This window comes from Pseudomonas xantholysinigenes (assembly GCF_014268885.2).
In the GTDB taxonomy this organism is placed as follows: Bacteria; Pseudomonadota; Gammaproteobacteria; order Pseudomonadales; family Pseudomonadaceae; genus Aquipseudomonas; species Aquipseudomonas xantholysinigenes.
In genome coordinates, this window is the sequence record NZ_CP077095.1 from 2958517 (window position 1) to 3016187 (window position 57671).

Sequence of the window (57671 nt, forward strand, 5' to 3'; positions counted from 1 at the left end):
TGCAGGCCCCGCAGCCGGACACAGAACAATAAAACTACCTCCAAGGTAGCGGCAGTCCAGGTTGGATCACGTGCGATGAACGCAGGTCAGCGCTCAAAAAAATACGTTTGCTCTTGGCCCCGGTTAGGGGCCCCGCAACACCGAGGCAAGGCTGACAAAAACAATAACTGGCCCGTCTCCAATAATAAGAAAAGAGCAAGCAACAACGCTTATGAGGGGAGCTTCGGCTCCCCTCAGTGCTTCCTGCCCTCCTCCTCGCGCTTTTCCTCCTGCTCGTCCTCCATCTTGTCCACCAGCAGCGGCATGCTTGCCAGCACCAGCAGCGCCAGCACGGTGCTGACCAGCGCGGTGGCCTCGCGGCCCATGCCGGCGGCGGTGCCGATCGCCGCAGTCATCCATAGCCCGGCAGCAGTGGTGAGCCCTTTCACATGACTGGTGTCCTGGCCGTTGCCCTTGAGGATAGTACCCGCACCGAGAAAACCGATCCCGGCGACGATACCCTGGATCACTCGACTCAGCGCCTGCTCGTCGGCCCCGGCCATGCTGGGTGCCAGCACAAACAGCGCCGCCCCCATGGATACCAGCATGTGGGTGCGCACCCCAGCCGACTTGCCCTTGCTCTCGCGCTCGAAGCCCAACACCGCGCCCAGGATGGCGGCCATCAACAGGCGCACGAGGACACGCGTCACTTCACCTTCATCGGTGATATCGGCGAATTCGGCCTGGATCGCCGCCCCTATCGAATGCAGTAGCATTTCCATCCCGACCTCCTGCAACACTTGGATGAACCACCAGGCGCCGCAGTGAATGATGCCACCGTGCCGCCCGCTCCCACAGGGATAATGTCTCCCTGTCCGACAGCGCAGCCCCAAAGGGCTGGGCGATCTCCTACACAGATGACCCTCCAGCAAGCCCCAAGTGCCCACGGCACCACCCAGCGCAACGATGCAGCATCTGCCACCGCGGCGCTGTCCACTCCTGTAACCGCCACACAGGAGGTACTTGTCATGCCCGTTGAAGTTGACCCCAGCACCCGCCGTTGCACCCTGATTGGCAACCACATCCGCCTGGAAGGCACCGGCCCCGAGATCGAAATCGTCACCGATGAACAGCTGCGCATGTCGGTGGCGATCCTGGCCGGCGAACGCATTCCCATCACCGAAAGCGAAGCCGATGCGCTAACCGTCGCAGGTGCGGTGGATAGCCGCAGGCATCTGAAGAACAGCGCTCCAGGCTCCGTAATCTGAGGCCTGGCAAGCATGCACCAAGAATCTGATATGGTTTTTATCGATATACCTGAGTCTGTGCTGAAAACAGATCGGGGGCCATAGTGCCCAGGCCTGATCGAGGCCTGATGAGCGATGAACCATGAGCGATCGAATCCCCTTCCGAGTCATCGAGATTGACCCTGCCGCCAGCCACAAGAGCAAAAGCCAGAGCACTGGCGGCATCCACACCCGCAGCTTCAGCGGCTTCTACCGCAACCTGCGCATCGTCTTCGCCGGCGCGCTGTTCGTGCTGTTCTTCGGCACCGCCTGGTTGCAGTGGAACGGCCGCCAGGCCGTGCTCTGGGACCTCGCCGACAGCAAGTTCCACATCTTCGGCGCAACCTTCTGGCCGCAGGATTTCATCCTGCTGTCGGCCCTGCTGATCATCTGCGCGTTCGGCCTGTTCGCCATCACCGTGTTCGCCGGCCGGGTCTGGTGCGGTTACAGCTGCCCTCAGAGCACCTGGACCTGGCTGTTCATGTGGTGCGAGAAAGTCACCGAAGGCGACCGCAACCAGCGCATCAAACTGGCCGCCGCGCCCTGGGGCGTGGAAAAGATCGCCCGCCGCAGCCTCAAGCACACCCTGTGGCTGGCCATCGGCCTGGTCACCGGCCTGACCTTCGTCGGCTACTTCACTCCCATCCGGCCCCTGGCCGCCGAGCTGTTCAGCTTCGAGCTGGGCGGCGTAGCGCTGTTCTGGATCCTGTTCTTCACCGCGGCCACCTACCTCAATGCCGGCTGGCTGCGCGAGGCGGTGTGCATGCACATGTGCCCCTACGCCCGCTTCCAGAGCGTGATGTTCGACAAGGACACCCTGGCGGTGGCCTACGACCCGAGCCGCGGTGAAGCCCGTGGCCCGCGCAAGAAAGGCAGTGACCCGCGCAACCAGGGCCTGGGCGATTGCATCGATTGCACCCTCTGCGTGCAGGTCTGCCCCACCGGCATCGATATCCGCGACGGCTTGCAGATGGCCTGTATCGGCTGCGCCGCCTGTATCGACGCCTGCGACGGCGTCATGGACAAGATGGGCTACGCCCGCGGCCTGATTGGCTACAAGTCCGAGCACAGCCTGCAGGGCGGCAAGACCCATTGGCTGCGCCCGCGCCTGCTCGGCTATGCCGCCGCCCTGACCGTGATGATCGGCGCCCTGGTGCTCGCCCTGCAACTGCGGCCGATGGTGTCGATGGACGTGATCAAGGACCGTGGCCTGTTCCGCGAGAATGCCCTGGGCCAGATCGAGAACATCTACTTGCTCAAGATCATCAACAAGACCCAGGAGCCACAGCACTATCGCCTGCGCCTGGTCGATGCCGAGGGCTTCGAATTGCATGGGCGCACCGAGTTCACCCTGGCCGCCGGCGAGATGAGCGAGCTGCCGGTATCGGTGGCGATGCTCGCCGAGCGCCCGAGCAGCAGCTCGCAATCACTGACCTTCGAAATCCAGGACAGCGACCAGCCCGGCGTGCGCAGCACCGCCAACAGCCGTTTCGTCGCGCCGATGAACCGCTGATCCCTTACACTGACGCCACCTTGCCTGCCGAAACCACCATGAAACGCTACGAACGATTCGCCGACGACATTGCCGAACTGATCCGCTCCGGGGTGCTCGGCCCCGGCCAGCGGGTGCCTTCCGTGCGCTACGCCAGCCAGACCCACGGGGTCAGCCCATCCACGGTATTCCAGGCCTACTACCTGCTGGAGCGCCGTGGTCTGATCCGCGCCCGGCCGCGCTCGGGCTATTTCGTCAACGCCCATGCGCCACGCCCGTTCAGCGAACCGCAGACACATGCGCCGGCCAACGAGTCCACCGAGGTAGACGTCAGCGGCCTGGTGTTTTCGATCCTCGACTCGATCAAGGACCCGCACACCATGCCGTTCGGCTCGGCCTTCCCCAGCCCGGCGTTGTTTCCCCTGCAACGCCTCTCCCGCTCGCTGGCCAGTGCCAGCCGGGCCATGGATCCGCGCATGGTGGTCACCGACCTTTCGCCGGGCAACCCGCAGCTGCGCCGGCAGATTGCCCTGCGCTACATGGTCGGCGGGCTGATGCTGCCGATGGAGGAACTGCTGATCACCAATGGCGCGCTGGAAGCCCTCAATCTGTGCCTGCAGGCCGTCACCCAGCCGGGTGACCTGGTGGCCATCGAGGCGCCGGCGTTCTATGCCTGCCTGCAAGTGCTCGAACGCCTCAAGCTCAAGGCCGTGGAGATCCCGGTGCACCCGCGTGAAGGCATGGACCTGGGCGTGCTGGCCCAGACCCTGGACAAGCACCCGGTCAAGGCGGTCTGGTGCATGACCAACTTCCAGAACCCGGTAGGCGCGAGCATGCCAGAGGCGAAGAAGCAGGAGCTGGTCGAGCTGCTGCGTCGCCACCAGGTGCCCTTGATCGAGGACGACGTCTACGCCGAGCTGTATTACTCGCAGCAAGCGCCCAAACCGGCCAAGGCCTTCGATACCGAAGGCCTGGTGATGCACTGCGGTTCGTTCGCCAAGAGCCTGGCGCCGGGCTATCGGATCGGTTGGGTGGCCGCAGGGCGCTTCGCCCAGAAAATCGAACGGCTCAAGCTGATGACCTCACTGTGCGCCTCGATGCCGGCCCAGGCCGCCATTGCCGACTACCTGCAGCACGGCGGCTACGACCGTCACCTGCGCAAATTGCGCTACGCCCTGGAGGGGCAGCAGGCCAACATGCTGGCGGCCATTGGCCGGTATTTCCCGGCACAGACGCGGGTCAGCCAGCCTTCCGGAGGCTATTTCCTGTGGCTGGAGCTACCCGAGCAGATGGATGCGCTGAAGCTGTTCCACATGGCCCTGGCCCAGGGCATCAGCATTGCCCCGGGGCCGATCTTCTCGCCGACCCGACGCTTCGGCAACTGCATTCGCCTGAACTATGGCAGCCCCTGGAGTGACAGCGCCGAACAGGCCATGGAAACCCTCGGGCGCATCGTGCGCTCGTTCTGAGGGCGTGCATATCTGGCACCGTCCGGAGCAAACCCGCTAAAGTGCAGGCCCGTCGCCACAGGACCCGCGCATGACCGCCCGCGAACTGCAGACCCTGCGCCAGCAAGTCGAAAACCTGCGTCTGCGTAATGCCCAGTTGGAGGCCCAACTGGGCTGGCAACAGTCAAACGAACCGGACCTGTTTCGTTTTCTGTTCGACACCATGGACGAAGGCTTCTGCGTCATCGAATTCTTCGACGGCCCCCATGGCCCGCTCAGCGACTATGTGCACGTGCTGGCGAACACGGCTTATGCCCGCCACGCTGGCATCGCCGATGTAACCGGGCAGAAGTTGCGGGAAATGGTGCCTGACGAGGCCGATGACTGGGTCGCGCGCTATGGCGAGGTGCTGCGCACCGGCAAGCCGCTGCAGTTCGAACAGGAGCTGGTGGCGACCGGACGGGTGCTGTCGGTGACCACCTTTCGCATCGAACCGGCCGAAAGGCGGCAGGTGGCGGTGCTGTTCAAGGACGTCACCGAACGCCACCGCGCCGAGGCCGCCCTGCAACAACTCAATGAACAACTCGAGCAACGGGTCGCCATTGCCCTGGCTGAACGCAGTTTGCTCGCCGAGCTGGTGGAGCACAGCATCGCCCGGGTCCAGGTGGTCGATTCCTCGCTCACCTTCCTCGCCATCAACCAACGCGCGGCCAAGGATTTCCACTACCTGTTCGGCCGCACCCCACGGTCAGGCGACAGCCTGGTCGAGTGCCTCGCCGGCTTCCCTGCCGAACAGCAAATAGCCATGGCCTATTGGCGCAGGGCCTTGGCCGGCGAGAGTTTCACCGAGGTGATCACCTACGCTAAGCGCCACTTCGAGTCACGCTTCACACCCTTGCGTGACGCCGCCGGACACATCACCGGCGCCTATTTGTTCGTCTACGACATCACCCGCCGAATCACCGAGCAACAACGCTTGCTCGAGGCGGAAAAAGCCCTGCGCCAGGCGCAGAAAATGGAAGCGGTCGGCCAGCTCACGGGTGGTATCGCCCATGATTTCAACAATCTGTTGGCAGGTATACTCGGCGCGCAGGAACTGATGCACCAGCGCCTGCGGCAAGACCGCCACGGCGACCTCCCCGCCTTGCTCGACAGCGCCTGCGACTCGGCGCAACGGGCCGCCACGCTGGTACAGCGCCTACTGGCTTTTTCCCGGCAGCAGACGCTGCAACCTCAGCCGACCCATATCGGCACCTTGGTCCAGGGCATGCACGAATTGATTAGCCGCAGTGTCGGGCCGTCCATCGAGGTGATCTGCCATTTCGACGACCATGACAGCGTGGCCTTCATCGACCCGCCACAACTGGAGAGCGCGCTGCTCAACCTGTGCATCAATGCCCGCGATGCCATGCCGGCGGGTGGGCGCATCACCATCGATATCAGCCAGCTAGAGTTGCAGACGGACTTGGCCAAGGCACTGGAGGTGCCTGTTGGGCGCTACCTGTGCCTCGCTGTCATGGATAGCGGCCAGGGCATGTCCGCCGAGATAGTGGCACGGGCGGTGGAACCGTTCTTCACCACCAAGCCGCCTGGACGCAATACCGGGCTGGGGCTGTCCATGGTCTATGGCTTCCTGCGCCAGTCCGGAGGACAACTGCAGATCAGTTCGCAGCCTGGCGAAGGGACCTGCATGCGTCTTTACTTGCCGTGGACGCCAAAGACCGTGCCACTTTGTCCGGCACCGATCAACCCCGTTGCCCAGGCCCAGGCCGTTACCCGGCGCATTACCCTGGTCGAGGACCAGGCACCGCTACGCGCGGTGATTACCGAGGTACTGCAGGACCTAGGCCATCAGGTCGTCAGCCATGCGAACGGCCCCTCGGCACTTGCCGGCCCAGGCGAACCTGAACTGCTGATTACCGATATCGGCTTGCCCGGCGGCCTGGACGGGCGGCAGGTGGCCGACGCGTTTCGCGCGCGATGGCCCAACCTCCCGGTGCTGTTCATCACCGGGTACGATGCCCAGGCGACGCTGAACGGTCGCCCGCTACCAGCGCAAGCTCGCGTCCTGACCAAGCCCTTCACACTCGAGGCTCTGGTCGAGCAGGTGGCGCAACTGCTGCACTGACAAGGAGCCCTGCCGATGCCTGCACACCCGCGAAGCGAAGCCCCTGATACGCTGGACGATCTGCGCCGGGCGCTGCACCAGGAGCGCCAACGCAACGCCCAGATGGCTCAGGAACTCGAGCACTTGCGTGAACGGGTCAGGGAAGCCGAACGCTATCGGTTCCTCTTCGAGACCATGGAAGAAGGTTTCTGCATCATCGAGTTCATTCCGGGCCCGGACGGTCAATGGGTCGACTACCTGCACTTGATGGCCAACCCCGCCTACTGTCGTCATGCCGGCCTGCCCGACGTGGTCGGCCGAACCTTGCGCGATGTCATTCCCGACGAGGCGGAAATCTGGCTGGAGCGCTTCGGTCAGGTCGAGCGTACCGGCGAGCCGATCTACTTCGAGCACGACCTGTACGCCACCGACCGCTGCCTGGGCCTGGCGGCGATTCGCGTCGAACCCGCCGAGCATCACCAGGTGGCGGTGATCTTTCGCGACGTGACCGCGCGCAAGCGTGCCGAAACGGCCCTGCAAGCGCTCAATGCCGAACTGGAACAACGTATCGACCAGGCGGTGGCCGAGCGCAAGGTATTTGCCGACCTGATCGATGCCAGCGTCGCCTGCGTCCAGGTGGTGGACCGACAGATGCGCTGGCAGGCCATCAACGCCGCGACCCGTAAAACATTTCGCCAATTGTTTGGCTTCGAGCCCGAACTCGGCACGCCGCTGGCCGATTGTTTCGCAGCCAACACCAGTGACGGCCAACGCGCCTTGACGCTCTGGCAAAAGGCACTTTCAGGGGAGGCTTTCATAGAGATCGACGCGTTCGGCGAAGGCGAGGCACGGCGTCACTTCGAAATGCGTTTCGCGCCCTTGCACGGCGACGATGACCAGCCGCTTGGCGCGTACCTGTTCGCCTACGACATCACTACCCGGATCGAAGAGCAGCAACGCCTGGCGCAGGCCGAGCAAGCGTTGCGCCAGTCACAGAAAATGGAGGCCGTGGGCCAGTTGACCGGTGGCGTCGCCCATGACTTCAACAACCTGCTCGGTGGCATCCTCGGCACCCTGGAACTGGCCGGGCTGCGCTTGCGCCAGCAACGCCACAACGCGCTCCCGCCATTGCTGGACAATGCCCAGGGGGCGGCGCAGCGCGCGGCGGCCCTGGTGCATCGGCTGCTGGCATTTTCCCGCCAGCAGACCCTGCAACCGCAGCCGACCGCGATCGCGGCCCTGGTCGACGGCATGCGCGAACTGATCGGCCGCAGCGTCGGGCCACAAATCGCGCTGCATAGCCACAGCGACGCCGACCTGTGGACGGTCCGCATCGATCCTCCACAACTGGAAAGCGCACTGCTGAACCTGTGCATCAACGCCCGTGACGCCATCACTGACAACGGCGCCATCCACATCACCTGCCAGAACGTCGAGTTCGACGAGCAGCACTGCGGCCCTCTCGACCTGCAGGCAGGGCAATACGTCTGCATCCGCGTCCAGGACAATGGCCGCGGCATGCCCGCGCATGTGCTGGCAAGAGCGCTCGACCCCTTCTTCACCACCAAGCCGCTGGGTCGAGGCACTGGCCTGGGGCTTTCGATGATCTTCGGCTTCGTGCGCCAGTCCGGCGGCCAGATGGATATCGAGTCGACGCCCGGACAAGGCACCAGCGTGCGCATGTTGCTGCCCAGACACCTTGGCGAACCTGAGCCCTTGGAGGTACCCGCCACGGCGCTGACGGCGCCGCAAACCCAGGGTCGTGCGCGCAAGGTGGTGGTGGTCGAGGACGAAACGGCCATGCGACTGGTAATCGCCGAGGTGCTCGAGGACCTGGGCCACCAGGCCCAGCTGTTCGAAAACGGCCCACTGGCCCTGGCGGGACTGCAGGCGGAGATCACGCCGGACCTGCTCATCAGCGATGTCGGCTTGCCTGGCGGTCTCAACGGACGCCAAGTGGCCAGTGCCCTGCGTCAACGCTACCCGGGGTTGAAAGTGCTGTTCGTCACCGGGTACGACGAAACCGCCGCGTTGCGCAATGGCGGCCTTGAGCACGGCATGAGCGTACTGACCAAACCGTTCTCGCTGCGCCAACTGGCGGAGCGCGTCGATCGCCTGCTCAAGGCCTGAGGCAGGTCAGCGTCCGCCGCCCAGATCAAGGAAGCTGCCCGTCGAATACGAGGCCTTGTCCGACAACAACCAGAGGATGGCCTCGGCCACCTCTTCAGGTCGCCCGCCGCGCCCCATCGGCAAGCCCGGCTCGAGCTTGCTGACGCGCTCGGGATCACCGCTCAAGGCATGAAAGCCAGTATGGATGTAGCCGGGCCGCACGCCGTTAACCCGCACGCCTTCGCCCGCCACTTCCTTGGCCAAGCCAATGGTGAAGGTATCCAGCGCGCCCTTGGAGGCCGCGTAGTCGACGTACTCGTTGGGCGAGCCTAGGCGCGCGGCGACAGACGATACATTGACGATCGCCCCGCCCTGCCCGCCATGCCGGCTTGCCATGCGCAGCAGGGCGTGCTTGGCGCACAGCATTGGGCCGACCACATTGGTCTTCATGACCTTGAGCAAGCGGAACTCCGACATGTCCTCGACGCGGCTCTGCAAACCGATGGTCCCGGCGTTGTTTACCAGCGCGGTGACCGGGCCGAGTTCCTGGTCCACGCACTGGAACAAACGCACCACCTCATCCTCGACGCTGGCGTCGGCGCGCACGGCGATGGCCTTGGCGCCCAACGCGCGAACCTGCCCCAGCACCGCTTCGGCGGCCTGGTCGTCAGCGTGGTAGTTGATGCAGATGCGGTAACCCTGTTGCGCCGCCAGCAACGCGGTGGCGGCGCCGATGCCTCGGCTGGCGCCGGTGATGACGATAACCTTGTCCATGAGTCTGCCAAATTGCGTGGAATAGGCTTACAAGGTTAGGGGAAAATATCTGTCAGGAGCAATCAGTAACTGCAGGAGCCAGCCTTGCTGGCTCCTACACTCAATGACCTGCCGAGGCAGGCCCGGCCTTGGCGGTAAACGGTGGCTTGGCCAGCCATACCAGCAGGATCAAGCCGGCGAACACCCAGGTCAGCAACGTGAAGTAGTCGACTGTCGACATCATGTAGGCCTGGCTGTTGAGTATCTGTTCCAGCCTGGCATATCCCTGTGGCCCCGCCCCGCCTACCTGCTCCAAGGCATGCCGGGTGGCCGGGTCGAAGGTGCTGATGTGCTCGCTCAGGTAGGCATGATGCTGGTCAGCCCGACGGATCCAGATCCAGGTGGTCAGCGACGCGGCGAAACTGCCGCCCAGGGTGCGCAGGAAGGTCGCCAGCCCCGAACCGTCGGCAATCTGTTGCGGCGGCAGGTCCGACAGCAGGATGCTCAAGGTCGGCATGAAGAACAGCGCCACGCCGATGCCCATGAACAGCTGCACCAGGGCGATGTGCAGGAAGTCCACCTCGTTGGTGAAGCCGGCGCGCATGTAGCAGCTGGTGCCGATGGCGAGGAACGCAATACCGGCCAGCACGCGCAGGTCGAATCGATGCGCGTACTTGCCCACGAAGGGCGACATCAGCACCGGCAGCAGGCCGATCGGCGCCACCGCCAGGCCTGCCCAGGTCGCGGTATAGCCCATTTGCGTCTGCAGCCACTGCGGCAGGATCAGGTTGATGCCGAAGAACCCGGCATACCCCCCTACCAGCACCAGCGTGCCGATGCGGAAGTTGCGGTGCACGAACAGCCGCAGGTTGACCACTGGGTGACGGTCGGTCAGCTCCCAGATGACGAAGATCGCCAGGAACACCACCGAGATCAGCGTGCCAATGACGATGAAGGACGACTCGAACCAGTCCAGGTCGTTGCCTTTGTCCAGCACCACCTGCAACGCGCCAACTCCGACGATCAGGGTCAGCAGGCCGATATAGTCCATCGGCTGGCGACTGGTGACCACCGGTCGTGTGCGCATCTGCTGACGCACCACGGCGGCGGCGAACAGACCGATTGGCACGTTGATGAAGAAGATCCATGGCCAGCTGTAGCTGTCGGTGATCCAGCCGCCGAGGATCGGGCCGGCGATCGGCGCCACCACCGTGACCATCGCCAGCAGCGCCAGCGCCATCCCCCGTTTCGCCGGGGGGTACACCGCAATCAGCAGGGTCTGGGTCATCGGGTACAGCGGCCCGGCCACCACGCCTTGCAGCACGCGAAACAGCACCAGTTCAGGCATCGACTGGGCAACACCGCACAGGAACGAAGCCAGCACGAACAGCAGCGTGGCCCAGATGAACAGCTTGACCTCGCCAAAGCGCCGGCTCAGCCAGCCGGTCAACGGCAAGGCAATGGCATTGCTCACCGCGAATGAGGTGATCACCCAGGTACCCTGCTCCGAACTCACGCCAAGGTTGCCGGAAATGGTCGGCAACGCGACGTTGGCGATGGTGGTGTCGAGCACCTGCATGAAGGTCGCCAGTGACAGGCCGATGGTGGTCAGCAGCAGGCTCGGCGGGGTGAACTGCGCGGGGGCCTGCTGGCTCATCGCTGGGCCGTCTTGCCGGTGGCGCTGTTTTCGTGGATCAACCGGGCGATCAACTGGTCAGCCTCGACCAGCTGGCGGTCATACACCTGGGTGGTGTAGCTGGCCTGCTGCGGCGGCTGCTGGGCCAAGGCCGGGCCGCTCTGGTCGTGCAGGTCGACCTCGGCGATGGTGGACAGGCCGATGCGCAGCGGGTGCTCCTTGAGCTGTTCGGGGTTGAGGTGGATACGCACCGGCACGCGCTGGACAATCTTGATCCAGTTACCAGTGGCGTTCTGCGCCGGCAACAGGGCGAAGGCACTGCCGGTGCCGGCGCCGAGACTGTCAACGGTGCCGGTGTACTTGACGTCGCTGCCGTACAGGTCGGCGCTGATCTCCACTGGTTGGCCGATGCGCATGTCACGCAGTTGGGTTTCCTTGAAGTTGGCATCGATCCACACCTCGTCCAGCGGAATCACCGCCATGGTCGCGGTGCCCGGTTGCAGGCGTTGGCCCAGTTGCACGGTGCGCTTGGCCACGTAGCCGGTCACCGGTGCCACCAGGGTGGTACGGGCATGGTCCAGGTAGGCCTGGCGCAGGTCGGCGGCAGCAGCCATGACCTCGGGATGCGAGGACACCACGGTGTCGTCGACCAGCGCGGTGCTGGTGTTCAACTGCTGGCGGGCGCTGTTGAGGGCGGCTTCGGCCACGCTCAGGTCATCGCGCGAATGGGACACTTCCTCGGCGGCGATGGCGCCGCTGTCGGCGAGGATGCGCCGGCGGTTGTAGTCCTGTCGGGCCTTTTGCAGCTCGGCCTGGCGGGTGGCCAGTTGCGCTTTGAGCGAGTCGACATTGCTGTAAAGCCCGCGCACCTGGCGCACAGTGCGTGCCAGCTTGGCCTCGGCCGCCTGCAAGGCGACCTCGCTGTCGGCCGGATCGAACTGCAGCAGCACCTGGCCGGCATGGACCAGGTCGCCATCATCGGCGCCAATACTGACGACGGTGCCGGTCACCAACGGGGTGATTTCCACCACGTTGCCGTTGACGTAGGCGTCGTCGGTGCTTTCATGCCAGCGCCCGACCAGGCTGTACCAGGCCCAGGTGCCGGCCCCGGCAAGGATCAGGATCAACAGCAGGGCCAGCAGCCAGGCTTTGCGCTTGCGCGTGTTGTCCGGCGCGGCGGTGGATGTGGAGGTGTCGGCGGAAGTGGCCATGACAGTACCTTGGGTAAATGCGTGACTGGGGATCAACGATCGGCGAAGCGGCGGATCGTCATAGGGTCGCCGGCATGCAGCAGGATCTTGGCCAGCAGGCGCTCGAGGGTTTCCAGCTCCTCGGCCTGCAGCACCTCGACCAACTCGTTCATCGCCGCCGCGCCGACCTGCGGCAGGCGGCTGACCAGGCGCTCGCCGTCGGCGGTTAGGGCCAGGCGCACCTGGCGCCGATCATCGGGGCAGCGATTGCGCAGGATCAGGCCCTTCTGCTCGAGGCGATCGAGCATGCGCGTCATCGACCCGCTGTCCAGGCCCAGGTAGCGACACAGTTCGGCCGGTGTGTCGATCTGGTACTGGGTGGCGATCATCAGCACCTTGAACTGCGCAGCGGTGACACCGTCGGCCTCCAGGTGCCAGTCGAGGATGCGGTCCTTGAGCAGCGCGGCGCGGCCGAGCAGCATGCCGATGGTGCAGGTCTGGAAGTTTTCCGGGGTGAAGTGGGACATGAGGAGCTGCTCAGGCAATTGTGTACAAATGTTACTGCCTAGGCAGTAATTGTCAAAGCCTTGATTAGCTGACTAAGCAAAATTTCATGGTGCGCCCCCAGGAAGGGATAGAATGCTCGGCACCATCCCTGTGGACACGCGCCATGATCCAGTCCGACCTCGACCTGTTCGGTCCCCAGCCGCAACGCCTGGCCAGCCACACCGTGCTGCTGCCAGGTTTCGCCCTGGCCGAACTCGAGGCCCTGCTCGACGCCCTGCGCCCGGTGTTGCGCGCCGCGCCGTTTCGCCACATGCGCACCCCAGGAGGGCAACAGATGGCCGTGGCGCTGACCAACTGCGGGGCGCTGGGCTGGGTCAGCGACGACCACGGCTACCGTTACAGCGCGACCGACCCGCTCAGCGGCCAGCCCTGGCCGGCACTGCCCCCGCTGTTGCTGGCACTGGCTGAGCGTGCGGCGACGCTGGCCGGTTTCGCCGGATTCGTGCCGGACGCCTGCCTGGTCAACCACTATCAGCCCGGCACGCGCCTGAGCTTGCACCAGGACCGCGACGAACAGGATTACGGGCAACCGATCGTGTCGATTTCCCTGGGGCTGCCGGCCGTGTTCCTGTTCGGCGGGATGCAACGCGCGGACCGTACCCGGCGCATTGCCCTGAACCATGGCGACGTGCTGGTGTGGGGCGGCGAGGACCGGCTGCGTTTTCATGGCGTGTTGCCGATCAAGCCAGGCGTGCATCCGCGCCTGGGCGAGCGACGGATCAACCTGACCCTGCGCAAGGCGGGCTGAACCGGCGCTCGCAACGCGCCGCTCAGCCGCGTCGCCCGAGGAACACCACCAGTGCCGCGCCCGGCAGCGCCGCCCCCAACAGGGCCACGGCACTCCAGCCAAACTGCGCATACACCCCGCTGGCCAGCGCCGAGCCCACGGCCCCGCCGAGGAAGATGCTGGTCATGTAAAGCGCGTTGAGCCGCCCCCGACTGGCCGGATCCAGCGCATACACCTCACGCTGGCCGATCACCATGTTCAGCTGCACGGCAAAGTCCAGCAGCACACCGGTCAGCCCCAAGCCGATCACGCTGGCGCCCGGCGCGCTCACCCCGACCACCAATGCCAGCGGCGCCAGGCCCATCGCCAGCAGCGAAGCGCGCCGCCCATGTCCGGCATCGGCCAGGTGTCCGGCCAGCGGCGCCGCTACCGCGCCCACCGCCCCGACCAGGGCGAACAAGGCGATCTGGCTCTGGCTCAAGCCATGCTCCGCCGCCAGCGCCAGCGGCACCGCCGTCCAGTACAGGCTGAACGCGGCGAACATCAGCGCCTGGTACAGCGCCCGCTGGCGCAACAGCGGGTAACGCCGCAGCAGCACCAGCAACGACAGCATCAACTGCGCATAGCTGGCCTTGTGCTCGGGTACACGGCGCGGCAGGGTCAGCACCAGCAACAGGATGATCGCCAACATCACCCCGGCAGCGCCGATGAACACAGTGCGCCAGCCGAAATGATCGGCCACCAGGCTCGCCAGTGGACGGGCCAGCAGAATGCCCAGCAACAAACCGCCCATGATGTTGCCCACCACGCGTCCACGCTGCTGCTCCGGCGCCAAGTGCGCCGCCAGCGGAATCAGCATCTGCACCGACACCGAACTGAAGCCGATCAACCCGGCGTAGAGCAGGAACTGCGCGCCCTGGCCAGGTTCGCGAGTGCCCGCCAGGAGCAAACTGGCGGTGGCCAGCAGTGCGGTCGCGACCATCAACCGGCGGTTTTCCAGCAAGTCGGCCAACGGCACCAGTAGCAACAGGCCCAGGGCGTAGCCCAGCTGGGTCAGCGAAACGATCAGGCTGGCATGCTCGGCGGACAGGCCTAGGTCCGGCGCGATCAGCCCGACGATGGGTTGCGCGTAATAGATATTGGCGACGATGGCGCCACAGCAGAACGCCAGCAGGGTCACCAGGGCCCGGCTCAGGGCTGGGGCCGAGGGCTGGGCCAGGGCAAGGGAAGAATGCATGGGACGATGCCTCGCAAACGACGGAAGGTGCGCGCATGGTGCCGCGCCGGACACCGAGCGAGAATCCACCGCCAGCGCAACGCGCCTTTGCGCCCTGCGCAACGCTTCACTCCGCCAGCAGCGCCTCGCAAAACGTCACGAAGGCCATGACCCGCCGCGAGCCCCGGTGGTTGGGCAGGTACAGGGCATTGATGCCGGTGCTGGCGATACCGGGGCTGACCTCCCAGTCGGCGAACAGCCGTTGCAAGCGCCCAGCCTCGACATCGCCGCGCACCAACCAGTCGGCCAGCAACGCGACGCCACTGCCGGCGATGGCTGCCTCGCGCAACAGATCGGCATTGGCGCTGCGCAACGGCCCAGCGACATTCAGCTCCAAGGTCTGCTCCCCCTGGCGCAACCGCCAGGGACGGGCGGCCTGGCCATAGCGAAAGCGCAGGCAGGCGCAGTCGGCCAACTGTTGCGGCTGTAGCAACGGTTGCCGCGCCGCCAGGTACGCCGGGCTGGCCACCAGCCAGCGCTGGAAACGCCCGAGGGGCCGGCACACCAGCTCGTCGCTGGGCGCCGGCTCGCCGAGGCGAATGGTCAGGTCGTAGCGCCCTTCGAACAGGTCATCGAAACGGTCGCTGAGGTCGATGTCCAGTTCCAGCCCCGGATGGCGTGCCAGGAATGCCCCCAGGTGCGGCGCGATCACCCGTCGGCCGAACTCTACCGGCAGGCACAGGCGTAGCACACCTACCGGCTCCTCGCCACGATCGGCGACACTGGCATCGGCATCGGCCAGGGCTTCGACAATGTCTCGCGCACGTTGGTAGTAGCCGGCGCCGGCCTCGGTCAGGCTGACCTGGCGGGTCGAGCGGTTGAACAGGCTGGCCCCCAGTTCCTGCTCCAAGGCATCGACCAGGCGCGAGACCGACGAAGTAGCCACGCCAAGCTTGCGCGCTGCGGCGGAAAACCCTCGGGCCTCGACAGTGGCCATGAAGGCCTTGATCGCCAGCAGCTTGTCCATCGCGCTTTTCCGTAGGGTAAAAGCCGGAACCTTCCTACAATCAGGGTTTGGAATCAACTGCTCGAGTCACTCATGCCCGATAACCTGTTCACCGCCCTGCCCGCCCTGGATCCACGCGCCAGCGAACAGTTCGACGAAGTGCTGCGCCGTCCCGGCCTGCGCATCGAGCGTATCGTTTCCAGCGGCCAGGCCAGCCCTCCAGGCTTCTGGTACGACCAGGACGAAGGCGAATGGGTGCTGCTGCTCAGCGGCAGCGCGGCACTCCACCTCGCGCATGAAAGCGAACCCCGTGTACTGCGCGCCGGCGACCACCTGGATATACCGGCGCACTGCCGTCACCGGGTGGTCTGGACCGAGCCCGGCGTGGCCACGGTTTGGCTGGCGGTGTTCTATCGCAGCTGAACGGCTACTGGCCGTTGCAACCGGTAGAAGCGCCAGGGCAGCAGGACCGCCGCCACCGCCAGGCCACAAGCGAAGCCGACCCACACCCCGACCGCGCCCAGCGCCGAGTGGAAGGCCAGCCAGTAGCTCAGCGGCAGTGCCAGTAACCAATAGCTGACCATCGTCACTCCCACCGGCCAGCGGTAGTCCTGCAAGCCGCGCAAGGCGCCCAACGCAGTGGACTGCAAACCATCGGCCACCTGCATGGCGGCGACCACCACGAACATCGGCACGGCGATGGCGACCACCTGTGGGTCGTCGCTCATGGCCTCGGCGATGCGCCGCCCGAACAGGGCCAGCAACACGGTGGCCACCAGCATCCAGGCAGTGACGCTGGCAAAGGTAGCGCTGCCGATGGCGCGGATGCGCGCCGTCTGGCCACGCCCCTGGGCCTGGCTGATGCGGATGCTCACCGCCGCCGCCATGCCCAGCGGCAGCATGTACAGCAGCGCGCCGATCGACTGCACCACCTGGTTCGCCGCCAGCGCCGCGTTACCCAGCCAGCCCAGCATCCAGGCCGCGATCACCACCGCGCCGGCCTCGGCCAGGTAACCCAGGCCCAGCGGCCAACCCTCGCCCAGCAGCGTGCGCCAGGACAACCGCGCCCCCTGCGGTGCCTGGCGGTAGCGCCCCAGCGACGGCGCCAGGCGCCAGTAGGCCAGGGCCAGCAGCACCGCCAGCGACTCGGCGATCACCCCGGCGATACCAGCCCCCAGCAGCCCTAGCGCCGGCAAACCGAAATGACCGTGGATCAGCCCGTAGCTCAGCGGCAGGTTGAACAGCACCGCGCTCATCACCAGCAGTACGCCCACCCAGGGCCGGCCGATGGCTTCCAGCACATCCTTGAACACCACCGCCAGGCAGTACGGAATCAGGAACACCGCCATGGCCTGCCAGTACGGCGTCAACAGCGCCACGTCGGGCAACGGCACGCCCAGCCACTGCACCAGCTGCAGGCTCGCCAGCATCGCCAGGCAGCCAAGCACGCCTACCAGCAGGCCATAGCCCAGCCCGGCCCGCAGCGTGCGCGCCACGGCGCCGGGGTCGTCGGCGCCGAAGGCATGGCCGGCGCGCACGCTGAGGGTGGCGAGCATGCCGTACAGCCCGGCATGGAAGATCAGTCCGGCGCTGCTGGTCAGCGCGACACAGGCCAGCACCACGGTGCCCAGCGAGGCCAGCAGCACGGTGTCGGTCAGGCTGATCAACTCGGCGGCCGACAGGCCCAGTACCAGGGGCAGGGCCAGCCGCAACAGACCAGGCAACTCGACCAACCAGGACACGGGGGTAGGTGAAAGACGGGCAGTCACGGTAGCAACCTCCAATTGACATACGCCGCGTATGCTAATGCCATTTATTGACATACGCAACGTATGTTAATTTGCACGACGTCACTTTCGCTTCGGAGTCATCCATGCCCGCCCCCCGCCGCAGCCGCGCCGCCATGAGCGCCGACACCACTGAACGGCTGATTGCCGCCGCCCGCCGCCAGTTCGCCGAAAAGGGCTTCGCTGCCGTGGTCATGGACGACCTGTGCGCCGAGGTCGACCTGACCCGTGGCGCCCTGCACCATCACTTCGGTGGCAAGGCCGGCCTGTTCGGCGCCGTGGTCCAGGACCTGCTGGAAGAGATCAACCAAGCCCTGGATGCCCGCTACGACACCCATGCCGACCCGTGGGAAGGCTATATCGATACCTGTCTGCACTATTACGACCTGCTGCACGACCCGGCCTTGCGCCGTATCCTGTTGCAGGACGCCCCGGCCGTGCTTGGCCCGCGTCTGCGCGAGATGGAGGAAGCCAGCTACATCGGGCCGATGGCCCAGGGCCTGGTGGAGTTGCAGGACGCCGGCCGGCTGCGGGCGTTCGACGCAGTGGCCATGGCTCATCTGATCAACGGAGCGATGGGCGACAGCGGCATGTGGGTGATCGCCCAGGATGATCCGCAAGTGGCGGCCGAGCGGTTGAAAACCGCGTTGCGCTGTTTGCTGGAAGGCTTGCAAATGTAGGAGCCAGCCTGCTGGCGAAGCACGCACCGCGGCGCCTGCTTCGCGGCGGTGCGGCGTTCCGACAAGCCCGCTCCCACAGGTGTAGCGCATGGCTTGAGGTCGGCGCGCTCCCTGTGGGAGCGGCTTCAGCCGCGAACACCGGCGCAGCCGGTGCCAGGCACCGCGTCGCTTGCTTCGCGATACCTGGCACCAGCTCGCTATGCAAAGGCCGCCACCAACCGTTCGATCACCGCGCGCACCCGCGCGGTGTGGCGCAGGTCCTGGTGGGTGACCATCCATACCTCGTAAGGCTGCGCCCGGGTGCGCTGCGGCCACACCCGGCGCAGGCCGTCACGCTGGCCCAGTTCAAGCGGAATCTCGCCAATCCCCAACCCCTCGTGAATGGCCCGGCGCAACAGCATGCTGGCGTTGGCCGCCATCACCACTCGGCCCTCGCCGATCGGCACATCCACCAGGGTCGGCTGCGCCTGACCGCGCCAGTAAGGCTCGTACACCACCAGGTCATGCCCGGCGAAGCTGCCGTCTTGCGGCAGGCCGTGGCGTTGCAGGTAATCCTCTGCGGCGAACAACCCCATTTGCCAACTGGCCAGCTTGCGCAGCACCAGGTCAGGGCTCTCTGGGCGCTGGTTGCGAATGGCGATATCGGTTTCGCGTTGCGACAGGTTGACGATATCGGAGCTACCGCTGAGCACCACGCGCACCTCGGGATGGCTCTGGCGCAGTTCACGCAACGCGGGAATGACGAACTCATGGGCCAACGAATCGGTGGTGGCGATGCGTACCTCGCCGGCTTCCTCGTTGTCGGCGCCGCGGGTACGCCGGGCCAGCTCCAGCGCGGCGTGTTCCATCTTCTGTGCCATTTCCACCGCGACCTCGCCAATGGCAGTCAGCTGATAGCCGGCCGGTGTACGCAGGAACAGGGTCGAGCCCAGGTCCGCTTCCAGGGCCGCCACGCGTCGGCCCACCGTGGCCTGGTCGACCCGCAGCAGCCGTGCGGCGCGGCGCAGGGTTTGCTCACGGCTCAGTGCCAGCAGCATGCGGGCGTCATCCCAATTCATTCGTCTACTCCGTGAAGAGGCCGGTTCAACCGGTCTTGCCAGCAAGGCTGGCGCCTCCAATTACGCTTGGCTGAAGAAAATCTGCAAAGGTGCGGCGCAAAATCGCCGCGCGACTGCAACCTATGGGTTCCATACCCTGTGACGCACCTTTCTTCAGAATGACAGAGGTCTTCATGCGTCACACCGTTCCCAGCCACATGACCGCCATCGACATCACCCAGCCTGGCGGCCCAGAGGTCTTGCAAGCCGCCAGCCACGCCACGCCACAACCCGGCCCGCGCGAGCTGCTGATCCAGGTGCACGCCGCTGGCGTCAATGGCCCTGACCTGCTGCAACGCAAGGGCCTGTACGATCCGCCCGCCGGAGCCCCGGACATCCCTGGCCTGGAGATCGCCGGCAAGGTGGTCGCGCTCGGCGCGCAGGTCAAGGGCTTCGCCCTCGGGGACGCGGTCATCGCCCTGGTCCAGGGCGGCGGCTACGCCGAGTACGCCGTGGCCGACGAGCGCACCACCGCGCACCTGCCCGACAACCTGTCGATGGTCGAGGGCGCGGCGTTGCCGGAAACCTTCATGACCGTCTGGGTCAACCTGTTCCAGCGCGGCGCCTTCAAGGCCGGTGAAACTGTGCTGATCCACGGTGGCGCGTCGGGCATCGGCACCACTGCCACGCAACTGGCCAAGGCCTTGGGCGCGGCGCAGCTGTTCACCACGGTCAATGGCCCGGGGCAACAGGCCGCCAGCCTGGAACTGGGCGCCGATGTCGCCATCGACTACAACCGCGAGGACTTCGTCGAACAGGTGCTCCTGCACACCGCAGGCCGTGGCGTCGATGTGATCGTCGATATCATCGCCGGCGATTATGTGGCGCGTAATTTCAAGGCCGCGGCCATGGATGGGCGCATCGTGCAGATTGGCGTGATCAAGGGCCCGGCCACTGAGCTCGACCTGTTCCCGATGCTCACCAAGCGCCTGACCCATATCGGCTCGACCCTGCGCGCGCGCAGTGCCGACGACAAGGCGGCGATCCTCGCCGACTTGCAGGCCAAGGCCTGGCCCCATGTCCGCAGCGGCGCGGTCAAGCCGCTGATCCACGCCACCTTCCCCTTAGCGGCGGCCAGCCAGGCCCATGCGCTGATGGAATCTGGCCGGCATGTTGGCAAGGTGGTGCTGAGCGTCGCGCACCAGGGCTGAGTCAGTCGAGCGCGCCACTGCCCAGGGCGATACGGATCGCCTGGGCGGTGGTGCCGACGCCCAGGCGCCGGCGCGCCGCGCGCAGGTGGTTTTCCACGGTGCGCACCGACAGCCCCAGGGTGGCGGCGATATCGGCCTGGCGCTGGCCGGCGGCGGTCCAGGCCAGCACCTGGCGCTCGCGCTCGGACAAGGGTCCCAGGCCCGGCGGCACTTCCAGCAGCCGCCGGGCATTGGCAAAGGCCGCATTGGCCAGCATGGCCAAACCCAGGCGCACGCCGGCACTTGCCTCGATACGCTGCCCGCCCAGGCTCATGGCACCCTCCAACCCTGCCGGGCCGAACACCGGGACCTGCAAGCCGTGCACGCCTGGCCCGCTCGGTGCCCGTACCACTCGGTAATGCTCGCCGTCCGCCCCTGCGCATTTGCTCCAGAAGAATGGTGCGCGCGCGGTCAACAAATGGAGGTTGACCGGGCAATGACGGATATAGGTCTGCGCATCGACGCGCTGGCCTTCGCCGAACCAATCGCCCTCGACCCAGTGAATACGCTCGACCACTTCATCCCGCGCGGCGCTGGCGCTGAACAGCACGAAGCGGTCGTAGCCCAGCGGCCGTGCGACAGTGCGCACGGCCACCTGGATCGCCGTCAGGGTCGTGGCTTGCTCGATCTGCTGGATCGCCTGCACCAGCTTGTCGAAGGGCAGCTCGCTCACTGGCCGTTGACCGCCTTGAGCAAGGCGCCTGCGGCGAGCTTGCCCAACGCATTGCCAGCCAGCGGGCTGTCGCCGGTGAGCAGTTTGCGGTCCTGATGGACAGCGCCGGAAATACCGTCGTTGACGATCTCCACGCCCTGCGCGCGCAGCCGCTCACCGAATTTCCAGGTCAGGTGGCCGGGCATATAGCCGATGTCCGGGGTCTTGGCGTCAAGGTCATCCGGGAAGGCGCAGATCTTGTAGCCGTCGTAGAGCTTGCCGGCGGCCAGCAGCGCCGCCGGACCGTGGCACAGGGTAATGACGAACTTGTCGTTGTCCGCTGCCCACTGCAGCACCTGCCTGACCTCCTCGCTTTCCGGCAAGCCGATCAACGCGCCGTGGCCACCAGGGATGAACACGCCGATGTAGTCGGAATCGTCACCCAGGGCGCTGGCGAGCACCTCGGCAAGCTTTTGCGGCTGCTTGAAGGCCGGCTTGTAGCGCTCGAACAGGCCGAGTACCTGCTGGTCCTCGCGGGGCATGGCCCAGTATTCGAACTTGACCGGGTTGCCCGACAAGGTCGCCACGTCGAAGGCGAACCCGGCCTTGTCCAGGTGGTACATGGGTAGCAGGGTTTCCACCGGATGATTGCCGGTGGAGAACAAAGTGCCGTTGTCAGTGAGCAGGTAGCGCTCGTCGGCGCCGATCATCAGGATCTTCCAGCGCCCGCCCTGGTAGGCATCGGCATAGTCGGCGCCGCTGAGGTCGGACTTGCTGGCGGTGAACTGGCTGAGGGAATACGGCGAGGGGAAGAACGCATTGTCTTCGGCGGGGTCGGGCGTGGGGCGTTTGTCGTCGTTGGGGTTGGTCATGGCTGTACTCCTGGGCTTGGGATGGGTAACCGGATCCATGCTAGGAGGCCACCGGACGAGCGGCAATGAGGGTTTTCCCTCAATGGCTGTCGTGGCATCGGTACATCTATACCACGCGAGGGTTTTGTTGGAGCGTCGGTAAAATGGCCCAGAGCAGTCTAGTTGAGCGCGGACGGTGTATCGACGTCGCGCACTATCCCGCCATCGTCCACTTCCAGCACGACCACACGATCGGCATGCCGGCGCAACACAGCGCGCGCGCCCTCATCACCGGCCAACCCGCCAAGTTCAGCCCAGAACTCCCGGCCAAACAACACCGGATGCCCATTCTGCCCTTGGTAACGCGGTACCACGATCACCGATGGCCCAGCCGCCTCGACCAGGCGCTGGTATGTGCCCTGGGCGATCCACGGCATATCACCCAGCACGATGGCCACCGCCTGCGCCGGGCAGTCCGCCAGCGACGCGGCGCCCGCCGCCAGGCTGTGCCCCAGGCCCAGCCCGGCATCGACGCTGTGAACGACCCGACAGCCCACAGGCAAGCCCAGCGCCCCGGCCTGCTCGCCATCGCGCAGCACCACCCGCACCTCGTCGAACACCGCTTGCGCCCGTTCCACGCTGTGCTGCAACAGGCTGCGGCCATCGCCCAGCAGCGCTCGGCGCTTGTCGCTGCCAAAGCGCACGCCCTGCCCGGCCGCCAGCACCAGAGCGACGATGCTCACAACGCCTCGCGGGCAATGCCGCTGCGGGTACGCAGAATATCGGCGAGCACCGCCAGGGCGATCTCCGCCGGGGTCTTGCTCCCCAGGTTCAGGCCAATGGGCGCATGGATGCGCGCCATCTCGGCATCACCCAGCTCGCCGATACGGCGCAGGCGCTCCCGGCGTTTGGCCGAGGTGGCGCGCGAGCCCATCACCCCTATGTAGAACGCTTCGGTACGGACGGCTTCGAGCATGGCCAGGTCATCGATCTTCGGGTCATGGGTGAGCGCCACCACCGCGGTGTCGCGGTGGCAGCCACCATTGGCGATGAACAGCGAGGGCAGTTCACGGCGGATTTCTATCCCGTCGAGCACCACATTGTCCATCACCTCGTCCCGTGGGTCGCACAGCACCACCTCGAAACCCAGGCCCTTGCCGAACTCCGCGCAGAAATGCGCGACGCTCGAATAACCCGCCAGCAGCAAGCGCTGGGCGGCGCCGATGCGCAGGCGCACGTAATGCTCGCCCTGCTCGACCCGTGGGCCTTGGCTGTGATCGTCGCTCAGTCGGCATTGGCCGCTGCGCAGGTCGACCTCGCGCAACAGCCGGCGTCGCCCCAGCAGTGCCGCCTCCAGCTCGCCGAAATGCGCCTGGGTGGCGCAGTCGGCGGGCAGGTGCTCGACCAGCACGTCGAGGATGCCGCCACATGGCAGGCGAATGTTCGAGCGGTTGTCGCTGCCGTCGCCATACCGCACCACGGCCACCGCCTGGTTGAACTCGCCAGCGCCGACGCGCTCGAGGAAGTCTTCCTCGACGCAACCGCCGGACAACGAGCCGACCCAGTGCCCCTGGCCATTGACCGCCAGCAGCGAACCCGGCGCGCGCGGCGCCGAGCCATAGGTGCAGAGCACCGTGCACAGCCACACCGGCAGCCCGTCACGGGACCACTGCGCGGCCTGGCGCACCACCTGCAGGTCCAGATGCTGCACTTTAGTCCGCCTTCAGCTCGGCCAGCTGCTGGGTGCTGAAGTCACCCGGCAGGCCGCCCCAGGCTTCACGCAGGTAGTTGACCATGTCGGTCAGTTGCTGGTCGTCGAGCTTGCCGGCAAAGCCCGGCATCGGCTGCATGCGCTCGAAACCGGTGAACTGCTGCTCGCGGATGCCCTCGACGATCACCTTGACCAGGTTGCGCGAATCGGCTTGGCGCAGGATGGTGTTGCCCTGCATGGCCACGGCGATGTGCGGCTTGCCCTCGCCGTCGCCACCATGGCAACCGGCGCAGACGTTGAGGTACTGCTGACGGCCACGCTTGGCGCTCTCGCCCAGGGTCTCGTGGGCCACGGCCTGGACCACCTTGGCCGCCGGCGGCTGGTCGCCGAGCAGGAAGGTGGCCATGGCCGCCAGGTCGCTGTCTTCGAGATGCTGGGTGCTGTGGTGCACCACCGGGTACATCTCGTTGAACATGCTGCCCTGGGCGCTCATGCCGTGCTTGAGGAAGGTCGCCAGGTCGGCGTGGTTCCAGCCGCGCTCGGCCAGGTCGTTGGCCAGCAGGCTCGGTGCCAGGTAGCCGCCGAGCAGGCCGCCAGTCAGGCGCTTGTCTTGCTCCAGGGCGCCGATCGGGTTACGCGGGGTGTGGCACTCGCCGCAGTGGCCGAGAACCTCGACCATGTATTGGCCGCGCTTCCAGGCCTCGCTGTTACCCTTGCCCTCTTCGAGCTGCACGCTCTTGCCGTAGAGCATGTTCCAGCCCATCAGGCCCGCGCGCACGTTGAACGGGAAGCTCAGGCTGGTTTCAGGGGCCGGGCGATTGATCGGCGCCACGGTCATCAGGTAGGCGTGGATGGCGTCGGCATCCTCGCGCTTGACCAGGTGATACGAGGTGTAGGGCATGGCCGGGTACAGGTTGGCGCCATCCTTGCGCTTGCCCTCGGTGAGGGCGGCGAAGAATTCGTCAGTGCTGTAGTTGCCGATACCGTACTGCTTGTCCGGGGTGATGTTGGTGCCGTAGATGGTGCCGAACGGCGAATGGATCGGCAGCCCGCCCGCGTAGGGCGCGCCGCCTTCGGCAGTGTGGCAGGCCATGCAGTCGGCGGCGCGGGCAAGGTATTCGCCGCGCTTGACCTGGTTTTGGTCGGCCGCCTGGGCGCTGAAGGCCAGCGCCGCGCCAATGGCCAATGCCAGGCCGTTGAAAACGCGCATCATGCTCAAGCCTCCTTGACCAGGCCGAGGTCGGTCAGCACATCGCGGGTCGCCTCGTAGTAACGCACGTAGCCCGTGCAGCGGCACACGTGATGGCCGAGGCTGGCCTCGATGGCGCCCTCCAGCTCGCTTTTGTTCAGCGGCTGGCGCTGGGCTTTCTCCACCAGCACCGTGGCGGCGTTGACGAAGCCTGGGGCGCAGTAGCTGCACTGGAAAGCGAAGCGATCGACGAACTTCTGCTGGATCGGGCTCAGTTCGCCCAGGTTACCGGCTTCGTCACGCTTGGCGTGGCCTTCGATGGTGCGCACCTTCTTGCCTTCGAAGTAGTGCGCGCCGGTGATGCAGGTGCGCACTTCCTCGCTGGTGCCGTCGGGGTTGTCGACGATCACCACGCAGGCGTGGCAGATGCCCTGGCCGCAGCCCAGGCGCGAGCCTGTGAGGTTCTGGTATTCGTGCAGGTAGTCGATCATCGCCAGGTCATCGGGGACCACTTCGGTGACGACGGATTGACCGTTGAGGGTCAGTTGCAGCTTGCGGTCAGCCATTGAGGGCCTCCTTGACGCGGGCGGGGGTGATGGGCAGGTCGCGCACGCGCTTGCCGATGGCGTGGGCCACGGCGTTGGCGATGGCACCGACCACCGGGATCATCACCACCTCGGCGATGCCCTTGGATGGGTCGGTGGGCGACAGCGGCGGCAGGATCTCCGAGGTCTGCTTCCACACCGCGACATGCTTGGCCATCGGCAGGCGATAGCGGTTGAAGTTCCAGTCGCCCTCGCCCGGGCCACCCTCGTACAACGGCATTTCTTCCAGCAGGGCATGGCCGATGCCCATGGCAATACCGCCTTCGAGCTGGCCCTTGACCAACTCGGGCACCAGCACCCGGCCGCACTCGACCCAGCTGTGGTGGTTGAGCACGCTGACTTCGCCACTGCCCTTGTTGACCTTGACCTCGACAATGGTCGCCACCGGGCTGTAGTAGGTGACCATGGCATTGTTCAGCTGAGTGGCCGGGTACGCGGCGTTCTGCCGGTCCAGCAGGTGGAAGCCGGCGCTGGTCATCTGCGCCTTCTTCGCGTTCACCGCGCCGTCGCCGTATTTCACCGCCAGGCCATCGAGTGGCAGGCGCTCACGCACGCCGTCAATGACGAAATCGGCTTCGGCCCAGCTCCAGCGGTTGAATGCGTGCACGCTGACGCCGGTGACCAGGCCCATCTCATGAGCCTTCTTGGCCAGCACGGCGAACGGGATCGGCGCCAGGCCGTTACCGGTCAGCTCACCGTTGACCCACACCGCGTTCTCGCGGCGTACCACCAGCGGGTTGGCCTGGCCACCGAACGGCCCCTGGCGCCACAGCGCCACCGCCGCCGGCCACAAGCCGTGGTTGAACAGCACGCGGGCCGCTTCGCGGGTGGCGTGGCTGAAGTAGAACGCCGAGTTGGTCGCCGACGAAGGCGACGCCAGCTTGGCCACCCAGCGCGGGTTGCGCAGCGCGGCGTCCTGCTCAGCCTGGCTCATCAGGTACGGGTTGCCGCTGGTGCTCAGGGCCAGCTCCGGCCATTCGGTCTGCGCGGTCTTCACCTCGTCGGCGGCGCGGCCAAGGAAGTCGCTGACCACGAAGGCCTGGGAGGTGGACATGCCCGTGCCCAGCTCGGTGCCGATATGGCGCAGGCTGATCTGGCCCTCGGCGTTGAACTCGATGGCCGCCAGCGGCGCCTCGGCGCCGGTGCCGAAGTCTTTCTGGGTGATGGCGAAGCCCACGCCGTACCAGTTGTCGTGGTCCTTGGCGTCCTCGGCCTGCTTGCGCGCCTGGCGGTTCTTCCACCATTCGTGCTGGCTGGCCTTGTCGAGGATCTCGTGCAGGCGCAGGGCACCGGCGGGCACCGCGCCCTGGGTGTTCTTCATGCCCGACTTGAGCGCGTTCTTGCGGCGCAGCTCGATGGCGTCGACACCCAGGCGGTTGGCGATTTCATCGACCATCATCTCGGTGGCGGCCATGCTCTGCAGGGTGCCGTAGCCGCGCATGGAGCCGGCCTCGACACCGCGCGAGTGATAGGCGGTGACGGCCAGGTCGTTCTGCGGCATGTAGTAGATCGACTGCGCCGCAGTGGCGCCCACGGCGGCCACCGACGGGCTGTAGTTGATGCGCCCGCCGCCGTCGACGGTCATGTCGGCACGGAAGATCTGGAAGCTGAGGTCGTTCTTGTCCACCGCCAACTGGTAGCGAATGTCGAACGGGTGGCGCTTGATACCGCTCTGGAACTGCTCGTAGCGGTCGTTGGCCAGGCGAATCGGCACGCCTGCGCCGTACAGGGCGGCGACAGCGGCGTAGAACGGGAAGATGTTGTTGTCCTTGGAGCCGTAGCCGACGGTGTAGCCGGGGTGCATGTTCAAGTGCTTCAGGCCGAAGCGCGACGGCTTGATCATGTGCACGCACTCTTGCGCCACTTCGAACGGGCACTGGCTGGCGACAACGAAATGCAAGGTGCCGGTGGCGGCGTCGAACCAGCCGTTGCCGTTGTCCGGCTCCAGCGCGGCCGGCTCGATCGACTGGGTCTTGTAGCGTTCGTCGAACAGCAACCAATCCTCGGGCGGCTGCTTGAGCTGCTCGTCAATGCGCTGGGCATGATACATGCCCTGCTCGGTGAGGTTGCCGTGCTGCTTGGGCTCGGCATTCCACACCGGCTTGCGGGCGAGGATGGTGGGGAACAGCGGCGAGTCCTTGAGGCTGGAGAAGGTGTCCTCGTCGAACGGCGTCTTGCCGCCCACCCGCACGAAGCGGAAGCTGCCATAGGGGTCGCGCTGGTACAACGGGGCCTGGGCGCCGTAGCGGATCGCCGCTTCGTTGAACTGCAGCTTGAGCTTGGCCTTGCGAAAGCGCTCGAAGTCGTGCCAGATCAGGATCGCCACCGGGTGGCCGATGAACATCGGCACCTGGCCGGGGGGCAACAGCGGGTCCGGGGAATGCGCTTCGGGCCAGGCGATGCCGTCCTTTTTCAGGTCATCGGCGGTGACGATGCGGTCCGGCTGCAGCTCGGCGCCAAGCAGCGACAGGTCGTAGCCGGCGTAGATGCGGTCGGCCTTGGTCGCCTTGAGCAACAGCGCATGGCCCTGCTGCTGCGGCCAGCCTGGCATGTCCTTGCTGCGGATGTCGCGGGCGAAGACTTTTTCGCCACAGACCTTGGACAGCGCATCGTTACGCACGCGCACCTTGCCATCATGGTTCATCCACTTCTGCGGCGAGGTGGTGACCTGGCTTTCCATCAGGGCGGCGAACGCCTGGCTGCCTAGCGGCGCCATGGTCACGCCGACACCGGCGATCAGCCCGCCTTGCAGGAACGAGCGCCGGGAAATATCACGGTTGGACATGGTTGATCCTCTGGGTAGCTCGTGGGCTGCCCATGCTTTTTCTGGTGCTTGAGAAACTGGAAGGGCGCGCACGATCACAAAATCTGACTATTAAGTCAAGATGACGATCAGCTATACCCTCCTCCAGTCAAGCAGACAACTTGTCGCGGGTAGGGCAGCCTTGCTGGCGAACCAGCCGACAGGGTGTCCGGCAGCAGGCCTCGAGGCTGGCCGAACCGGCCACTACCTCCATCATCCCAACCGCAATAGCGCGCTCATGAATGCCTTGTCCAGATACACGAACAGGGCTGTCTTGCTTTACGCGAAATGCTTTCACCGTAGATCGCTACGCAGGCCCTAGGCCTGTCTCGGAAATACGTTCTCTTTTGGCGAGTGGCTTGGGTGTTCGGGCAAGGCGCCGCGACGACTCATAGCACGGCTATGGCGAGGAGTGGCAACGCCGGCCAGGGGCCCGAGACGCCGCCAAAAGTGAACAGCTCATTTCCAAGAAAGGACACTAGTACCTGTTATTTTTGCCAGTAGAGGTCAGGGTCGTAGTGGCTGTATTTTCTGTTGGCCCTCTTCAGCATGATCGGAGCAGACAATGACTGACCCAAGCGAGCAGGCTCGAATATCTATCGACAGTCAAAGGGTTACCGCAAAACCTATCAATCGAGCCACTTATATCTCTGCCCCCCTCCAATTCACAGTGAGAAGAAAGATGGCACAGCTGCCCCCCCATATATTGTTTCTCCTTGCCGGTTCCTATTTTTCCCGCGGTGGTGGAACAGTTGGACGATCATCGAGCCTCTGTGGGACAGCACAGGCAAATACCGAGATTTCCATTCGCGAGAATGGCCTCGAATTAACCAAGGCGCGCGTCGATGAACACGCTTACTGGGAAGCTAAACTCAATGGACTTACTGAAGGCACCCACGTCCTCACCGCAGTCGGCCTTTATGCAGACTCCCCCGAATCCGCAACCTTCAGCTTCTCGGTGACCTATAACGGCCCATGAGGTGCAGCAGACTACTGGGCGGGAGCGGATGCTGCTGCGTCCCACCCAGCCTTGGAGAACTCGGTGCCTAGCGGCTGATACGGGCCACCTGCCACAGTCGCGCCACATCGGCTGCACGCGCCTTGAGCAGTGCGCCAGCCTCGGCACAGGCCTGCTCCAGGCTCATCGGCCCACTGGCCAGGGCGAACGCGGCATCGATGCCGTAGGCATACAACTGCTCGTAACCCGCGCCCAGGGTTCCAGCCAACACCACCACCGGCACGCCATGGCGCTTGGCCACCCGCGCCACGCCCAGCGGGGTCTTGCCGCGCAGGGTCTGGGCATCGAAACGGCCCTCGCCGGTGATCACCAGATCGGCGCCCTGCACCAGAGCCTCCAGCCCGGCCAGTTCGGCGACCACTTCAACCCCGGGGCGGAATCGCGCGCCCATGAACGCCTTGGCGGCAAAGCCCATGCCGCCGGCCGCGCCACTGCCCGGCTCGTCGCGCACATCCTTGCCCAACAACCGTACGCAATGGTCGGCGAAATGGCTCAAGGCCTGGTCCAGCGCCTGAACCTGAGCGGGGCTGGCGCCCTTCTGCGGGCCGAAGATCGCCGAGGCGCCATTGGCGCCACACAGCGGGTTGTCGACATCGGCGGCGACCTCCACTTGCACGTGGGCCAGCCGTGGGTCGAGCGCGCTGGCGTCGATACGTGCCAACTGCGCCAAGGCCAAGCCACCCTCCTCCAGCGGTTCGCCCGCGGCGTCGTACAACCGCAGGCCCAGCGCGCGCAACATGCCACTGCCAGCGTCGTTGGTGGCGCTGCCACCGATAGCCAGGACGATGCGCCGGGCGCCGGCTGCCAGGGCTGCGCCGACCAGCTCGCCGGTGCCCCAGGTGCTGCTGCGACAGGCATCGCGTTGGGCGTTGGGGACCAGTTGGATACCGCTGGCCTCGGCCATTTCGATCACGGCAGTGTGGCTCTCCGGCAACCAGCCCCAACTGGCCTGCACGGGTTCGCCCAACGGGCCGCGCACCCACTGGCGACGCTGCTCGCCGTGGCTGGCGGCGACGATAGCGGCCATGGTGCCCTCGCCCCCATCGGCCATGGGGCATTCGCGCAACTCGGCCGTCGGCCAGACTTCGGCCAAGCCGCTGGCGATGGCCTGGGCGACGCTGGCAGCATCGAGGCTGTCCTTGAACGAGTCGGGGGCGATGACGATTTTCATGGGGATTCTCCTGTCCTGTTACCGCGCATGCTGACAGGTGCGCGGCAGCGCGGCCTCGGTCGTATGCACAAAAAGCCCAGGAGATCGTTTGGGCGAATGCCTGGCGCCCCCAGGATGGCGACGCCTGGTCAATCGACGGGCAGCAGTTGTAAACCCAGGTACAAGCTGAGCATCCCCTCCATCCGCAGCGGGTCCACCTCGCCCACCTCGGCGATCCGCTCCAACCGATAGCGCAAGCTGTTGCGGTGAATCCCCAGCGCATCGGCGCACGCCTGGCTCTGGCCGTCATGGGCGCACCAGGCGCGCAGAGTGGCGAGCAATTGGCCGCTGGTGTCCTTGGCGCGGATGCGCTGCAGCGGTTCGAGCAACTCATCCAGCGCGTCATCGTTGCGGTGGCGCCACAACAGCGCCGGCAAACGATAGCGGGCCAGGTTCAGCAAGCGTTCGGCGGGCAGTACTTCACGGCCATAGGCCAGCAGGTCACGCACCCGGCGATAGCCCCGGCGCAATTGCTCGAGGCTGTGCGCCGGGCTGCCCAAGGCCAGACGCTCGACCGCCCAGCCATGACGTTGCAGGCGCTCGAGCAGGCGCGGCTCGTCCAACTGCGCCCCCGCCGGACGGCACCACAGCAACGACTGGCGCGCCGGGCTGACGCACCAGCTATCCGGGTAGCGGCTCATCAACCAGGCCGACAACGCCTCGGCCGGCGGCCCGGATTGCAACTCGAACAGACAGGGAACGCGTGGCAGGTTGGGTTTCAGGCCTAGTTGCTGCGCCTCATCGACCAGGCGTGGCGACTCGCCGCTGCCGCCCAGCAGCAAGGCCAGCAAGTCGTCGCAGCGCTGCCGGCGCCATTGCTGCTCCACCTGCAGGTGACGCTGGGCCAGGAGCATCTCGGCGGTCATGCGCACCAGTTCGCCATAGGTGCGCAGTTGCTGCGGATCGCCGGTCAGGCCCAGCACGCCGATCAGCCGGCCATCGAGCATCAACGGCAGGTTGACTCCGGGCTGCACGCCCTTCAGGCATTTGGCCGCCTCGCCGTCGAGCTCGACGATGCGCCCATTGGCCAGCACCAGTTGGGCACCTTCATGGCGGGTGTTGATGCGCTCGGGCTCGCCGCTGCCGAGGATCAGCCCCTGACTGTCCATCACATTGACGTTGCACGGCAGGATGGCCATCGCCCGGTCGACGATATCCTGGGCCAGGTCGTGGTCCAGTTCGAACATGCAGAAGATCCTCAGGCTTTGGTCGGCGGCACAGCAGCCAGGTGCCGACGCTGTGCAAAAGCACAAAGACAGCCGCGCTACACTCCCCGAGACTTTTCATGGCGAGCGCCGGCACAGGCGACGCGGCGATAACCATAACAACAGAGAACCCGATCATGGCACACAGCCCCGCCCCTGACCAAGGCACCGACATCACCCGCGACGCGCTGTACCGGCGCATCACCCTGCGGCTGATCCCGTTCATTTTCATCTGCTACCTGTTCAACTACCTGGACCGCGTCAATGTCGGCTTTGCCAAGTTGCAGATGCTCGACGCCCTGAAATTCAGCGAAACGGTGTACGGCCTGGGCGCCGGCATCTTCTTCATCGGCTACGTGCTCTGCGGCCTGCCCAGCAACCTGGCGCTCAACCGCTTCGGGCCGCGACGCTGGATCGCGCTGATGATGATCGCCTGGGGCAGCCTGTCCACTTGCCTGCTGTTCGTCACCACCCCCACCGAGTTCTACACCCTGCGCCTGCTCACCGGCGCCGCCGAGGCGGGCTTTTTCCCCGGCGTGGTGCTGTACCTCTCGCGCTGGTTCCCGGCCGACCGTCGCGGGCGGATCATGGCGTTGTTCATGTCGGCGATCCCGGTGTCGGGGCTGCTCGGTGGGCCGTTCTCCGGCTGGATTCTTGATCACTTCGCCGCCGGTCAGCACGGCCTGGCGGGCTGGCAGTGGATGTTCCTGATCCAGGGCCTGCCCACCGTGGTGCTTGGCGCGCTGGCCATCGTGCTACTCAGCGACAGCTACCAGAAGGCCGCCTGGCTGAGCCCGGCCGAGCGCCAGTTGATCGAGGCCGACCTCAAGGCCGACGCCGCCGGCAAGCCAGTCACCCGCGGCGACGGCGTGCTGGCGGTGCTGGCCAACCCGCTGATCTGGACCTTCGGCTTCGTCTACTTCTGCATCCAGAGCGGCGTGTATGCCATCAACTTCTGGCTGCCATCGATCATCAAGAACATGGGCTTCGACAGCCCGCTGCTGATCGGCTGGTTAAGCGCCATCCCGTACCTGCTGGCCGGGGTGTTCATGATCGTCGTCGGACGCTCGGCGGACCTGCGCAACGAGCGGCGCTGGCATCTGGTGGTACCGATGCTGATGGGCGCCCTGGGCCTGGTGATCGCGGTGAACTTCGCCGCCCATCCGACCATCGCCATTGTTGGCCTGTCGATCGCCACCATGGGCGCCCTCACCGGCCTGCCGATGTTCTGGCCGATGCCGACCGCGCTGCTTAGCGCCGGCGCCGCCGTGGCGGGCCTGGCAATCATCAACTCGGTGGGGCAGATGGCGGGCTTTCTCAGCCCGTACCTGGTGGGGTTCATCAAGGACCAGACCGGCTCCACCGATGCGGCATTGTATGCGCTGGCGGCGTTGATCGTGGTTGGTAGCCTGGTGGCCCTGCGGGTTTCGCGTGCGGGTCGCCCCGCCTTGGCCCGCGCCGACTGAGTTCTGCGTTCTATCCTGTGGGAGCGGGTTTACCCGTGAATGCGCCAGTGAATCCGCCGACGCATTCGCGGGTGAACCCGCCCCCACAGGGGGGCGCGTCAAACCAAAGCCTTGCGACAATCCCGCAGCAGATCTCAGCCTTGCTCGCGAGGCTTCCAGCCGGTTTCATGCAACGCCGTCAATAGCGTATCGCCATCCAGCCCCGGCACCACCGCCCCACCCTTGCCAACCATTGTCCTTCCTGCCAGCAGCGCATTGACGATGGCCTCCTCCACTGCCTCCGCCGCCGCCAGGAACAATGCCGAGATATGGTCGTTGTTGAGCATACGCACCTGCGAACACTGCGCCAGTGTCTGGCGCGCGTAATCGGCGGGTGGCAGTTGCTGGTTGCCAGTGGCGAACGCCAGGAAGATATCGCCACTGGAGTCCTCGGTGCCGCCACCCGTGCGGGCGATACCGATCGACGCCCGCTGCGCCAGGCGTTGGCACTGGTGCGGCAGCAATGGCGCATCCGTGGCGATCACCACCACGATCGAGCCCATGCCCGGCGTGCCGGTGCGTTGCTCGGCAAACGGCGATGGCAGATGCCCCAACTGGCGCCCGACCGGGTAGCCATCGACCCGCAGCTCCCGGCGCTGACCATGGTTGGCCTGCACCAATACGCCAACGGTCCAGCCGCCCTGGTCGTCCGCCAGCCGCCGCGAAGCCGTGCCGATACCGCCCTTGAACTCATGGCAGATCATGCCGGTGCCGCCACCGACCGGCCCTTCGGCCACCACGCCGGTTGCCGCATTTTCCAACGCCTGACGCACCTGGGTCGGCGTGACGTGCTGCCCCCAGATGTCGTTGAGCACGCCGTCGAAGGTTTCCATCACCACCGGCATGCACCAGTACACCGCGTCATCGGCCAGGCGTTCGCGCTCGGCGGCGATCAGCGCGTCGCGCACCACGCCAACGCTGTGGGTGTTGGTGATGGCGATCGGCGTGGTCAGCAGCCCCGCCTCGCGGATCCACTCCAGCCCCGTGGCATCGCCGTTGCCATTGAGCACATGGCAGCCGGCGAAGCAAGGCGCCAGGCGTGCCGGCCCGAGGCGCGGCTCAATGAGCGTGACCCCGGTGCGAATCGGCGCCGGGCGTTGCTCGTCGAGCAAGGTGCTGTGGCCGACCCGCACGCCGGGCACATCGGTGATGGCATTGAACGGGCCCGGGGTGCCGTGGCCGAGGGTGATGCCCAGTTGACGCGCACGCATGTGTACTCCTTGGTTCTCACAATTTCTGGAAGGTCGGGCTGAGCCGGCCGTGGGTGCTGTACAGGGTCACCGACAGCGCCAGCAGCCCGAGGATGATCAACAAATCGCGCCCTGACGCCTCGCGCAGCAGGGTCACCAGCAGCCAGCCGGCGCCACTGACCGCCAGCAACGCCGGCAACGGCCACAGCGGCATGCGGTACGGGTGTTCGCGGTCGCGACGCAGCACCCGGCTGCACAATGCGCAGGCCGCCACCACCAGGTAGATCAGCAGCAACAGCAACACGGTGAACGAGGTCAACTGCTCCAGGCTGCCCGCCAGGCTCAGCAGTGCCGAGGGCACGGCGAGGAACAGCGTGGCCAGCCATGGCGATTCCCAGCGCGGATGGATCAGGGTGAAGGCGCGGTTCAGCGCCGGCGTCCAGATCGCGTCGCGGCCGCTGCTGTAGACCACGCGCCCGACCTGGATGACGATGGCGACGATGGCATTGAACACCGACAGGAAGATCCCGGCGCTGACCAACCGGGCCAAGGTTTCGTTACCGTGGGCGGTGAGCAGGTAACCGATAGGGTCGCCGCTGGCCAGCATCGCTTCCAGCGAAGGCGCGCCGAGCAGCAGCGCGGCCAACGGGATCACCTCGATGGCCACCACCACCGCCAGCGACCACAACACCGCGCGGTGCACGGTACGGCCGCGGTCCTTCATGTCCTCGGCCAGCAGCACCGCGCCGCCGTAGCCGTTGAAGGCGAACAGCGCCATGCCCACCGCCCCCAGCACCAGCGCCCAGGGGGCGGCGCTCAGGGTGCCCTGTTCGAGCATCTGCGGCTGCAACAGGCTGGCCGCTGGCTGGCTGGCGTGGCCAAAGCCCAGCACCACGATCACCAGCAGCGCGGCGACCTCGCAGAACAGGAACAAGCCCGTGATCCAGGCATTGAGGCGGATATTGAGAATGCCCAGGGCATAACTGCTGACTACGATCACCAGCGCCACGCTCTGGGTGTCGAAGCGCGTGCCCAGGGCGTTGTTCAGGTAGGTGGCCGCGCCACCGGCCAGCACTGGCGGAATGAACAGCATCGACGCCAGCACAGTGAGGAAGGTGGCATAGCCCGCCAGCCCGCCGAACACTCGCTTGGCGTACACGTATTCACCACCGGCCGAGCTATGGGCACGGCCCAGTTCGGCGTAGCACCAGGCGAACATCAGCGCCAGGACAGCGGCCATGATGAACGACAGGAACGCGCCGCTGCCGGCCTGCTGGATGGCGAACGGGGCGATGACGAACACGGAACTGGCCGGGGTCACCGCCGACACGGTGATGGCGACCACATCGAACACACCCAGGCGCTGCTTGAGCGCGCTGGTGGGCGCTTCGCTGGAACTCATGGCGTTTTTCCTCTGAATTGTTATTGGTGGTGAGGGCAAAACCCGGTCGCGCGGCCGCTGGACCTGGCTGGACTCTAGGCCGGCCCGATGCTTGGGCCAATTACCCAAAGGGGGTACGCCTCTTGACGGGCGGGTGGAAAAGCTCGAAGACTGCGGTGCCCCAGTTCGCTGGCAACCCAGAGCCCTCCATGCACAGTCTGTTCATCGAAACCAGCGCCCATGCGGGCTTGGCCCGTACCATCGAGCAGATCGGCCAGCCGCGCTTCTGGCGCCAGTTGATCCTGTTGTTGCAGCATTGGCTGCCGTTCGACAACGCCCTGGCCATGCACTACCCGCGCGACGGCCTGCCCCGCGCGCTGGAGATCTTCGACGCCCGTGGCGAAGGCAACCCCGAGGCCATGGCCCTGTACCTGAGCGGCCTGTACCAGCTCGATCCGTTCTACCAGGCCTGCCAGGAGCGCATCGGCGACGGCCTGCACCGCCTGGAAGAAGTGGCGCCGGACCAGTTCCGGCAGAGCGACTACTACCTCAAGTACTTCCACGACCATGTGCTGGAGGACGAAGTGCAGTTCATCGTCCAGCTCGGCGACAGCGGTGCGCTGTCATTGTCGCTGGGCACCCGCGAGCGTTTCGACCCGGCGCGCCATGGCCTGTTGATGGTGGTCTGTCCGTGGGTGGTGGCGCTGATGGGCCAGCACTGGCAACGCCATGAGCAGCGCCCGGCGCCAGTCATGGTGCGCGATGCCATGAGCCTGTTCGGGGCCAAGGTGTTGTCGGAGCGCGAGCTGGAAATCGCCCGGTTGATATTGCGCGGCTATTCGTCCAAGGCCATGGCCGAGCGGCTGGCGATTTCGCCCGAGACCATCAAGGTGCATCGTCGGCACCTGTACGCCAAGCTGGACATCTCGTCGCAGCCGGAGCTGTTCTCGTTGTTCCTGCAGTCGCTGGGGCACGATCCGCAGGATCCTTGATGGCACAAGGCCGCACCTGTAGGCGCGGCCTTGTATCGCGAAAGGGGCGCATAGCGCCCCCAGCCGCCATCAGGGCTCAGCGCCGGCCCACCATCCCCGCCACCCGATCCACGGCGATGCGGGTCTTCTCCACCAATTCATCCAGCTCGCCGCGGCTGGCCACCAGCGCCGGCGCCATGATCATCCGCCCCAGGGTCGAGCGGATGATCACCCCTTCCTCGAAACCGAACGTGCGGCACTGCCAGGCCAGCTCGTTCTCGTTGGCAAAGCGCTTGCGCGTGGCCTTGTCCTCGGCGAACTGCAAGGCCGCCACCAACCCGGCACCCTGCACCTCGCCAATCAGCGGGTGATCGGCGAACACCTCGCGCAGAATGCGCTGCAGGTACGGCCCGGTATCGTCCTTGACCTGGCGCACGATGCCCTCGTCGCGCAAGGCCTTGAGGTTGGCGATGGCCACCGCCGCCGCCACCGGGTGCCCGGAATAGGTCAGGCCGTGGGCGAACACCCCGCCGCGCTCCACCAGCGCTTCGGCGATGCGTTTGCTCAGTACCAGCCCGCCCATGGGCACGTAGCCGCTGGTCAGGCCCTTGGCGATGGACAGGGTGTCAGGCTCGAAACCGAAGTGCTGGTGGGCGAACCATTCGCCGGTACGGCCGAAACCACCAATCACCTCGTCGGCGCACAACAGCACATCGTACTGGCGGCAGATGCGCTGGATTTCGGGCCAGTAGCTCTCGGGCGGGAAGATCATGCCACCGGCGCCCTGGAACGGCTCGGCGATGAAGCCAGCCACGTTCTCGGCGCCCAGTTCGAGGATCTTTTCTTCAAGCTGCAAGGCGCAGCGGCGACCGAACTCGGCCGGGCTCAAGTCACCGCCCTCGGCGTACCAGTAAGGTTCGTCGATATGCGCCACATCCGGGATCAGCCCGCCCATCTCGTGCATGAACTTCATGCCGCCCAGCGCCGTGGCGGCCAGGGTCGAGCCGTGGTAGCCGTTCCAGCGGCCGATCATGATCTTCTTCTGCGGCTGGCCGACCACCTGCCAATAGCGGCGCACGGTGCGGATCAGCACCTCGTTGGCCTCGGAGCCGGAGTTGGTGTAGATGGCATGGCTGTAGTGACCGGGCAGCAGGCTGAACAGCAGTTCGGACAGCTCGATCACCGCCGGGTGGGTGGTGTGGAAGAACATGTTGTAGTAGGCCAGCTGGTCCATCTGCGCGGCGGCGGCGGCGGTCAGGTCCTTGCGCCCATAACCCAGCTGGGTGCACCACAGTCCGGACATGCCATCCAGGTAGCGGCGGCCATCGTTGTCCCACAAGTACAGGCCCTCGCCGCGGGTGATCACCCGTGGCCCCTCGGCGTTGAGCGCCTTCTGGTCGAGGAAGGCATGGATGTGGTGGGCCGCGTCGCTGGCCTGGTAGTCGCGGGTCTCGCGGGTGACGGTGAAGGGTGCGTTCATGGTTGTGCTCCTAGGTAGAGGTCAGCGCAGCTGGATCCAGGTGGTCTTGAGCTGGGTGTACTTGTCGAACGAATGCAGCGAGAGGTCGGGGCCAAAACCGGACTGGCGTCCACCACCGAACGGCACGCTGACGTCCAGCGCATCGACGGTGTTGACCGACACGGTGCCGACCTTCAGGCGCCGGGCGACGCGGTGGGCGCGGTTGAGGTCGTCACTCCATACCGAGGCCGCCAGGCCATAGACGCTGTCGTTGGCCAATGCGATGGCTTGCTCCTCATCGTCGAAGGCGCTGACCGCCAGCACCGGGCCGAAGACCTCTTCCCGGGCCAGGGTCATGCCAGGGTTCACGCCGGTGAAGATCGTTGGCGTGATGAAGTTCTGCGAACCGTTCACGCTCAAGCGCTCGCCGCCGCACAGCAGGCGCGCGCCCTCCTCCCGGCCCTGGCCGATGGCGGCTTCGATACGCGCGGTCTGCGTCGCATCGACGATCGCGCCCGCACGGCTGGCAGGATCCAGCGGGTCGCCCGGCAACCACTCGCGGGCCTTGCGTACCAGGCGCTCGACGAATTCGTCATGGATCGACCGGTGCACATACAGCCGCGAGTTGGCCGAGCAGACTTCGCCCTGGTTGAAGAAGATGCCGAACGCAGCCTTCTCCGCGGCCAGGTCCAGGTCGCGGCAGTCGTCGAACACCAGGTTGGGGCTCTTGCCACCGCACTCCAGCCACACCTGCTTGAGGTTCGACTGCGCGGCGTACTGCATGAAGTACTTGCCCACTTGGGTCGACCCGGTGAACACCAGGCAATCCACGTCCGGGTGCAGCCCCAGGGCGCGCCCCGCCGTTTCGCCCAGGCCCGGCACCACATTGAACACACCCTCGGGCACGCCGGCCTGCAACGCCAGCTCGGCCAGGCGCAAGGCCGAGAACGGCGACTGCTCGGCAGGCTTGAGCACCACGCTGTTGCCGGCGGCCAAGGCCGGCGCGACCTTCCAGGCAGCCATGTCCAGCGGGAAGTTCCACGGCACCACCGCGCCCACCACGCCCAGGGCCTCGCGGGTGATCATCGCCACGGCGCTGGCCGCGGTGGGCGCGACTTGATCGTAGAGCTTGTCCAGCGCCTCGCCGTACCAGGCGAACACCTGGGCCGCACCCGGCACATCGATGGCGTAGGCATCCATCACCGGCTTGCCCATGTTCAACGAGTCGAGCAAGGCCAGCTCCTCGCGGTTGGCCAGCATCAACTCGGCCAGGCGCAATAGCACGCGCTTGCGCTCGGCCGGGGCCATGCGTGCCCAAGGTCCCTGTTCGAAAGCTTTACGGGCAGCGGCCACGGCCAGGTCGATCTCCATGTCGCCACAAGCGGCCACCTGTGCCAGACGCTGGTTGGTTGCCGGATTGATGGCATCGAACGTTTCGCCAGAGCTGGCCGACACTGGCCGGCCTTCGATCAACGCCGTGGTGATGAAGCGTTGCCGTGCAGCGCGCTGCTGCCAATCGCTTTTGGTATGCACGCAGGTCTCCCCTCCGGCCATGCGCGGGCCGGTGATTGTCGTTGTATGGATGAGGTGAAGCGGTGGTTCAGCGCCGTCGCAGGTAGCTTTCCAGCGGGTCCTTGCTCAAGCCTTCCTGGGTTTGCGCCAGGGAGGCGATGAACAGCGAAAACAACTCGGCGTGGGTGGCGATGTCGAGCTTGGCGTAGAGGTTCTTGCGGTGGCTCTTGACCGTGTCTTCGCTGATGCCCAGGCGCTCGGCCAATGACCGCGTCGAGTGGCCGCGCAGCAGGTACTGGGCAATGTGGCACTCGCGCTCGGTAAGCAGCGAAGAACCGAAGTTGTTAAGCGCGGCGTTGATCTGCCGGCCCAAGGCACTTTCGAAGCGCCCACCCGAGGCGCCGCTGGCCAACTGCCCCCAGTGCCGTCGCACGCTGGCCACCACCCAGGCGGCGACGCATTTGAGATCGCGCACCTCGCGGCCGGCGAGGCGGCGCACGCTACCCAGGGCGACGGCGATGGACAGCTGCGCGTCCAAAGGCACGAAGTAGTTGAGCTCGTCTTCCAGGTGGGCGTGCTGGTAGAACGCGGTGTAGTACTCGCTGCGCTTGAAATGGTCGGGGGCCACATCGCTCAGGCGGTAACAACCGGCAGGCACGCCGTCCATGCAGGCGCGGTAGAACGGGCACAACAGGTAGTAGCCTTCCAGGTACTTCTGCACGTTGCCCTCGGGCAGCCAGGGCCCTTCGTCATCCCTGACGAACAGGGCCGAAGGCAGGCCCTTGCGCGGATAGAGGAACACCGTGATGGCCTGGCACGGCGCCAACTGGTTGAGCGCGGCGAATAGCTCCTCGACGAAACCGGGCGTGCCGATGGCATCGACCACACGGGCCATCCGGGCGTACCAGTTGGGTGAGTTCAGCTGGGCGTTGCTCATTGTTGTCGTCCCCGCCAGGGTGAGTGCTGGGCGGGATTGTTTCATGGGGACGATGGAGCGGCTATCACCCTTCGGGGTGAGCGCCAGCATGTGGACGACCATCGCAGGACCGCTCCTACAGGGGGCGAGGAATTGCTACAGTGCCGCGTCAGGCCAGGAATGCACGGAATAATAAAAATGCAGGGTCGCCCTGCAGATTTGCCAATTGTGCAGGGTAAATTTGCATGACAGGATCGTTCGATCCGCCCGCGCATTCCAGGACTTCACTTGGAAAATCAATAACAAAGCAGGGAGACCGCGATGACCGCGCACGCTCAACCCTCGGCAACGGATCAGGTACTGGCCGAGGTCCGCAACCACATCGGCCACCTCACCCTCAACCGCCCCGCCGGCCTCAACGCCCTGACCCTCGACATGGTCCGCAGCCTGCGAAAACACCTTGACCAGTGGGCCGACGATCCGCAGGTGCACGCGGTGACATTGCGCGGCGAAGGCCCCAAGGGCTTCTGCGCCGGGGGCGATATCCGCTCGCTGCACGACAGTTTCAAGGCTGGCGAGACACTTCACGAGAACTTCTTCGTCGAAGAGTACGCCCTCGACCTGTGCATCCATCGCTACCGCAAGCCGATCCTGGTGCTGATGGATGGTTTCACCCTCGGCGGCGGCATGGGCCTGGCCCAGGGCTGCGACCTGCGCGTGGTCACCGAACGCAGCCGCCTGGGCATGCCCGAGGTCGGCATCGGCTACTTCCCGGATGTCGGCGGCAGCTACTTCCTGCCTCGCGTGCCTGGCGAGCTGGGTATCTACCTGGGCGTCAGCGGCACCCAGATCAAGGCGGCCGACGCGCTGTACTGCGGCCTGGCCGACTGGTACCTGGACAGCGCCAAGCTCGAGGCGCTCGATGCTGGCCTCGATAAACTGCAATTCGGTGAACACCCGCTCAAGGACCTGCAAGGCCTGTTGGCCCGCCTCGGCACCCAGGTGCTCGACAATGCGCCGCTGGCCGCCCTGCGCCCGGTGATCGACCACTTCTTCGCCCTGCCCGACCTGCCCAGCATCATCGAGCAACTGCGCGCGGTGAGCATCGGCGACAGCCATCAATGGGCGCTGGACACCGCCGCCCTGCTGGAGACCCGCTCACCGCTGGCCATGGCCGTGACCCTCGAACTGCTGCGCCGCGGTCGCCACCTGGCACTGGAAGACTGTTTCGCCATGGAGCTGCACATCGATCGGCAGTGGTTCGCCCACGGCGACATCATCGAAGGCGTGCGCGCCCTGATCATCGACAAGGACAAGCAACCGCGCTGGAACCCGCCGACCCTGGCCGGCCTGACCACGCAGCGCGTCGAGCAATTCTTCGAAGGCCTGTGAGCCCGGGAGTACACAGATGCAAGACCTGGAACTGAGTGAAGAACAGATCATGATCCGCGACATGGCCCGGGACTTCGCCCGCGGCGAGATCGCCCCGCATGCCCAGGCCTGGGAAAAGGCCGGCTGGATCGACGACGAAGTGGTGCGCAAGATGGGCGAACTGGGCCTGCTCGGCATGGTCGCCCCGGAACAGTTCGGCGGCAGCTACACCGACTACGTGGCCTACGCCCTGGCGGTGGAGGAAATCTCCGCCGGCGACGGTGCCACGGGCGCGATGATGAGCATCCACAACTCGGTCGGCTGCGGCCCGCTGCTGGCCTACGGCAACCCCGAGCAACAACAGGCCTGGCTGCCGAAGCTGGCCAGTGGCGAAGTGATCGGCTGCTTCTGCCTGACCGAGCCCCAGGCCGGCTCCGAAGCCCACAACCTGCGCACTCGCGCCGAACTGGTCGATGGCCACTGGGTCATCAATGGCGCCAAGCAGTTCGTCAGCAACGCGCGCCGGGCCAAGCTGGCCATCGTCTTCGCGGTCACCGATCCTGACCTGGGCAAGAAAGGCCTGTCGGCGTTCCTGGTGCCAACCGACAACCCAGGCTTCAAGGTCGACCGCAGCGAGCACAAGATGGGCATCCGCGCCTCCGACACCTGCGCGGTGACCCTGGACAACTGCCGCATCCCCGCCACCAACCTGCTCGGTGAGCGCGGCAAGGGCCTGGCTATCGCCCTGTCCAACCTGGAGGGCGGGCGCATCGGCATCGCCGCGCAGGCCCTGGGCATCGCCCGCGCGGCGTTCGAGGCCGCGCTGGCCTATTCGCGCGAGCGCATTCAATTCGGCAAGCCGATCAACGAGCACCAGAGCATCGCCAACCTGCTGGCCGACATGCAGGTACAGGTCAATGCCGCGCGCCTGCTGATCCTGCATGCCGCGCGCCTGCGCAGTGCTGGCAAGCCCTGCCTGTCAGAGGCGTCCCAAGCCAAGCTGTTCGCCTCGGAGATGGCCGAGCGGGTCTGTTCGATGGCCATCCAGGTGCATGGCGGTTATGGCTACCTGGAGGACTACCCGGTGGAGAAATACTATCGCGATGCGCGGATCACCCAGATCTACGAAGGGTCGAGCGAGATCCAGCGCATGCTGATCGCGCGGGAGCTCAAGCACTATTCGCTTTGACACCCAGCCCTTTCAAGGTCTTTGCGCTTTTTTCGGATGTGGCCGCTTCAATTCAAGATTGCCGGGGCTGCGTTGCAGCCCTTTCCGACCGGTCCGACGCCTCGGCAGGGCCGCTCCTACAGGTGACCGTGCCGTCCGGCCTTGCTGGCGAACCGGGCAGCGCAGAGCACGTGCTTGCTTAACGGCTAAACTCTATTGACCATTCCCACGCCGCAGCGCACGGCTGGGCCAACAGACCAGGCATGAACGGGGGGCTGCCACACGTGGAGGTGTGAGATGAGCCAGTTCAAGCGATTGTTCGTCATGCTTGGCCCGCAGATGCGCCATACCCCGGCCTTGCAGCGCGCGGCGGCACTGGCCGAATCCAGCGGCGCGCTGCTGGATGTCAACGTCCTCGTCGACGATGTCGACACCTTCGGCCTGATGGCCGACAGCCGCGACCGCGAACGGCTGCTCGAACACAATCGCCAGTGGCTGGCCGACGAAGCCGAGCAACTGCGCGGCGCCGGCCTGGATGTGTCCACTGAGCTGCTGTTGACCCGCGACCCGCTGGGCACCGTGCTCGAACAGATCGAGCGGCTGGGTTGCGACCTGCTGGTCAAGGATGTGCAGCACGAGCCGATCCTCAAGCGTCTGCTGGTCACCCCGCTGGACTGGCTATTGCTCAAGGACAGCCCGGTGGCGGTGCACCTGGTCAGCGACATCCGCCTGCCCCTGCCCCGGCAGATTGCCGCGGCGGTGGACCTCAACAGTCATGGCGACGGCGAACACCTGGACGAACAGGTGATCCGTAGCGCCCATGCCCTGGCCCTGCAATGCAACGCCGACCTGCACCTGCTGCACGTGTGCGATGCGGCCAAGACCCATATTGCCGACTTTGGCGCAGGCACGGTGACCATGCCGGGCTTCGACGCCAGCGTGCGCACCGCGCAGCGCGCGTCCTTCAACCGCCTGGGCGATCATCACCAGATAGCCTTGGAACGGCGGCATTTTCTCGAGGGGCCGGCGATCAAGGCGATCACCCAGTACATAGCCCAGGGCCGGGTAGATGTGATTGTCATGGGCAACCACCGCCATGACGCGCTGCACGCCTTCCTCGGCGGGACCACCGCGCATGTGCTGGAGCATCCTTTGTGCAACGTGCTGGCAATCAAGGCGGTACGCTAGCCGCCAGGCGAACCGGCTCGACGGTTTGTCGAGCGGTTCGCCCGCCTGGCTTAGAAGCCTTTGCTGTAGAACAGCGAGTACGACTCGATACCGTCGTTCGGCTGCTTGATGCCGGCGTTGGAATAGTGCATGGCACGAATGCCGACCTTCTGCTCGGCCGGCAGCTTCAGGCCGAAACCGATACGGTCTTCGAAGTTGACCGCCGAGCCCAGGCGCTGGTCGCCGACGTCGGTCTTGGAGAACGCCGCCAGGCCGATGCCGGCCTCGATGAACGGGGTGTAGGTGAAGCCGCTGAACTCATAGACGAACACCGGGCTGAACGACAGCGAGTGGGCGCCGCTGGCCTCCCCGCCTTCCCAGTAGGTGTAGGCCGCATCCCAATAGCCGGTCAGGTGGCCGGTGCTGCTTTCCAGCCATTTCTTGTCCCAGTCGAACGACAAGCCGATTCGGTAGGTCATGTCGCCCTGACCGGTGGCACCGACGGCGCCGGAGACTTGCGCGGCCTGGGCCAGGTTGGCCCCGGCGAGCGCCAGCACGGCGGCGGCCAGCGAGGTGGCGAGACGGGTTTTCATCAATGACTTCTCCTGATGGTCTTCACGGACAGGCCCGCGTCCCCATGGCGCGGGCCTGTAGCATGCGGGGGCTGCGCCCCTCGTTCTACACCTGCGGCCCCGCGCATCCAGCAGGGTTACAAGTGGTAATACTTCTTGGATTATTGTCCGAATAGACTGAAAGTTGAAAGTGCTTTGCCACTATTGGCTAAGTGCCTGTAATCAGGATGATGGTTCAATAATTTTCATACTCCCTTTGCCTCGGCCCGTTGCTCAGTCGGCATAGCGCTCCTCCAGCAACTTGATGAACATGCTCAAGCTGCGCGAGACCGTGCCGCGCCGCCAGACCAGCCAGGTTTTCAGGTAGCGGAAGTCCTCGGCCATCGGCCAGGCGCTGACGGTGCTGCAGCCAGGCATGTTGTCGAGCATGCTGCGCGGCATCATCGCCAGCCCGGCTCCTGCGCTGACGCAGGCAAGCATGCCGTGGTAGGACTCCATCTCGTGGATCTTGCCCGGTACCGCCTGGTCGTGGACGAACCAACGCTCGAAATGGTGGCGGTACGAGCAGTTGGCGCGAAAGGCATAGATGCTGGCGCCATTGACATCCCGGGCGCGGGTTACCGGCGCATGGTTGAGCGGCGCGATGAGCATCATTTCCTCCTCGAACACCGGCATGCCTTCGAGCGTGGGATGCAACACCGGGCCGTCGACGAATGCGGCCACCAACCGCCCGGACAACACCCCCTCCAGCATGGTCCCCGACGGCCCGGTGGACAGGTCCAGCTCGACCTTGGGGTACAGCTGGTTATAGGCGGCCAGCAGCGCCGGGATGCGTACTGCGGCGGTGCTCTCCAGCGAGCCCAGGGCAAAGGTACCCTGCGGGTCCTCGCCGGCCACGGTCAGGCGCGCCTCATGCACCAGGTCGAGGATACGCCGGGTGTATTCGAGAAAGTTCCAGCCCGCCGGCGACAGGCGCAGACGGCTTTTCTCGCGTATGAACAACTCGACACCCAGGTCTTCTTCCAACTGTTTGATGCGCGTCGTCAGGTTAGAGGGCACCCGGTGAATGTGCTGGGCTGCCGCGCTGATACTGCCGTGCTCGGCCACGGCCTTGAAGATCTCCAGTTGCACCAGGTCCACAGTCATTCTCCAAACGTGAATGTTTCGCTCATTATTATTCAGTTTTCAATAAACCTCGCTACCCCTAGTCTGGCGTCACTGGTTCACAACAACGAGACGCCTGCCATGAGCGAGATCAGCAGCCTGACCCATGCCATTTCCGTCGACCCGTACAGCGGCGAGCGGATCGGCCACTACGCCTTCGACACCGACGCCGCACTGGAAGCGGCGTTGCAGCGCGCCAAGGTTGGCTACAGCCAGTGGCGTCGGGTGTCACTGGCTCAGCGCAGCGAATACCTCATTGCCCTGGCTGACGCCTTGCAGGCCAACACCGAGGCTTTCGCCCAGATGATCGCCCGCGAAATCGGCAAGCCGATCGCCCAGGCGCGTGGCGAAGTCACCAAGTGCGTCGGCCTATGCCGTTGGTATGCCGAGCACGGCCCGGCGATGCTCGCGCCAGAACCTACACAGGTGGAAAAAGCCCGTATCGAGTACCGCCCGCTGGGTCCGATTCTTGCCGTGATGCCGTGGAACTTCCCGCTCTGGCAGGTGCTGCGCGGCGCCGTCCCGGCCCTGTTGGCCGGTAACACCTATGTACTCAAGCATGCGCCCAACGTAATGGGCAGCGCCTACCTGCTGGCCGACCTGCTCAAGCGCGCCGGCTTGCCGGAGGGGGTGTTCGAAGTGCTCAACGTCACCGCCGAAGGCGTGACGCGGGCGATCAACGACCCACGTATCGCCGCCGTCACCCTCACCGGCAGCGTGCGCGCAGGCATGGCGATTGGCGCACAAGCGGGCGCTGCGTTGAAGAAGTGTGTGCTTGAGCTGGGCGGCAGTGATCCATTCATCGTGCTGGCCGACGCCGACCTCGATGCCGCGGTGCAGGCCGCGGTGATCGGCCGCTACCAGAACACTGGCCAGGTCTGCGCCGCGGCCAAGCGCCTGATCGTCGAAGCCAGCATCGTCGAGGCGTTCACCGAGAAGTTCGTCGAGGCTACCCGTGCCTTGGTGGTCGGCAACCCGCTGGATGAGGCGACGTACATTGGCCCGATGGCTCGCTTTGACCTGCGTGACGAGCTTGATGGCCAGGTCCAGGCGACCCTGGCCGAAGGCGCCACCTTGCTGTTGGGCGGACACAAGCTGGATGGCGTGGGCAACTTCTATGCGCCGACGGTGCTGGGTAATGTCACCTCGGATATGACGGCCTTCAGGCAGGAGCTGTTTGGCCCGGTGGCGGCGATCATCTGCGCCCGGGATGCCGAGCATGCGCTGGAGCTGGCCAACGACAGCGAGTTCGGCCTGGCGGCGACGATCTACACCGCCGACTACGCCCTGGCCGAGCGCATGACCGCCGCGCTCGACACCGGAGGGGTGTTCATCAACGGCTACTGCGCGTCCGATCCACGGGTGGCGTTTGGCGGGGTGAAGAAAAGTGGGTTCGGGCGGGAGTTGTCGCACTTTGGCGTGCGGGAGTTCACCAACGTGCAGACGGTTTGGCTGGATCGCAACTGATCGACTTCGCATCGCAATGGCATTGCCGTTGCCGTTGCCGTTGCCGTTGCCGTTGCCGTTGCCGTTGCCGTTGCCGTTGCCGTTGCCGATCAAGAGGCTAGCGCCAAACCCAGCGAGCGACAGCTGCGTCAGCCCAGGCGCCGCCCGTACCTTCGCGACTTCAGGAGGCCGAACGCAGGCCTTGCGCAGGGAGGTGACGGGCATGGATGCCCGTCAAGCGCTGGGGCCCAGGATGGGCCCTACAGCGCGGTCCTCCCGGGAGCAAGGCCGGAGTGAGGGAACCCGGAGCGCAGCGGAGGGCCGGATGAATGGAGCGCAGCGTTTTTTGGTTACTTTTTGTCGCGTTTGACAAAAAGTGACTCGCCGTTGAACTGCCCCCCGAAAGTTGGACGCCTGACCCCAAGCGGAGGGTGTTCCATGACGAAATACGACCTAGCGCTCAAGCAAGCACTCATCGAGGAGTGTCTTTCTGCCCGGAGTGTTCATGAGGTGGCACTGAGGCATAGCCTGAGTGCATCGCTGCTGCGCCGTTGGATAAAGGGCTATGAGCAACACGGTGCTGCAGGTCTGGCTACCAAGTACAGCCACTACGACGCCCAGTTCAAGTTGAAGGTTTTGCAGTGCATCGAGCAAGACGGACTGTCAGCCCAGCAAGCCTGCATACAGTTTGATATTCGTGGCCCGAGTAGCATCAGGCAATGGAAAAGGTTGTACGATGAAGGCGGACTAGAAGCACTTCACCCGCATCGTGCCCGAGAATCCAGTATGCCCCGCAAAGCATCAGAACAACCCAACGTAAGCCCTGCTAAGCCTGCAGATGCTGAGTTGACACCTAAGCAAATGCTCGAAGAGCTGGAGTATTTACGTGCGGAGAATGCCTATCTAAAAAAGCTCGATGCCTTGATCCAAGCGGATCCACGCACTGCGCAACCAAGAAAGCGCAGGCTGTCCAAGGATTGAGGCATGAACATCGACTGGCTCTGCTGTTACGTGCTGCAGGGCTGGCACGCAGTACCTTCTATTACCAAAGCAAAGCCTTGGTGGCCGACAAGCATGCGGCCCTCAAAGAACGCATCAAGAGTGTCTATCACAGGCATAAGGGGCGGTACGGCTATCGCCGCATCACCGCCGTGCTTGGGTGCCATGGCGAGGTGATCAATCACAAGAAGGTGCAGCGGTTGATGCAGTTAATGGATCTGAAATCGCTGGTAAAAGTGAAGAAATATCGCTCCTACCGAGGTTCCGAAGGGCTTGTTGCATCTGATCTGCTCAAGCGTGAGTTCAAGGCGGAAGCCCCTAATCAGAAATGGGTAACCGATGTGACAGAGTTCAAGGTGAAAGGGCAGAAGCTGTTTCTTTCGCCTGTGATGGACCTGTACAACGGCGAAATTCTTGCCTATCAGATCAATCCGCGCCCTGAGTTCAAGATGGTGTCGGCGATGTTGGAGCAAGCTTTCGAGCGGCTGAACCCAGATGACAAACCGATATTGCACTCCGATCAGGGCTGGCAATACCGACAGCCCGCTTATCGACATATGCTGGGCAGAAAGAAAATACAACAGAGTATGTCGCGTAAGGGTAACTGCCTGGACAATGCCGCGATGGAAAGCTTCTTTGGCACACTCAAGAGCGAGTTTTTCTATTTGCAATCGTTTGAGAGTGTTGAACAACTGGCGTCAGGCCTTGAGGACTACATCGCCTACTACAACCAAGAGCGTATAAGTCTAAGACTGAATGGCTTGAGTCCGGTACAATTTCGGACCCAAGCGCTGAACCCATAGCGTACCCCGTCCAACTTTCGGGGGTCAGTTCACGTAAGGGCGAAAAGGTGACTATGCGTCGGCATCGTAAATGAATGCGCTTACATCTGTAGAAACCCACGCCGACCGACTTTGACTTTGACTTTGACTTTGACTTTCAAAGCGTGGATCTTGAAAGTTATACGCTCATTCATTGACGATGGCGACGCATAGTCACCTTTCCGCCCTTACGGCGGGTCCCTTTTTGAAGGATCAAAAAGGAACCAAAAAATCCTCGCTCCATTCATCCGGCCCCTACGCTGCGCTCCGGGGTCCCCTCGCTCCGTTCTTGCTCCCGGGAGGACCGCGCTGAACGCCCCATCCTGGGGCGCAGCGCTTGACGGGCATCCATGCCCGTCACCTCCCTTCGCAAGAACTCCGCTCGGCCTCCTGAAGTCGCAATTGGCGGCGCCTGAACTATCGCGCATTTAAAAGCAAGATCAAGATCAAGATCAAGATCAAGATCAAGATCAAGATCAAGATCAAGATCAAGATCAAGATCAAGATCAAGTTGAATTTCCTGTTACTTATAACTTTCCTGTCAAGACCCTAACAATAGAAACCCTTACAAACACCTGAGCCGCATTATTGCCAAAATCTGTACCTTGTTTGCCCACACGATAGGTTAATAATCCCTCACCTCCCCCCCTGATCCCCGGAGGTACCGATGACCACCCACACCCGCCGCCTCACCATCACCGACCTTGCGGCCATGAAGCATCAGCAGAAAATCACTGCCCTCACCGCCTACAGCACCCCAATCGCCCGGCTGATCGACCCGCTGATGGATTTCATCCTCGTCGGCGACTCCACCGCCATGGTTGCCTATGGTCGACGCTCGACCCTGGCCATGGGCCTGGAAGAAACCATCGCCCACACCCGCGCCGTGGTGGACTGCACCCAGCATGCCTGCGTGATCGCCGACATGCCCTTCGGCAGCTACCAGGAATCGTTCGCCCAAGCCCTGCGCAACTGCGCACGCGTGCTCGCCGAAACCGGCTGCGACGCCGTGAAACTCGAAAGCAACCAAGCCCTGGCACCGACCGTCGCCTTCCTCGTCGAGCGCGGCATTCCCGTGATGGCCCATATCGGCCTGATGCCGCAGTTCGTCAACCTGATGGGCGGCTACAAAGCCCAGGGCCTGACCGAAACAAGCGCCACGACCATCAAGCAGGACGCCCAGGCCAACCTCGCCGCCGGAGCCTTCAGTCTGCTGCTCGAAGGCGTCGCCGAACCCGTGGCCCGATACATCAGCGAACACAGTGCGGTGCCCTGCATCGGCATTGGCGCCTCGCCGGCCTGCGATGGGCAAATCCTCGTCACCGAGGACCTGCTCGGCCTGGGCGGGCCAAATACACCGCGCTTCGTCAAGCAATATGCCGACGTCGCCGCCGTGATCCGCGCAGGCTGCGAACGCTACGCCAACGATGTGCGTCAGGGTGAGTTCCCCCAGCCGCAACATTGCTACGGCTGCTGAGGCGCCTCGCGGATCGCCTGGGCCAGGCTGACCACCGCGCCCTCGATGTCCTGCCCCCAGTCGACGGTGAAACTAAGCCGCAGATGGTCGCGCCAATGACCGGTCTGGCTGAACATCGTCCCCGGCGCTATGACGATGCCTTGAGTCAACAGGCGTTCACAGACACCCTGCATATCGACCCCACGCGTTGCCTGCAGCCAGAACGCGGCCCCCGCCACCGGCGACGTCAAACGCAGGCAGTCGCCGGCATGCCGGTGCAGGAGAGCCGCCATGCGCGCCCGGCTCGCGGCCAGCTGGCGGGCCAGCTCTGCCAGGTGCCGCTCCAGGCGCCCCGCCGCCAATAGCCGCGCAATGGCCTGCTGGCGACAGGCTGGCAGGCGAAAACCATGTACAAGAAACGCTTGCTCGAGCACCGCGGCGCCGCCGCGGCACAGCAGGTAACCGAACGGCGCCTCGGCGCCAAGGCACTTGTCCAGGCTGGCGAACACCAGCAGGCGCTGTGGGTCAGCGAAGTCACGGTATCGCGGCAACGCCGGATCCCCGCACAGGTCACCGTAGGTGTCGTTCTCTAACAGCCAGACCCCGTGCTCGGCCAGCAAGGTACACACCTGCTGCTTGTCCTGTGCAGGCATCAGCCCGCCTTGGGGCACGTTCACCGTCGACGACAGCAACGCCGCCTGCACCGGCGCCGTGGCCAGCAAATGAGCCATGGCCTCTAGATCGAAGCACCCCTCCCGCCCCAGCGGCATTTCCACCGTTTCCAATCCTGCCGTTTGCAACAGGCGCAACACCAGCCATGAACAAGGTGATTCCACCAGCACCCGAGCGCCCATCGGCAGCAAGGTGCGCAAGGCCAGCAGCAACACACTGCGCAGCTCGGAGCCAATGAACACCTGGTCGGCCTGCCAGTGATGGTCGAGATCGCGGCTGTAGCGAGCAGCCAGGGCCTGGCGCAGTTCAGGATCGCCGCAGGGCGAGAAAGGCGGCGTATCGCTATGCGGCAGCTGCCGCGACAGGGCACGTTCGAGTGTCAGCAGCGGGACGTTGAGATTGGCCAGCAGGCTCGGCGCATCGCTGCTCAGGGCCAGCATCCCGGGCTGGCGGGCACTGAGATAGACACGGTCGATCAGCGCCGCATTGGCCGGTGCGGCGGCGACGTCGCGGGCGACGCTGAAGTAACCGATCTTGGGGCGCGCCTGGATCCGTCCCTGGGCCTCGAGCAAAGCGAAGGCCTGCTTGCTGCTCGACAGCGAGACCCGCAAGTGGCGGGCGACCTGGCGCAATGACGGCAAGCGATGCGCCTGCGCCGAGGCGCGGGCATCGAGCCAGTCGCTGAGGTAGCGATGGACCTTCTGGTAGGTGAAACGGGGTGTGCGCTCGGTATCCATGCCGGACCTTTCAAGAGGCTGCGCTGACACGCAGGGAACAGGACTGGCAAGAATACCGCGTCGCCTGCTTCGCGGCTAAAGCCGCTCCTACAGGTACAGTGCATGGCCTGAGCTCAACCAATCCCTGCGCCCTGTGCTGCCTGAGCGCAAAACCTGAGATCAGTGCGATCCCTGTGGGAGCGGCTTCAGCCGCGAACACCGGCGCAGCCGGTGCCAGGCGCCGCATCGCCGCCTCCAGCTAGCGCTCAAAACCCTCGTGCGCGGCGCAGTGTCTCGCTCGGCAGTTCTCGAAACAGCTGGCGATAACTTTCAGAAAACCGCCCCAGGTGCCAGAACGACCAGCGCATGGCCACCTCGGCCACGGTCACGCCCTCCTCGCGCAGCAGGTCGCGCCGCGCGCCATTGAGCCTGCGCAAACGCAGCCAGTGCGCCGGCGGCAGGCCGGTGAAGGCCTTGAATGCCTGCTGCAACTGGCGTAGCGAAACCCCGGCAACCTCGGCCAGCTCCAACAGATTGAGGGTTTCGTCCGGACAATCGGCAGCCCATTCGCTGACCCGGCGCATGATCGCCCGTTCCTCGTCACGCCGCCCCAGCGCCTGGCCTTGCAGGCGCTGGCCGGCGTTGTCGAGGACGAACAGGCAGTCTTCCAGCAATTGCTCAGCCAGTACCTGCCCTTGCAGAGACGTCTCGGCCTGGCCCAGGCGGGTCAGCGTGGCGCTCAGCCAACTGCCGAACACAGCGGTCTGCTGGCAGGCCAGCGGCACCATGAATAGGCCGCGCAAACGCTCCAGGTCCAGCCCATGGCTGGCCAGAAACGGCTGCTCGAACACCACCGCCACTTCCTGGTAGTTCTCGGGCGTGATCCAGATATTGCGGCAGTCTTCGTTGAGCAGGTACAGGCTGTTCTCGCTGCGGTCGAAACAAAACGCCAAGGCGCCGCTGGGAGCGCGGAAGAACTGCTCGACCCGCGTATTCAGGCGCTCCTCGTACACCTCCACGCCCTCCAGCGCCAGCCAGCGCAGTTGCCCGTTGAAATGCCCAGGGGACATCTGCCGGTACTGCTGCTGCCAGCCAGGGGTGGCGCGGATCTGCTCGGTCACATCGGTGGTCCGCAGATCCTGGACTTGCAAGGCGGTTGGCGTGTTCACGCACGGTCCTATTGCACTCTTTTGGTGCATTCAACAACGCAGAAAGTGGATAGATCGCCCCGCGGGGCTGCGCCCAAGATAGCCCTCAGCGTCACCTGTGGGAAGTGCCCCACGGCACAGCGCGCCTTGCGTCCCACCACAACAACCCAACCAAGAGGTCTGTATGAACGCCCCCTTCGATCAGCTGTCCACCTGGCTGAAAGAACACCGGATCACCGAAGTCGAATGCGTGATCAGCGACCTGACCGGCATCGCCCGCGGCAAGATCGCCCCGACCGCCAAGTTCCTCCACGAGCGCGGCATGCGCCTGCCCGAGAGCGTGCTGCTGCAGACCGTCACCGGCGACTACGTCGACGACGATATCTACTACAGCCTGCTCGACGCCGCCGACATCGACATGGTCTGCCGCCCCGATCCCACGGCGGTGTACCAGATCCCCTGGGCCATCGAACCGACCGCCATCGTTATCCACGACACCTTCGACAAGCAGGGCAACCCCATCGAGCTGTCGCCGCGCAACGTGTTGAAGAAAGTGCTCAAGCTCTACGCAGACAAAGGCTGGCAGCCGATCGTCGCGCCGGAAATGGAGTTCTACCTGACCCAACGCTGCGAAGACCCGGACTTGCCGCTGCAAGTACCGATGGGGCGCTCGGGCCGTGCCGAAAGTGGCCGCCAGTCGTTCTCCATCGACGCCGCCAACGAATTCGACCCACTGTTCGAGGACGTCTATGACTGGTGCGAGATCCAAGGCCTGGACCTGGACACGCTGATCCACGAAGACGGCCCGGCGCAGATGGAAATCAACTTCCGCCACGGCGACGCGCTGGACCTGGCCGACCAGATCACCGTGTTCAAGCGCACCATGCGCGAGGCGGCGCTCAAGCACAACGTCGCCGCCACCTTCATGGCCAAGCCGATCACCGACGAGCCGGGCAGCGCCATGCACCTGCACCAGAGCGTGGTCGACATCGCCACCGGCAAGCCGATCTTCGCCAATGAAGACGGCAGCATGAGCGCGCTGTTCCTGCACCATATCGGTGGCCTGCAGAAGTACATCCCCAAGCTGCTGCCGATGTTCGCGCCGAACGTCAACTCGTTCCGCCGCTTCCTGCCCGACACTTCGGCGCCGGTGAATGTCGAGTGGGGTGAGGAGAACCGCACCGCCGGCCTGCGCGTGCCGACTTCCAGCCCCGAGGCCATGCGCGTGGAAAACCGCCTGCCGGGCGCCGATGCCAACCCCTACCTGGCCATCGCCGCCAGCCTGCTGTGCGGCTACATCGGCATGGTCGAGGGGATCGAGCCGAGCGCGCCGGTACAGGGCCGCGCCTACGAGCGGCGCAACCTGCGCCTGCCGATCACCATCGAGGACGCGTTGCAGCACATGGAAGACTGCGAAAAGGTCCGCGAGTACCTGGGCCAGAACTTCGTCCAGGGCTACGTGGCGGTCAAGCGCGCCGAGCATGAGAACTTCAAGCGGGTGATCAGCTCCTGGGAGCGCGAGTTCCTGATGTTGAGCGTTTGACCCCATAGAGGGCGCCTGTGGGAGCGGGTTCAGCCGCGAATGTGATTGAACCTTCACCGCCGCATTCGCGGGTAAACCCGCTCCCACAGGCAACGCGCTGCCCATAAGCGTGCGCAAACTCCGTTACACCGAACCCGAAGAACAAGACCAACGAGGTGTCGACATGCGTCATCCGAAAGCCCTGATCCCCGCAACCTTCGCCCTGCTGTTCGCTGCCGCCGCGCACGCCCAGCCGACAGTGAGCGTGTACAACTGGACTGACTACATCGGTGACACCACCCTGGCCGACTTCCAGGCCAGCAGCGGGATCAAGGTGGTCTATGACGTGTTCGACTCCAACGAGACCCTGGAGGGCAAGCTGCTGGCCGGGCGCACCGGTTACGACGTGGTCGTGCCCTCCAACCATTTCCTTGCGCGCCAGGCCCAGGCCGGCGCCTTCCTGCCGCTGGATCGCAGCAAACTGTCGAACTGGCGGCACCTGGACCCCAAGCTACTCAAGCAATTGGAGCAGAATGACCCCGGCAACCAGTACGCCGTGCCTTACCTCTGGGGCACCAACGGCATTGGCTACAACGTCGACAAGGTCAAGGCCGTGCTGGGTATCGACAAGGTCGATTCCTGGGCGGTGCTGTTCGAACCGGAGAACCTGAAGAAGCTCAAACAGTGCGGTGTGGCGTTCATGGACTCCCCCGACGAACTGTTCCCGGCCATCCTCAACTATCTAGGCATGGACCCGCGCAGCGAGAAGCCCGGCGACTACAAAAAAGCCGAGGCCCGCCTGCTGGAGCTGCGCCCCTACATCACCTACTTCCATTCCTCCAAGTACGTCTCGGACCTGGCCAATGGTGATGTCTGCGTGGCCTTCGGCTATTCCGGAGACGTGTTCCAGGCCGCCCATCGTGCCGAGGAAGCCGGTAACGGCGTGAAGGTGGCCTATAGCATTCCCAAGGAAGGCAGCAACCTGTGGTTCGACCTATTGGCCATCCCCAAGGATGCCAAGAATCCCGACCAGGCCCTGGCCTTCATCAACTACCTGCTCGACCCGCAGGTGATCGCCAAGGTCAGCGCCACGGTCGGCTACGCCAACGCCAACCCGGACGCCAAGGCCGACATGGCCCCGAGCCTGGTGAACAACCCCGAGATCTATCCACCGCAGGAGGTCCTGGACAAGCTGTATGTCTCGACCATGCCCAGCCCGGGCATCCTTAGGCAGATGACCCGCTCCTGGAGCAAGATCAAGTCCAACCGCTGAGCCGAGCCCCGTCATGCCACAAATGAATGAACACACTGCGTCCTACTACGCCGCCTCGGCACGCCAAGGCACACCCTACCCCGTGCTCGACCAGGAGCTGCAAGCCGACGTCTGCGTGGTCGGCGGCGGCCTGACCGGGGTCAATGCCGCCCTGGAACTTGCCGAGCGCGGCCTCTCGGTGATCCTGCTGGAGGCCCGCCGTATCGGCTGGGGCGCCAGCGGGCGCAACGGTGGCCAGCTGATCCGCGGCATCGGTCATGACGTCTCGGGCTTTGCCCGGCACGTCGGCCAGGATGGCGTGCATTACCTGAAGCAAGCCGGCATCGACTCGGTGGCGCTGGTGGCCCGGCGCATCGAGCAATACGGCATCGACTGCGACCTGCGCTGGGGTTTTTGCGAACTGGCCAACACCCCGGCGCAATTCGCGGCATTCGAAGACGAACAGCGCGACCTGGCCGAGCTCGGCTATCGCCACGAGACACGCCTGGTCGCCCCGCAGCGCATGCACGAGATCGTTGCCAGCGACCAGTACGCCGGTGGCCTGGTCGACATGGGCTCGGGCCACCTGCACCCACTCGACCTGGTCCAGGGCGAGGCGCGCGCCGCCCATGGCCTGGGCGTGAAGATCTTCGAGCAGAGCCCGGTGCTGCGCATCGAGCACGGCAGCACCGTGACCCTGCACACGGCCCGTGGCAAGGTGCGCGCTCAAAGCCTGGTGCTTGGCTGCAACGCCCACCTGGACGAGCTGGAGCCACGCCTGAGCGGCAAGGTGCTGCCGGCCGGCAGCTACGTCGTGGCCACCGAGCAGTTGCCCGCGCACGTTGCCCGCGCATTGATCCCGCAGAACATGGCGCTGTGCGACCAGAAGGTCGGGCTGGACTACTACCGCCTCACCGCCGACCATCGCCTGCTGTTCGGCGGCGCCTGCCACTATTCCGGCCGCGACCCGAAGGACATTGGCGCCTACATGCGGCCGAAGGTACTGAAGGTGTTCCCGCAACTGGCCGAGGTGCGCCTGGACTACCAATGGGGCGGCATGATCGGCATCACCGCCAACCGCTTCCCCCAGGTTGGGCGGCTGAGCCAGCACCCGAATGTGTTCTATGCCCAGGGTTACTCCGGGCATGGGCTCAACGTCACCCACTGGACAGCGAAACTGCTGGCCGAAGCCATCGCCACCCAGGCCAGCTACGGGTTGGATGTGTTCAGCAGCGTGCCGCACCTGACCTTCCCCGGGGGCAAGGCGTTGCGCTCGCCGCTGCTGGCCCTGGGGATGTTGTGGTACCGGTTGCGTGAAACGCTGGGGTGAGCACTTGAGGAGCCGGGGTCGCTTTGCGAAAAACCACCAGTACCTTGAAAGGGATACTCCAACCGCTGGCCAACCGCCAAGCACCTGCTAGCGTTGTTCTGGCCACTTCCCTCATGGAACCTTTGATCATGATGCAACTGTCTCGCACCACCCTGCTGTGCGCTGCCTTGCTGGCGTTGGTTGCCTGTTCCAGCAACCGTGTCGACCCCAAGGACTACTCCGGATTCCTCAAGGACTACAGCCGCCTGAAGCCCGCCGAAAGCGCCTCGGGCGCGCCGGTGATGCGCTGGGTCGACCCGGACATCAAGGCCAGCCAGTACACCAAGGTATTCATCGAACCGAGCCAGTTCTATCCCAAGCCGCAGCCTACCGACGTGATCTCGGCGCAGACGCTGCAAGCCATCACCCGCTACTTCAAT

50 protein-coding genes (1 of these 50 running past the window's edge) are annotated in these 57671 nt (G+C 65.0%); 22 read left to right on the forward strand and 28 right to left on the reverse strand.

All coding sequences use genetic code 11. From position 1 onward, the window contains the following. Positions 1-233 precede the first annotated feature (233 nt). Entirely contained in the window at positions 234-755 is a 522-nt protein-coding gene (locus tag HU772_RS13090; protein WP_186659564.1) for an MgtC/SapB family protein, read from the reverse strand. Positions 756-1007: 252 nt separating this feature from the next. Between HU772_RS13090 and HU772_RS13095 the strand changes: the two genes are divergently transcribed. The 5 genes from HU772_RS13095 (at position 1008) to HU772_RS13115 (ending at position 8442) form a co-directional block, all read left to right on the forward strand. Next, complete coding sequence (locus HU772_RS13095; RefSeq protein WP_186659491.1) at positions 1008-1247, forward strand: DUF3203 family protein; 240 nt, start codon at positions 1008-1010, stop codon at positions 1245-1247. A gap of 121 nt (positions 1248-1368) precedes the next feature. After that, the gene (gene ccoG, locus HU772_RS13100) at positions 1369-2778 is read left to right on the forward strand and encodes a cytochrome c oxidase accessory protein CcoG (RefSeq protein WP_186659493.1); all 1410 of its coding nucleotides are present in this window, start codon (positions 1369-1371) and stop codon (positions 2776-2778) included. Between the two features lie 38 nt (positions 2779-2816). Next, positions 2817-4226: a GntR family transcriptional regulator MpaR gene (gene mapR, locus HU772_RS13105; RefSeq protein WP_186659494.1), complete on the forward strand. Its 1410-nt coding sequence runs from the start codon at positions 2817-2819 to the stop codon at positions 4224-4226. Positions 4227-4296: 70 nt separating this feature from the next. Then, a complete protein-coding gene (locus HU772_RS13110; RefSeq protein WP_186659496.1) occupies positions 4297-6333 on the forward strand; it encodes a hybrid sensor histidine kinase/response regulator in 2037 nt (678 codons plus the stop codon). Positions 6334-6348: 15 nt separating this feature from the next. Beyond that, entirely contained in the window at positions 6349-8442 is a 2094-nt protein-coding gene (locus HU772_RS13115; protein ID WP_186659497.1) for an ATP-binding protein, read from the forward strand. A 6-nt stretch (positions 8443-8448) separates the two neighbouring features. Here HU772_RS13115 and HU772_RS13120 read toward each other — a convergent pair whose 3' ends face one another. From HU772_RS13120 to HU772_RS13135, 4 genes are all read right to left on the reverse strand, one after another. Continuing rightward, positions 8449-9195: an SDR family oxidoreductase gene (locus tag HU772_RS13120; protein ID WP_186659499.1), complete on the reverse strand. Its 747-nt coding sequence runs from the start codon at positions 9193-9195 to the stop codon at positions 8449-8451. 100 nt (positions 9196-9295) lie between these two features. Next, complete coding sequence (locus HU772_RS13125; protein WP_186659500.1) at positions 9296-10831, reverse strand: DHA2 family efflux MFS transporter permease subunit; 1536 nt, start codon at positions 10829-10831, stop codon at positions 9296-9298. Continuing rightward, the gene (locus HU772_RS13130) at positions 10828-12021 is read right to left on the reverse strand and encodes an HlyD family secretion protein (protein ID WP_186659501.1); all 1194 of its coding nucleotides are present in this window, start codon (positions 12019-12021) and stop codon (positions 10828-10830) included. Before HU772_RS13130 ends, HU772_RS13125 begins: the two co-directional genes overlap by 4 nt. A 32-nt stretch (positions 12022-12053) precedes the next feature. Beyond that, entirely contained in the window at positions 12054-12527 is a 474-nt protein-coding gene (locus tag HU772_RS13135) for a MarR family winged helix-turn-helix transcriptional regulator (RefSeq protein WP_186659502.1), read from the reverse strand. 143 nt (positions 12528-12670) lie between these two features. Here HU772_RS13135 and alkB point away from each other — a divergent pair, with 143 nt between their 5' ends. Continuing rightward, positions 12671-13315, forward strand: coding sequence for a DNA oxidative demethylase AlkB (gene alkB / locus HU772_RS13140; protein ID WP_186659503.1), 645 nt, complete (start codon positions 12671-12673; stop codon positions 13313-13315). A gap of 22 nt (positions 13316-13337) precedes the next feature. On the opposite strand, the gene HU772_RS13145 is transcribed toward alkB, so the two are convergent. Together HU772_RS13145 and HU772_RS13150 are read right to left on the reverse strand one after the other, a co-directional pair. Beyond that, positions 13338-14531: an MFS transporter gene (locus HU772_RS13145; protein ID WP_186659504.1), complete on the reverse strand. Its 1194-nt coding sequence runs from the start codon at positions 14529-14531 to the stop codon at positions 13338-13340. Between the two features lie 106 nt (positions 14532-14637). Beyond that, positions 14638-15537 carry a LysR family transcriptional regulator gene (locus HU772_RS13150; RefSeq protein ID WP_186659505.1) on the reverse strand — a complete coding sequence of 300 codons (900 nt, stop codon included), beginning with the start codon at positions 15535-15537 and terminating at the stop codon, positions 14638-14640. Between the two features lie 72 nt (positions 15538-15609). On the opposite strand from HU772_RS13150, the gene HU772_RS13155 reads away from it, so the two are divergent. After that, a complete protein-coding gene (locus tag HU772_RS13155) occupies positions 15610-15939 on the forward strand; it encodes a cupin domain-containing protein (RefSeq protein ID WP_186659507.1) in 330 nt (109 codons plus the stop codon). Here HU772_RS13155 and HU772_RS13160 read toward each other — a convergent pair. After that, complete coding sequence (locus tag HU772_RS13160) at positions 15927-17285, reverse strand: MATE family efflux transporter (RefSeq protein WP_186659509.1); 1359 nt, start codon at positions 17283-17285, stop codon at positions 15927-15929. The two genes, HU772_RS13155 and HU772_RS13160, sit on opposite strands and share 13 nt — an antisense overlap. 104 nt (positions 17286-17389) lie before the next feature. Here HU772_RS13160 and HU772_RS13165 point away from each other — a divergent pair, with 104 nt between their 5' ends. Then, positions 17390-17983, forward strand: a complete 594-nt coding sequence (locus HU772_RS13165) for a TetR/AcrR family transcriptional regulator (RefSeq protein ID WP_186659511.1) — start codon at positions 17390-17392, stop codon at positions 17981-17983. 197 nt (positions 17984-18180) lie between these two features. On the opposite strand, the gene HU772_RS13170 is transcribed toward HU772_RS13165, so the two are convergent. Continuing rightward, entirely contained in the window at positions 18181-19041 is an 861-nt protein-coding gene (locus HU772_RS13170) for a LysR family transcriptional regulator (protein ID WP_186659514.1), read from the reverse strand. 25 nt (positions 19042-19066) lie between these two features. After that, entirely contained in the window at positions 19067-19216 is a 150-nt protein-coding gene (locus tag HU772_RS13175) for a hypothetical protein (RefSeq protein ID WP_186659515.1), read from the reverse strand. Positions 19217-19238: 22 nt separating this feature from the next. Between HU772_RS13175 and HU772_RS13180 the strand changes: the two genes are divergently transcribed. Beyond that, positions 19239-20231 (forward strand): NAD(P)H-quinone oxidoreductase, encoded by a 993-nt coding sequence (locus HU772_RS13180; protein ID WP_186659565.1) that lies wholly within the window; start codon positions 19239-19241, stop codon positions 20229-20231. Position 20232: 1 nt separating this feature from the next. Here the strand turns inward: HU772_RS13180 and HU772_RS13185 are convergent, their stop codons facing one another. From HU772_RS13185 to HU772_RS13215, 7 genes are all read right to left on the reverse strand, one after another. Continuing rightward, the gene (locus HU772_RS13185) at positions 20233-20943 is read right to left on the reverse strand and encodes a PA1136 family autoinducer-binding transcriptional regulator (protein WP_186659517.1); all 711 of its coding nucleotides are present in this window, start codon (positions 20941-20943) and stop codon (positions 20233-20235) included. After that, positions 20940-21794 (reverse strand): glyoxalase III HchA, encoded by an 855-nt coding sequence (gene hchA, locus HU772_RS13190; protein WP_186659519.1) that lies wholly within the window; start codon positions 21792-21794, stop codon positions 20940-20942. The genes HU772_RS13185 and hchA overlap by 4 nt, the downstream gene beginning before the upstream one ends. Positions 21795-21952: 158 nt before the next feature. After that, complete coding sequence (locus HU772_RS13195) at positions 21953-22516, reverse strand: nucleotidyltransferase family protein (protein WP_186659520.1); 564 nt, start codon at positions 22514-22516, stop codon at positions 21953-21955. Then, the gene (locus HU772_RS13200) at positions 22513-23484 is read right to left on the reverse strand and encodes an XdhC family protein (protein WP_186659522.1); all 972 of its coding nucleotides are present in this window, start codon (positions 23482-23484) and stop codon (positions 22513-22515) included. The genes HU772_RS13195 and HU772_RS13200 overlap by 4 nt, the downstream gene beginning before the upstream one ends. Position 23485: 1 nt before the next feature. Beyond that, positions 23486-24697 carry a cytochrome c gene (locus tag HU772_RS13205; protein WP_186659524.1) on the reverse strand — a complete coding sequence of 404 codons (1212 nt, stop codon included), beginning with the start codon at positions 24695-24697 and terminating at the stop codon, positions 23486-23488. Between the two features lie 2 nt (positions 24698-24699). Next, a complete protein-coding gene (locus HU772_RS13210; RefSeq protein WP_186659526.1) occupies positions 24700-25239 on the reverse strand; it encodes a (2Fe-2S)-binding protein in 540 nt (179 codons plus the stop codon). Continuing rightward, positions 25232-28063, reverse strand: coding sequence for a xanthine dehydrogenase family protein molybdopterin-binding subunit (locus HU772_RS13215; protein WP_186659528.1), 2832 nt, complete (start codon positions 28061-28063; stop codon positions 25232-25234). Before HU772_RS13215 ends, HU772_RS13210 begins: the two co-directional genes overlap by 8 nt. A gap of 583 nt (positions 28064-28646) precedes the next feature. On the opposite strand from HU772_RS13215, the gene HU772_RS13220 reads away from it, so the two are divergent. Further along, the gene (locus HU772_RS13220; RefSeq protein ID WP_217858715.1) at positions 28647-29060 is read left to right on the forward strand and encodes a hypothetical protein; all 414 of its coding nucleotides are present in this window, start codon (positions 28647-28649) and stop codon (positions 29058-29060) included. A gap of 67 nt (positions 29061-29127) precedes the next feature. Here HU772_RS13220 and HU772_RS13225 read toward each other — a convergent pair whose 3' ends face one another. Both HU772_RS13225 and HU772_RS13230 read right to left on the reverse strand, forming a co-directional pair. Beyond that, entirely contained in the window at positions 29128-30270 is a 1143-nt protein-coding gene (locus tag HU772_RS13225) for a glycerate kinase (protein ID WP_186659531.1), read from the reverse strand. Between the two features lie 128 nt (positions 30271-30398). Then, positions 30399-31496: a sugar diacid recognition domain-containing protein gene (locus HU772_RS13230; protein WP_186659533.1), complete on the reverse strand. Its 1098-nt coding sequence runs from the start codon at positions 31494-31496 to the stop codon at positions 30399-30401. 155 nt (positions 31497-31651) lie between these two features. Here HU772_RS13230 and HU772_RS13235 point away from each other — a divergent pair, with 155 nt between their 5' ends. Beyond that, the gene (locus HU772_RS13235) at positions 31652-32980 is read left to right on the forward strand and encodes an MFS transporter (RefSeq protein WP_186659535.1); all 1329 of its coding nucleotides are present in this window, start codon (positions 31652-31654) and stop codon (positions 32978-32980) included. A gap of 134 nt (positions 32981-33114) precedes the next feature. Here the strand turns inward: HU772_RS13235 and HU772_RS13240 are convergent, their stop codons facing one another. Both HU772_RS13240 and HU772_RS13245 read right to left on the reverse strand, forming a co-directional pair. After that, positions 33115-34230 carry a DmpA family aminopeptidase gene (locus tag HU772_RS13240; RefSeq protein ID WP_186659537.1) on the reverse strand — a complete coding sequence of 372 codons (1116 nt, stop codon included), beginning with the start codon at positions 34228-34230 and terminating at the stop codon, positions 33115-33117. A 16-nt stretch (positions 34231-34246) separates the two neighbouring features. Then, complete coding sequence (locus HU772_RS13245) at positions 34247-35611, reverse strand: APC family permease (RefSeq protein WP_186659539.1); 1365 nt, start codon at positions 35609-35611, stop codon at positions 34247-34249. A 188-nt stretch (positions 35612-35799) separates the two neighbouring features. On the opposite strand from HU772_RS13245, the gene HU772_RS13250 reads away from it, so the two are divergent. After that, entirely contained in the window at positions 35800-36582 is a 783-nt protein-coding gene (locus tag HU772_RS13250) for a helix-turn-helix transcriptional regulator (protein ID WP_186659541.1), read from the forward strand. A gap of 76 nt (positions 36583-36658) precedes the next feature. Here the strand turns inward: HU772_RS13250 and HU772_RS13255 are convergent, their stop codons facing one another. The 3 genes from HU772_RS13255 to HU772_RS13265 form a co-directional block, all read right to left on the reverse strand. Beyond that, a complete protein-coding gene (locus HU772_RS13255) occupies positions 36659-38041 on the reverse strand; it encodes an aspartate aminotransferase family protein (RefSeq protein ID WP_186659544.1) in 1383 nt (460 codons plus the stop codon). Between the two features lie 21 nt (positions 38042-38062). Next, entirely contained in the window at positions 38063-39553 is a 1491-nt protein-coding gene (locus HU772_RS13260; RefSeq protein ID WP_186659546.1) for an aldehyde dehydrogenase, read from the reverse strand. Between the two features lie 67 nt (positions 39554-39620). Then, positions 39621-40469 (reverse strand): helix-turn-helix transcriptional regulator, encoded by an 849-nt coding sequence (locus tag HU772_RS13265; RefSeq protein ID WP_186659547.1) that lies wholly within the window; start codon positions 40467-40469, stop codon positions 39621-39623. A 300-nt stretch (positions 40470-40769) separates the two neighbouring features. On the opposite strand from HU772_RS13265, the gene HU772_RS13270 reads away from it, so the two are divergent. From HU772_RS13270 to HU772_RS13280, 3 genes are all read left to right on the forward strand, one after another. Continuing rightward, positions 40770-41840 (forward strand): enoyl-CoA hydratase/isomerase family protein, encoded by a 1071-nt coding sequence (locus HU772_RS13270; protein WP_186659549.1) that lies wholly within the window; start codon positions 40770-40772, stop codon positions 41838-41840. 16 nt (positions 41841-41856) lie between these two features. Further along, positions 41857-43008 carry an acyl-CoA dehydrogenase family protein gene (locus tag HU772_RS13275; RefSeq protein ID WP_186659551.1) on the forward strand — a complete coding sequence of 384 codons (1152 nt, stop codon included), beginning with the start codon at positions 41857-41859 and terminating at the stop codon, positions 43006-43008. A 276-nt stretch (positions 43009-43284) separates the two neighbouring features. Beyond that, positions 43285-44175: a universal stress protein gene (locus tag HU772_RS13280; protein ID WP_186659553.1), complete on the forward strand. Its 891-nt coding sequence runs from the start codon at positions 43285-43287 to the stop codon at positions 44173-44175. A gap of 50 nt (positions 44176-44225) precedes the next feature. On the opposite strand, the gene HU772_RS13285 is transcribed toward HU772_RS13280, so the two are convergent. Together HU772_RS13285 and ptrR are read right to left on the reverse strand one after the other, a co-directional pair. Further along, positions 44226-44747, reverse strand: a complete 522-nt coding sequence (locus tag HU772_RS13285) for an acyloxyacyl hydrolase (protein ID WP_186659555.1) — start codon at positions 44745-44747, stop codon at positions 44226-44228. 252 nt (positions 44748-44999) lie between these two features. Continuing rightward, positions 45000-45866, reverse strand: a complete 867-nt coding sequence (gene ptrR / locus HU772_RS13290; protein ID WP_217858788.1) for a putrescine utilization regulator PtrR — start codon at positions 45864-45866, stop codon at positions 45000-45002. Between the two features lie 105 nt (positions 45867-45971). On the opposite strand from ptrR, the gene HU772_RS13295 reads away from it, so the two are divergent. The 3 genes from HU772_RS13295 (at position 45972) to panB (ending at position 50633) form a co-directional block, all read left to right on the forward strand. Beyond that, complete coding sequence (locus HU772_RS13295; RefSeq protein WP_186659559.1) at positions 45972-47357, forward strand: aldehyde dehydrogenase family protein; 1386 nt, start codon at positions 45972-45974, stop codon at positions 47355-47357. A gap of 417 nt (positions 47358-47774) precedes the next feature. Then, a protein-coding gene (locus HU772_RS13300; protein WP_437182400.1) for an IS3 family transposase occupies positions 47775-49138 on the forward strand; the annotation gives its coding sequence in 2 pieces (ribosomal slippage) (positions 47775-48240 and positions 48240-49138; 1365 coding nt in all). 685 nt (positions 49139-49823) lie between these two features. Continuing rightward, on the forward strand, positions 49824-50633 hold the full coding sequence (gene panB, locus HU772_RS13305) for a 3-methyl-2-oxobutanoate hydroxymethyltransferase (protein ID WP_186662714.1): 810 nt from the start codon (positions 49824-49826) through the stop codon (positions 50631-50633). On the opposite strand, the gene HU772_RS13310 is transcribed toward panB, so the two are convergent. Both HU772_RS13310 and HU772_RS13315 read right to left on the reverse strand, forming a co-directional pair. After that, positions 50621-52021: an aminotransferase-like domain-containing protein gene (locus tag HU772_RS13310; RefSeq protein ID WP_186662715.1), complete on the reverse strand. Its 1401-nt coding sequence runs from the start codon at positions 52019-52021 to the stop codon at positions 50621-50623. The genes panB and HU772_RS13310 overlap by 13 nt on opposite strands. Before the next feature lie 245 nt (positions 52022-52266). Next, a complete protein-coding gene (locus tag HU772_RS13315) occupies positions 52267-53169 on the reverse strand; it encodes a helix-turn-helix domain-containing protein (protein ID WP_186662716.1) in 903 nt (300 codons plus the stop codon). Positions 53170-53332: 163 nt separating this feature from the next. Between HU772_RS13315 and HU772_RS13320 the strand changes: the two genes are divergently transcribed. The 4 genes from HU772_RS13320 to HU772_RS13335 form a co-directional block, all read left to right on the forward strand. Continuing rightward, positions 53333-54691 (forward strand): glutamine synthetase family protein, encoded by a 1359-nt coding sequence (locus HU772_RS13320; protein ID WP_186662717.1) that lies wholly within the window; start codon positions 53333-53335, stop codon positions 54689-54691. 163 nt (positions 54692-54854) lie between these two features. Then, positions 54855-55943 (forward strand): polyamine ABC transporter substrate-binding protein, encoded by a 1089-nt coding sequence (locus tag HU772_RS13325; protein WP_186662718.1) that lies wholly within the window; start codon positions 54855-54857, stop codon positions 55941-55943. Between the two features lie 13 nt (positions 55944-55956). Continuing rightward, entirely contained in the window at positions 55957-57252 is a 1296-nt protein-coding gene (locus HU772_RS13330; RefSeq protein ID WP_186662719.1) for an NAD(P)/FAD-dependent oxidoreductase, read from the forward strand. Between the two features lie 128 nt (positions 57253-57380). After that, a protein-coding gene (locus tag HU772_RS13335; protein WP_225923012.1) for a DUF3313 domain-containing protein crosses the window boundary here: on the forward strand, positions 57381-57671 show its 5' portion. 387 nt of this gene lie beyond the right edge of the window; the window shows 291 of its 678 coding nt (coding positions 1-291); it begins with the start codon at positions 57381-57383; the stop codon falls past the right edge of the window.

Coding starts and splice junctions, on each gene's coding strand:
- HU772_RS13090 (WP_186659564.1), bottom strand. CDS start 755: ATGCTACTGCATTCGATAGGGGCGGCGATCCAGGCCGAATTCGCCGAT.
- HU772_RS13095 (WP_186659491.1), top strand. CDS start 1,008: ATGCCCGTTGAAGTTGACCCCAGCACCCGCCGTTGCACCCTGATTGGC.
- ccoG (WP_186659493.1), top strand. CDS start 1,369: ATGAGCGATCGAATCCCCTTCCGAGTCATCGAGATTGACCCTGCCGCC.
- mapR (WP_186659494.1), top strand. CDS start 2,817: ATGAAACGCTACGAACGATTCGCCGACGACATTGCCGAACTGATCCGC.
- HU772_RS13110 (WP_186659496.1), top strand. CDS start 4,297: ATGACCGCCCGCGAACTGCAGACCCTGCGCCAGCAAGTCGAAAACCTG.
- HU772_RS13115 (WP_186659497.1), top strand. CDS start 6,349: ATGCCTGCACACCCGCGAAGCGAAGCCCCTGATACGCTGGACGATCTG.
- HU772_RS13120 (WP_186659499.1), bottom strand. CDS start 9,195: ATGGACAAGGTTATCGTCATCACCGGCGCCAGCCGAGGCATCGGCGCC.
- HU772_RS13125 (WP_186659500.1), bottom strand. CDS start 10,831: ATGAGCCAGCAGGCCCCCGCGCAGTTCACCCCGCCGAGCCTGCTGCTG.
- HU772_RS13130 (WP_186659501.1), bottom strand. CDS start 12,021: ATGGCCACTTCCGCCGACACCTCCACATCCACCGCCGCGCCGGACAAC.
- HU772_RS13135 (WP_186659502.1), bottom strand. CDS start 12,527: ATGTCCCACTTCACCCCGGAAAACTTCCAGACCTGCACCATCGGCATG.
- alkB (WP_186659503.1), top strand. CDS start 12,671: ATGATCCAGTCCGACCTCGACCTGTTCGGTCCCCAGCCGCAACGCCTG.
- HU772_RS13145 (WP_186659504.1), bottom strand. CDS start 14,531: ATGCATTCTTCCCTTGCCCTGGCCCAGCCCTCGGCCCCAGCCCTGAGC.
- HU772_RS13150 (WP_186659505.1), bottom strand. CDS start 15,537: ATGGACAAGCTGCTGGCGATCAAGGCCTTCATGGCCACTGTCGAGGCC.
- HU772_RS13155 (WP_186659507.1), top strand. CDS start 15,610: ATGCCCGATAACCTGTTCACCGCCCTGCCCGCCCTGGATCCACGCGCC.
- HU772_RS13165 (WP_186659511.1), top strand. CDS start 17,390: ATGCCCGCCCCCCGCCGCAGCCGCGCCGCCATGAGCGCCGACACCACT.
- HU772_RS13170 (WP_186659514.1), bottom strand. CDS start 19,041: ATGAATTGGGATGACGCCCGCATGCTGCTGGCACTGAGCCGTGAGCAA.
- HU772_RS13175 (WP_186659515.1), bottom strand. CDS start 19,216: ATGAAGACCTCTGTCATTCTGAAGAAAGGTGCGTCACAGGGTATGGAA.
- HU772_RS13180 (WP_186659565.1), top strand. CDS start 19,239: ATGACCGCCATCGACATCACCCAGCCTGGCGGCCCAGAGGTCTTGCAA.
- hchA (WP_186659519.1), bottom strand. CDS start 21,794: ATGACCAACCCCAACGACGACAAACGCCCCACGCCCGACCCCGCCGAA.
- HU772_RS13205 (WP_186659524.1), bottom strand. CDS start 24,697: ATGATGCGCGTTTTCAACGGCCTGGCATTGGCCATTGGCGCGGCGCTG.
- HU772_RS13210 (WP_186659526.1), bottom strand. CDS start 25,239: ATGGCTGACCGCAAGCTGCAACTGACCCTCAACGGTCAATCCGTCGTC.
- HU772_RS13215 (WP_186659528.1), bottom strand. CDS start 28,063: ATGTCCAACCGTGATATTTCCCGGCGCTCGTTCCTGCAAGGCGGGCTG.
- HU772_RS13220 (WP_217858715.1), top strand. CDS start 28,647: ATGACTGACCCAAGCGAGCAGGCTCGAATATCTATCGACAGTCAAAGG.
- HU772_RS13225 (WP_186659531.1), bottom strand. CDS start 30,270: ATGAAAATCGTCATCGCCCCCGACTCGTTCAAGGACAGCCTCGATGCT.
- HU772_RS13230 (WP_186659533.1), bottom strand. CDS start 31,496: ATGTTCGAACTGGACCACGACCTGGCCCAGGATATCGTCGACCGGGCG.
- HU772_RS13235 (WP_186659535.1), top strand. CDS start 31,652: ATGGCACACAGCCCCGCCCCTGACCAAGGCACCGACATCACCCGCGAC.
- HU772_RS13240 (WP_186659537.1), bottom strand. CDS start 34,230: ATGCGTGCGCGTCAACTGGGCATCACCCTCGGCCACGGCACCCCGGGC.
- HU772_RS13245 (WP_186659539.1), bottom strand. CDS start 35,611: ATGAGTTCCAGCGAAGCGCCCACCAGCGCGCTCAAGCAGCGCCTGGGT.
- HU772_RS13250 (WP_186659541.1), top strand. CDS start 35,800: ATGCACAGTCTGTTCATCGAAACCAGCGCCCATGCGGGCTTGGCCCGT.
- HU772_RS13255 (WP_186659544.1), bottom strand. CDS start 38,041: ATGAACGCACCCTTCACCGTCACCCGCGAGACCCGCGACTACCAGGCC.
- HU772_RS13265 (WP_186659547.1), bottom strand. CDS start 40,469: ATGAGCAACGCCCAGCTGAACTCACCCAACTGGTACGCCCGGATGGCC.
- HU772_RS13270 (WP_186659549.1), top strand. CDS start 40,770: ATGACCGCGCACGCTCAACCCTCGGCAACGGATCAGGTACTGGCCGAG.
- HU772_RS13275 (WP_186659551.1), top strand. CDS start 41,857: ATGCAAGACCTGGAACTGAGTGAAGAACAGATCATGATCCGCGACATG.
- HU772_RS13280 (WP_186659553.1), top strand. CDS start 43,285: ATGAGCCAGTTCAAGCGATTGTTCGTCATGCTTGGCCCGCAGATGCGC.
- HU772_RS13285 (WP_186659555.1), bottom strand. CDS start 44,747: ATGAAAACCCGTCTCGCCACCTCGCTGGCCGCCGCCGTGCTGGCGCTC.
- HU772_RS13295 (WP_186659559.1), top strand. CDS start 45,972: ATGAGCGAGATCAGCAGCCTGACCCATGCCATTTCCGTCGACCCGTAC.
- panB (WP_186662714.1), top strand. CDS start 49,824: ATGACCACCCACACCCGCCGCCTCACCATCACCGACCTTGCGGCCATG.
- HU772_RS13310 (WP_186662715.1), bottom strand. CDS start 52,021: ATGGATACCGAGCGCACACCCCGTTTCACCTACCAGAAGGTCCATCGC.
- HU772_RS13320 (WP_186662717.1), top strand. CDS start 53,333: ATGAACGCCCCCTTCGATCAGCTGTCCACCTGGCTGAAAGAACACCGG.
- HU772_RS13325 (WP_186662718.1), top strand. CDS start 54,855: ATGCGTCATCCGAAAGCCCTGATCCCCGCAACCTTCGCCCTGCTGTTC.
- HU772_RS13330 (WP_186662719.1), top strand. CDS start 55,957: ATGCCACAAATGAATGAACACACTGCGTCCTACTACGCCGCCTCGGCA.